50 protein-coding genes, 3 tRNA genes and 1 pseudogene (2 of these 54 only partly in view) are annotated in these 56,550 nt (G+C 72.4%); 35 read left to right on the top strand and 19 right to left on the bottom strand.

What is annotated here, in order from left to right; genetic code table 11:
- The 6 genes from J2X68_RS26750 to J2X68_RS26725 form a co-directional block, all read left to right on the top strand.
- A protein-coding gene (locus J2X68_RS26750) for a siderophore-interacting protein (protein ID WP_310435112.1) crosses the window boundary here: on the top strand, window position 1 shows a 1-nt sliver of it. 809 nt of this gene lie to the left of the window's left edge; a 1-nt sliver of its 810-nt coding sequence is all that appears in the window; its start codon lies off the left edge, out of view; its stop codon straddles the left edge of the window (only 1 of its three bases is visible, at window position 1).
- Window positions 2–178: 177 nt separating this feature from the next.
- On the top strand, window positions 179–1,621 hold the full coding sequence (desA, locus tag J2X68_RS26745) for a lysine decarboxylase DesA (protein ID WP_310435111.1): 1,443 nt from the start codon (window positions 179–181) through the stop codon (window positions 1,619–1,621).
- Window positions 1,605–2,879 (top strand): lysine N(6)-hydroxylase/L-ornithine N(5)-oxygenase family protein, encoded by a 1,275-nt coding sequence (locus tag J2X68_RS26740; protein WP_310435110.1) that lies wholly within the window; start codon window positions 1,605–1,607, stop codon window positions 2,877–2,879. Before desA ends, J2X68_RS26740 begins: the two co-directional genes overlap by 17 nt.
- A complete protein-coding gene (locus tag J2X68_RS26735) occupies window positions 2,876–3,430 on the top strand; it encodes a GNAT family N-acetyltransferase (protein WP_310435109.1) in 555 nt (184 codons plus the stop codon). Before J2X68_RS26740 ends, J2X68_RS26735 begins: the two co-directional genes overlap by 4 nt.
- On the top strand, window positions 3,427–5,196 hold the full coding sequence (locus tag J2X68_RS26730; protein WP_310435108.1) for an IucA/IucC family siderophore biosynthesis protein: 1,770 nt from the start codon (window positions 3,427–3,429) through the stop codon (window positions 5,194–5,196). Before J2X68_RS26735 ends, J2X68_RS26730 begins: the two co-directional genes overlap by 4 nt.
- Before the next feature lie 69 nt (window positions 5,197–5,265).
- Entirely contained in the window at window positions 5,266–6,138 is an 873-nt protein-coding gene (locus tag J2X68_RS26725; RefSeq protein ID WP_310435107.1) for a DUF4429 domain-containing protein, read from the top strand.
- 133 nt (window positions 6,139–6,271) lie between these two features.
- Here J2X68_RS26725 and J2X68_RS26720 read toward each other — a convergent pair whose 3' ends face one another.
- A complete protein-coding gene (locus tag J2X68_RS26720; RefSeq protein WP_310435106.1) occupies window positions 6,272–7,843 on the bottom strand; it encodes a metallophosphoesterase family protein in 1,572 nt (523 codons plus the stop codon).
- Between the two features lie 186 nt (window positions 7,844–8,029).
- Between J2X68_RS26720 and J2X68_RS26715 the strand changes: the two genes are divergently transcribed.
- Window positions 8,030–8,287 (top strand): hypothetical protein, encoded by a 258-nt coding sequence (locus tag J2X68_RS26715; protein ID WP_020131788.1) that lies wholly within the window; start codon window positions 8,030–8,032, stop codon window positions 8,285–8,287.
- 24 nt (window positions 8,288–8,311) lie between these two features.
- Entirely contained in the window at window positions 8,312–10,129 is a 1,818-nt protein-coding gene (gene glmS, locus J2X68_RS26710; protein WP_057600308.1) for a glutamine--fructose-6-phosphate transaminase (isomerizing), read from the top strand.
- A gap of 111 nt (window positions 10,130–10,240) precedes the next feature.
- On the opposite strand, the gene J2X68_RS26705 is transcribed toward glmS, so the two are convergent.
- Both J2X68_RS26705 and J2X68_RS26700 read right to left on the bottom strand, forming a co-directional pair.
- Entirely contained in the window at window positions 10,241–10,807 is a 567-nt protein-coding gene (locus J2X68_RS26705; RefSeq protein ID WP_310435105.1) for a GPR1/FUN34/YaaH family transporter, read from the bottom strand.
- Between the two features lie 149 nt (window positions 10,808–10,956).
- Entirely contained in the window at window positions 10,957–11,484 is a 528-nt protein-coding gene (locus J2X68_RS26700) for a universal stress protein (RefSeq protein WP_020131791.1), read from the bottom strand.
- 376 nt (window positions 11,485–11,860) lie between these two features.
- Here J2X68_RS26700 and J2X68_RS26695 point away from each other — a divergent pair, with 376 nt between their 5' ends.
- From J2X68_RS26695 to J2X68_RS26675, 5 genes are all read left to right on the top strand, one after another.
- Window positions 11,861–12,190 carry a hypothetical protein gene (locus J2X68_RS26695; RefSeq protein WP_310435104.1) on the top strand — a complete coding sequence of 110 codons (330 nt, stop codon included), beginning with the start codon at window positions 11,861–11,863 and terminating at the stop codon, window positions 12,188–12,190.
- A 377-nt stretch (window positions 12,191–12,567) separates the two neighbouring features.
- Window positions 12,568–13,797: a helix-turn-helix domain-containing protein gene (locus J2X68_RS26690; RefSeq protein ID WP_310435103.1), complete on the top strand. Its 1,230-nt coding sequence runs from the start codon at window positions 12,568–12,570 to the stop codon at window positions 13,795–13,797.
- A 114-nt stretch (window positions 13,798–13,911) separates the two neighbouring features.
- Entirely contained in the window at window positions 13,912–14,514 is a 603-nt protein-coding gene (orn, locus tag J2X68_RS26685) for an oligoribonuclease (RefSeq protein WP_142264464.1), read from the top strand.
- A gap of 95 nt (window positions 14,515–14,609) precedes the next feature.
- Window positions 14,610–14,682, top strand: a tRNA-His gene (locus J2X68_RS26680).
- Between the two features lie 67 nt (window positions 14,683–14,749).
- Complete coding sequence (locus J2X68_RS26675) at window positions 14,750–15,271, top strand: GNAT family N-acetyltransferase (protein ID WP_310435102.1); 522 nt, start codon at window positions 14,750–14,752, stop codon at window positions 15,269–15,271.
- 13 nt (window positions 15,272–15,284) lie between these two features.
- On the opposite strand, the gene J2X68_RS26670 is transcribed toward J2X68_RS26675, so the two are convergent.
- A complete protein-coding gene (locus J2X68_RS26670) occupies window positions 15,285–16,340 on the bottom strand; it encodes a LacI family DNA-binding transcriptional regulator (RefSeq protein ID WP_310435101.1) in 1,056 nt (351 codons plus the stop codon).
- Between the two features lie 1,070 nt (window positions 16,341–17,410).
- Here J2X68_RS26670 and J2X68_RS26665 point away from each other — a divergent pair.
- The 4 genes from J2X68_RS26665 to J2X68_RS26650 all read left to right on the top strand — a co-directional run bounded on the left by J2X68_RS26665 (window position 17,411) and on the right by J2X68_RS26650 (window position 22,268).
- Window positions 17,411–18,739, top strand: coding sequence for an ABC transporter substrate-binding protein (locus tag J2X68_RS26665; RefSeq protein ID WP_057600316.1), 1,329 nt, complete (start codon window positions 17,411–17,413; stop codon window positions 18,737–18,739).
- A gap of 5 nt (window positions 18,740–18,744) precedes the next feature.
- Entirely contained in the window at window positions 18,745–19,755 is a 1,011-nt protein-coding gene (locus tag J2X68_RS26660; RefSeq protein WP_057600317.1) for a carbohydrate ABC transporter permease, read from the top strand.
- A 41-nt stretch (window positions 19,756–19,796) separates the two neighbouring features.
- Complete coding sequence (locus tag J2X68_RS26655; RefSeq protein WP_310435160.1) at window positions 19,797–20,684, top strand: carbohydrate ABC transporter permease; 888 nt, start codon at window positions 19,797–19,799, stop codon at window positions 20,682–20,684.
- A 153-nt stretch (window positions 20,685–20,837) separates the two neighbouring features.
- On the top strand, window positions 20,838–22,268 hold the full coding sequence (locus J2X68_RS26650) for a GH1 family beta-glucosidase (protein WP_310435100.1): 1,431 nt from the start codon (window positions 20,838–20,840) through the stop codon (window positions 22,266–22,268).
- A gap of 435 nt (window positions 22,269–22,703) precedes the next feature.
- Here the strand turns inward: J2X68_RS26650 and J2X68_RS26645 are convergent, their stop codons facing one another.
- From J2X68_RS26645 to J2X68_RS26635, 3 genes are all read right to left on the bottom strand, one after another.
- Window positions 22,704–24,173, bottom strand: coding sequence for a cellulose binding domain-containing protein (locus tag J2X68_RS26645; RefSeq protein ID WP_310435099.1), 1,470 nt, complete (start codon window positions 24,171–24,173; stop codon window positions 22,704–22,706).
- A 164-nt stretch (window positions 24,174–24,337) separates the two neighbouring features.
- Window positions 24,338–25,714: a HAMP domain-containing sensor histidine kinase gene (locus J2X68_RS26640; protein ID WP_310435098.1), complete on the bottom strand. Its 1,377-nt coding sequence runs from the start codon at window positions 25,712–25,714 to the stop codon at window positions 24,338–24,340.
- Window positions 25,711–26,430, bottom strand: a complete 720-nt coding sequence (locus J2X68_RS26635) for a response regulator transcription factor (RefSeq protein WP_310435097.1) — start codon at window positions 26,428–26,430, stop codon at window positions 25,711–25,713. The genes J2X68_RS26640 and J2X68_RS26635 overlap by 4 nt, the downstream gene beginning before the upstream one ends.
- Before the next feature lie 155 nt (window positions 26,431–26,585).
- Here J2X68_RS26635 and J2X68_RS26630 point away from each other — a divergent pair, with 155 nt between their 5' ends.
- Window positions 26,586–27,122: a hypothetical protein gene (locus tag J2X68_RS26630; RefSeq protein WP_310435096.1), complete on the top strand. Its 537-nt coding sequence runs from the start codon at window positions 26,586–26,588 to the stop codon at window positions 27,120–27,122.
- 8 nt (window positions 27,123–27,130) lie between these two features.
- Here the strand turns inward: J2X68_RS26630 and J2X68_RS26625 are convergent, their stop codons facing one another.
- Together J2X68_RS26625 and J2X68_RS26620 are read right to left on the bottom strand one after the other, a co-directional pair.
- Entirely contained in the window at window positions 27,131–27,997 is an 867-nt protein-coding gene (locus J2X68_RS26625; protein WP_310435095.1) for a fused MFS/spermidine synthase, read from the bottom strand.
- A 284-nt stretch (window positions 27,998–28,281) separates the two neighbouring features.
- Window positions 28,282–28,671, bottom strand: coding sequence for a hypothetical protein (locus J2X68_RS26620; protein ID WP_310435094.1), 390 nt, complete (start codon window positions 28,669–28,671; stop codon window positions 28,282–28,284).
- A gap of 256 nt (window positions 28,672–28,927) precedes the next feature.
- Between J2X68_RS26620 and J2X68_RS26615 the strand changes: the two genes are divergently transcribed.
- The gene (locus J2X68_RS26615) at window positions 28,928–30,388 is read left to right on the top strand and encodes a hypothetical protein (RefSeq protein WP_310435093.1); all 1,461 of its coding nucleotides are present in this window, start codon (window positions 28,928–28,930) and stop codon (window positions 30,386–30,388) included.
- Window positions 30,389–30,433: 45 nt separating this feature from the next.
- On the opposite strand, the gene J2X68_RS26610 is transcribed toward J2X68_RS26615, so the two are convergent.
- Window positions 30,434–31,027 (bottom strand): histidine phosphatase family protein, encoded by a 594-nt coding sequence (locus tag J2X68_RS26610; protein WP_310435092.1) that lies wholly within the window; start codon window positions 31,025–31,027, stop codon window positions 30,434–30,436.
- A gap of 223 nt (window positions 31,028–31,250) precedes the next feature.
- Here J2X68_RS26610 and J2X68_RS26605 point away from each other — a divergent pair, with 223 nt between their 5' ends.
- The 7 genes from J2X68_RS26605 (at window position 31,251) to J2X68_RS26575 (ending at window position 37,633) form a co-directional block, all read left to right on the top strand.
- Window positions 31,251–32,204 carry a phosphatase PAP2 family protein gene (locus J2X68_RS26605; protein ID WP_310435091.1) on the top strand — a complete coding sequence of 318 codons (954 nt, stop codon included), beginning with the start codon at window positions 31,251–31,253 and terminating at the stop codon, window positions 32,202–32,204.
- A complete protein-coding gene (locus tag J2X68_RS26600; RefSeq protein ID WP_310435090.1) occupies window positions 32,155–33,276 on the top strand; it encodes a hypothetical protein in 1,122 nt (373 codons plus the stop codon). The genes J2X68_RS26605 and J2X68_RS26600 overlap by 50 nt, the downstream gene beginning before the upstream one ends.
- Window positions 33,267–34,865: a hypothetical protein gene (locus tag J2X68_RS26595; RefSeq protein ID WP_310435089.1), complete on the top strand. Its 1,599-nt coding sequence runs from the start codon at window positions 33,267–33,269 to the stop codon at window positions 34,863–34,865. The genes J2X68_RS26600 and J2X68_RS26595 overlap by 10 nt, the downstream gene beginning before the upstream one ends.
- On the top strand, window positions 34,862–36,202 hold the full coding sequence (locus J2X68_RS26590) for an AAA family ATPase (protein WP_310435088.1): 1,341 nt from the start codon (window positions 34,862–34,864) through the stop codon (window positions 36,200–36,202). Before J2X68_RS26595 ends, J2X68_RS26590 begins: the two co-directional genes overlap by 4 nt.
- Window positions 36,203–36,412: 210 nt before the next feature.
- The gene (locus J2X68_RS26585; protein ID WP_310435087.1) at window positions 36,413–36,781 is read left to right on the top strand and encodes a hypothetical protein; all 369 of its coding nucleotides are present in this window, start codon (window positions 36,413–36,415) and stop codon (window positions 36,779–36,781) included.
- A 200-nt stretch (window positions 36,782–36,981) separates the two neighbouring features.
- The gene (locus tag J2X68_RS26580; RefSeq protein WP_310435086.1) at window positions 36,982–37,569 is read left to right on the top strand and encodes a bifunctional DNA primase/polymerase; all 588 of its coding nucleotides are present in this window, start codon (window positions 36,982–36,984) and stop codon (window positions 37,567–37,569) included.
- A tRNA-Lys gene (locus tag J2X68_RS26575) sits at window positions 37,560–37,633 on the top strand. The genes J2X68_RS26580 and J2X68_RS26575 overlap by 10 nt, the downstream gene beginning before the upstream one ends.
- A gap of 82 nt (window positions 37,634–37,715) precedes the next feature.
- On the opposite strand, the gene J2X68_RS26570 is transcribed toward J2X68_RS26575, so the two are convergent.
- Window positions 37,716–38,984, bottom strand: coding sequence for a M6 family metalloprotease domain-containing protein (locus J2X68_RS26570; RefSeq protein ID WP_399040886.1), 1,269 nt, complete (start codon window positions 38,982–38,984; stop codon window positions 37,716–37,718).
- A gap of 337 nt (window positions 38,985–39,321) precedes the next feature.
- Here J2X68_RS26570 and J2X68_RS26565 point away from each other — a divergent pair, with 337 nt between their 5' ends.
- Window positions 39,322–41,157, top strand: a complete 1,836-nt coding sequence (locus tag J2X68_RS26565) for an EAL domain-containing protein (RefSeq protein WP_310435084.1) — start codon at window positions 39,322–39,324, stop codon at window positions 41,155–41,157.
- Here the strand turns inward: J2X68_RS26565 and J2X68_RS26560 are convergent.
- From J2X68_RS26560 to J2X68_RS26550, 3 genes are all read right to left on the bottom strand, one after another.
- Window positions 41,136–42,254, bottom strand: coding sequence for an LLM class flavin-dependent oxidoreductase (locus tag J2X68_RS26560; protein WP_399040884.1), 1,119 nt, complete (start codon window positions 42,252–42,254; stop codon window positions 41,136–41,138). The two genes, J2X68_RS26565 and J2X68_RS26560, sit on opposite strands and share 22 nt — an antisense overlap.
- A 97-nt stretch (window positions 42,255–42,351) precedes the next feature.
- A complete protein-coding gene (locus J2X68_RS26555; RefSeq protein ID WP_310435083.1) occupies window positions 42,352–43,083 on the bottom strand; it encodes a decarboxylase in 732 nt (243 codons plus the stop codon).
- On the bottom strand, window positions 43,080–43,928 hold the full coding sequence (locus J2X68_RS26550) for a decarboxylase (protein ID WP_310435082.1): 849 nt from the start codon (window positions 43,926–43,928) through the stop codon (window positions 43,080–43,082). The genes J2X68_RS26555 and J2X68_RS26550 overlap by 4 nt, the downstream gene beginning before the upstream one ends.
- Window positions 43,929–44,065: 137 nt before the next feature.
- On the opposite strand from J2X68_RS26550, the gene J2X68_RS26545 reads away from it, so the two are divergent.
- Together J2X68_RS26545 and J2X68_RS26540 are read left to right on the top strand one after the other, a co-directional pair.
- A complete protein-coding gene (locus tag J2X68_RS26545; protein ID WP_310435081.1) occupies window positions 44,066–45,025 on the top strand; it encodes a D-2-hydroxyacid dehydrogenase in 960 nt (319 codons plus the stop codon).
- 23 nt (window positions 45,026–45,048) lie between these two features.
- Window positions 45,049–46,422, top strand: a complete 1,374-nt coding sequence (locus J2X68_RS26540) for an amidase (RefSeq protein WP_310435080.1) — start codon at window positions 45,049–45,051, stop codon at window positions 46,420–46,422.
- Between the two features lie 17 nt (window positions 46,423–46,439).
- Here the strand turns inward: J2X68_RS26540 and J2X68_RS26535 are convergent, their stop codons facing one another.
- Window positions 46,440–46,949, bottom strand: a complete 510-nt coding sequence (locus J2X68_RS26535; protein ID WP_310435079.1) for a DUF3830 family protein — start codon at window positions 46,947–46,949, stop codon at window positions 46,440–46,442.
- A 97-nt stretch (window positions 46,950–47,046) separates the two neighbouring features.
- On the opposite strand from J2X68_RS26535, the gene ehuB reads away from it, so the two are divergent.
- The 6 genes from ehuB to J2X68_RS26505 all read left to right on the top strand — a co-directional run bounded on the left by ehuB (window position 47,047) and on the right by J2X68_RS26505 (window position 51,391).
- Window positions 47,047–47,973: an ectoine/hydroxyectoine ABC transporter substrate-binding protein EhuB gene (gene ehuB, locus J2X68_RS26530; RefSeq protein ID WP_310435078.1), complete on the top strand. Its 927-nt coding sequence runs from the start codon at window positions 47,047–47,049 to the stop codon at window positions 47,971–47,973.
- The gene (ehuC, locus tag J2X68_RS26525) at window positions 47,973–48,713 is read left to right on the top strand and encodes an ectoine/hydroxyectoine ABC transporter permease subunit EhuC (RefSeq protein ID WP_310435077.1); all 741 of its coding nucleotides are present in this window, start codon (window positions 47,973–47,975) and stop codon (window positions 48,711–48,713) included. Before ehuB ends, ehuC begins: the two co-directional genes overlap by 1 nt.
- The gene (gene ehuD, locus J2X68_RS26520; protein ID WP_310435076.1) at window positions 48,710–49,357 is read left to right on the top strand and encodes an ectoine/hydroxyectoine ABC transporter permease subunit EhuD; all 648 of its coding nucleotides are present in this window, start codon (window positions 48,710–48,712) and stop codon (window positions 49,355–49,357) included. The genes ehuC and ehuD overlap by 4 nt, the downstream gene beginning before the upstream one ends.
- Window positions 49,358–49,400: 43 nt before the next feature.
- Window positions 49,401–50,171, top strand: coding sequence for an ectoine/hydroxyectoine ABC transporter ATP-binding protein EhuA (ehuA, locus tag J2X68_RS26515; protein ID WP_310435158.1), 771 nt, complete (start codon window positions 49,401–49,403; stop codon window positions 50,169–50,171).
- 250 nt (window positions 50,172–50,421) lie between these two features.
- Window positions 50,422–51,180 (top strand): IclR family transcriptional regulator C-terminal domain-containing protein, encoded by a 759-nt coding sequence (locus tag J2X68_RS26510; RefSeq protein ID WP_310435075.1) that lies wholly within the window; start codon window positions 50,422–50,424, stop codon window positions 51,178–51,180.
- A 137-nt stretch (window positions 51,181–51,317) separates the two neighbouring features.
- Window positions 51,318–51,391: transfer RNA gene (locus J2X68_RS26505), tRNA-Lys, on the top strand.
- Here J2X68_RS26505 and J2X68_RS26500 read toward each other — a convergent pair.
- From J2X68_RS26500 to J2X68_RS26485, 4 genes and pseudogenes are all read right to left on the bottom strand, one after another.
- Window positions 51,357–53,065: pseudogene (locus tag J2X68_RS26500) on the bottom strand (AMP-binding protein). The gene J2X68_RS26505 and the pseudogene J2X68_RS26500 sit on opposite strands and share 35 nt — an antisense overlap.
- A 362-nt stretch (window positions 53,066–53,427) precedes the next feature.
- Window positions 53,428–54,033, bottom strand: coding sequence for a lytic polysaccharide monooxygenase (locus J2X68_RS26495; RefSeq protein ID WP_310435074.1), 606 nt, complete (start codon window positions 54,031–54,033; stop codon window positions 53,428–53,430).
- A 131-nt stretch (window positions 54,034–54,164) separates the two neighbouring features.
- Entirely contained in the window at window positions 54,165–55,274 is a 1,110-nt protein-coding gene (locus J2X68_RS26490; RefSeq protein ID WP_310435073.1) for an SPFH domain-containing protein, read from the bottom strand.
- Window positions 55,275–55,457: 183 nt separating this feature from the next.
- Window positions 55,458–56,550 carry the 3' portion of a peptidoglycan-binding protein gene (locus J2X68_RS26485; protein WP_310435072.1) on the bottom strand. 263 nt of this gene lie beyond the right edge of the window, so only the last 1,093 of its 1,356 coding nucleotides appear in the window; the start codon falls outside the window, past its right edge — the gene reads right to left on this strand; the stop codon is at window positions 55,458–55,460.

Genomic DNA, 56,550 nt, shown 5'->3' with positions numbered 1-56,550 from the left:
GCCACCCCCCGCGCCCCCGCTGCCCACCGGGCGGGGGCGCCGACGTGATCACGGTCACGGAAGAGGCAGGCCCCGCTCCGTAGAACTTAGGTTAGGCTAACCTAAGTTCAAGCCGAGGCTCCGTCCCCGAGCCCGTCCCGCAGCAGACCTCGTCCCCACCCCCCGGAGGACCCCCACCATGCGCTCGCACCTGCTCAATGACACGACCGCGGAGCAGTACCGCCGCTCCGTGACCGAAGGAGTAGAGCGGGTGGCCGCCAAAATCGCCGCCACCGACCGTCCGTTCACCGGCGTCTCGGTCGACGCCCTCGCGCCCCGTATCGACGGGATCGACCTGGACAAGCCGCTGTACGACACCACGGCCGTCCTGGACGAGCTGGAGGAGGTCTACCTCCGCGACGCGGTCTACTTCCACCACCCCCGCTACCTCGCGCACCTCAACTGCCCGGTCGTCATCCCCGCCGTGCTGGGCGAGGCGGTCCTGTCGGCCGTCAACTCCTCCCTCGACACCTGGGACCAGTCGGCCGGCGGCACCCTCATCGAGCGCAAACTGATCGACTGGACGACGGCCCGGATCGGCCTCGGCCCGGCCGCCGACGGCGTGTTCACCTCCGGCGGCACCCAGTCCAACCTCCAGGCGCTGCTGCTGGCCCGCGAGGAGGCCAAGACGGAGAACCTCGCCGAGCTGCGCATCTTCGCCTCCGAGGTCAGCCACTTCAGCGTGAAGAAGTCCGCGAAACTGCTGGGCCTCGGCCCGGACGCCGTGGTGTCCGTCCCGGTGGACAGCGACAAGCGGATGCAGACCGTCGCGCTCGCCCGCGAACTGGAGCGGTGCGAGGAGGCCGGTCTGACGCCCATGGCCGTGGTCGCCACCGCCGGCACCACCGACTTCGGCTCCATCGACCCGCTGCCCGGGATAGCCGAACTGTGCGACCGGTTCGGCGCCTGGATGCACGTCGACGCGGCCTACGGCTGCGGCCTGCTCGCCTCCGTGAAGTACCGGGACCGGATCGACGGCATCGAGCGCGCCGACTCCGTCACCGTCGACTACCACAAGTCCTTCTTCCAGCCGGTGAGTTCGTCGGCCGTCCTGGTCCGCGACGCGGCGACGCTCCGGCACGCCACCTATCACGCCGAGTACCTCAACCCGCGCCGCATGGTGCAGGAGCGCATCCCCAACCAGGTGGACAAGTCCCTGCAGACCACCCGGCGCTTCGACGCCCTCAAGCTGTGGATGACCCTGCGCGTGATGGGCGCCGACGGCATCGGGCAGCTCTTCGACGAGGTGTGCGACCTGACCGTCGAGGGCTGGCGCCTGCTGGCCGCCGACCCCCGCTTCGACGTCGTCGTCCAGCCCTCGCTCTCGACCCTCGTCTTCCGCTACATCCCCGCCGCCGTCACGGACCCGGCCGAGATCGACCGCGCCAACCTGTACGCCCGCAAGGCGCTGTTCGCCTCCGGTGACGCGGTGGTCGCGGGAACCAAGGTCGGCGCCCGCCACTACCTGAAGTTCACCCTGCTGAACCCCGAGACGACCACCGACGACATCGCCGCCGTCCTCGACCTGATCGCCGGCCACGCCGAGCAGTACCTGGGAGACTCCCTTGACCGCGCTTCCTGAAGCCAGCCGCACCTATGACTTCGTGGGGATCGGGCTCGGCCCCTTCAACCTCGGCCTCGCCTGCCTCACCGAGCCCATCGACACGCTCGACGGCGTCTTCCTGGAGTCCAAGCCGGACTTCGAGTGGCACTCGGGCATGTTCCTCGACGGCGCGCACCTCCAGACGCCGTTCATGTCGGACCTGGTCACCCTGGCCGACCCGACCTCGCCGTACTCCTTCCTCAACTACCTGAAGGAGAAAGGCAGGCTGTACTCGTTCTACATCCGCGAGAACTTCTATCCGCTGCGGGTCGAGTACGACGACTACTGCCGCTGGGCCGCCGGCAAGCTGAGCAGCGTGCGCTTCTCGACCACGGTCGCCGAAGTGACGTACGAGGACGACCTGTACGTCGTGCGGACCACCGCCGGCGAGCGCTACCGCGCCCGGCACCTGGTCCTCGGCACCGGCACTCCCCCGTACCTCCCCGAGGCCTGCGCGGACCTCGGCGGCGACTTCGTGCACAACTCCCGCTACCTGCGGCACAAGGCGGAACTCCAGAAGAAGGAGTCGATCACGCTGGTCGGCTCCGGCCAGTCGGCCGCCGAGATCTACTACGACCTGCTCAGCGAGATCGACGTCCACGGCTACCGGCTGAACTGGGTCACCCGCTCCCCGCGCTTCTTCCCGCTCGAGTACACCAAGCTCACGCTGGAGATGACCTCCCCCGAGTACATCGACTACTTCCGCGAGCTGCCGGAGCGGACCCGCTACCGGCTGACGGCCGAGCAGAAGAACCTCTACAAGGGCATCGACGGCGACCTCATCAACGAGATCTTCGACCTGCTCTACCAGAAGAACCTCGGCGGCCCGGTGCCCACCCGGCTGCTCACCAACTCCTCGCTGGTCGCCGCGCGTCACGCCGACGGCGCCTACACCCTCGCCTTCCGCCAGGAGGAGCAGGAGAAGGACTTCGAGCTGAGCTCCGAGGGCCTGGTCCTGGCCACCGGCTACCGGTACACCGAGCCGGAGTTCCTCGCGCCCGTCCGGGACAGACTGCGCTACGACTCCCACGGCAACTTCGACATCGCCCGCAACTACTCCATCGACACCACGGGCCGGGGCGTGTTCCTCCAGAACGCGGGCGCGCACACCCACAGCATCACCTCCCCCGACCTCGGCATGGGCGCGTACCGCAACAGCTCGATCATCCGCGACCTGCTCGGCAGCGAGTACTACCCGGTCGAGAAGACCATCGCGTTCCAGGAGTTCTCCGTATGAGCACGACCACGGCCGGCGTCGGCCGACTGACCTTCCGGCCCCTCGACCCCCTCGAGGACGCCGAGCTGCTGCACCGCTGGGTCACCCACCCCAAAGCCGCGTACTGGATGATGCAGAACGCCCGGCTGGTGGACGTCGAGCGCGCCTACATGGACATCACGGCCGACGAGCACAGCCACGCCCTCATCGGCCTGCACGACGGCGAGCCCGCCTTCCTGATGGAGCACTACGACCCGGCCCACCGTGAGCTGGTCGGCCTGTACGAGCCGCGGCCCGGCGACGTCGGCATGCACTTCCTGGTCGCCCCCACCGACCGGCCGGTGCACGGGTTCACCCGGGCCGTGATCACCGCCGTGATGGCCCGCCTCTTCGACGACCCGGCCACCTCCCGGGTCGTCGTCGAGCCGGACGTCTCCAACACGGCCGTGCACGCCCTCAACGAGGCCGTCGGCTTCGTGCCCGAGCGGGAGATCCAGAAGCCGGAGAAGCGGGCCCTGCTGAGCTTCTGCACCCGCGAGCAGTTCGCCGCGGCCACGGGGGTGCAGGCATGAGCCTCGCCGACGCCGTCTCCCACCTCTCCCCCGAGCGCTGGGAGCAGGCCAACCGTCTGCTCGTCCGCAAAGCCCTCGCGGAGTTCGCGCACGAGCGCCTGATCACCCCCGAGGAGAAGGACGGCCGCTTCGTCGTCCGCAGCGACGACGGGCTGACCTCCTACGGCTTCACCGCCGTCCGGCGCGCCCTCGACCACTGGCAGGTGGACGCCGACTCGATCACCCGCACCCGAGACGGCGCCGAACTCCCGCTCGCCGCGCTGGACTTCTTCATCGAGCTGAAGAACACGCTGGGCCTGAGCGAGGAGATCCTGCCGGTCTACCTGGAGGAGATCTCCTCCACCCTGTCCGGCACCTGCTACAAGCTGACGAAACCGCGGATCACCTCGGCCGAGCTGGCCAGGAGCGGCTTCCAGGCCATCGAGACCGGGATGACCGAGGGCCACCCCTGCTTCGTCGCCAACAACGGACGCCTCGGCTTCGGCATCCACGAGTACCTGTCGTACGCCCCGGAGACGGCGAGCCCGGTCCGGCTGGTGTGGCTGGCCGCCCACCGGTCGCGGGCCGCGTTCACGGCGGGCGCCGGCATCGAGTACGCGTCGTTCGTGCGGGAGGAGCTGGGCGAGAAGACGGTCGAGCGGTTCGACGGGATCCTGCGCGAGCGGGACCGGGACCCGGACGACTACCTCCTCATCCCGGTCCACCCCTGGCAGTGGTGGAACAAGCTCAGCGTCACCTTCGCCGCCGAGATCGCGCGCGGGAACCTGGTCTGCCTGGGCGAGGGCGACGACGAGTACCTGGCGCAGCAGTCCATCCGGACGTTCTTCAACTCCTCGCACCCCGGGAAGCACTATGTGAAGACGGCCCTGTCCGTCCTCAACATGGGCTTCATGCGCGGTCTCTCGGCCGCGTACATGGAGGCGACCCCGGCCATCAACGACTGGCTGGCCCAGCTCATCGACAACGACCCGGTGCTGCGGTCGACGGGCCTGTCGATCATCCGGGAGCGCGCGGCCGTCGGCTACCGGCACCTGGAGTACGAGGCGGCGACGGACCGCTACTCGCCGTACCGCAAGATGCTGGCCGCGCTGTGGCGGGAGAGCCCGGTCCCGACGCTCCGCGACGGCGAGTCGCTCGCGACCATGGCCTCCCTGATCCATGTGGACCACGAGGGCGACTCGGTGGCCGGCGCGCTGATCGAGCAGTCGGGCCTGCCGCCGACGGAGTGGCTGCGCGGCTATCTGGAGGCGTACTACACCCCGCTCCTGCACAGCTTCTACGCCTACGACCTGGTGTTCATGCCGCACGGCGAGAACACCATCCTGGTGCTGAAGGACGGGGCGGTGCAGCGGGCGATCTACAAGGACATCGCCGAGGAGATCGCCGTCATGGACCCGGACGCGGTGCTGCCGCCCGAGGTCCGGCGCATCCGCGTCGAGGTGCCCGAGGACAAGAAGCTCCTGTCCGTCTTCACGGACGTCTTCGACTGCTTCTTCCGCTTCCTGGCGGCCGGCCTCGCCGCCGAGGGGATCCTCGCGGAGGACGACTTCTGGCGCACGGTCGCCGAGGTCACCCGCGCCTACCAGGAGGCGAACCCCGAACTGGCCGACAAGTTCCGCCAGTACGACCTGTTCGCCCCCGAGTTCGCCCTGTCCTGCCTCAACCGTCTCCAGCTGCGCGACAACCGGCAGATGGTGGACCTGGCCGACCCGTCGGGCGCCCTCCAGCTGGTCGGAACCCTGAAGAATCCCGTCACAGGGTTCTGATCCAGGCGGCGGGCGCCCCCGGGTACGGTCCCCGGGGGCGCCCGCCGCCGTCTTTGGAAGAATCGCCCCATGGCGGAAATCATCCAGAAGGACGGCACCTGGGTCTTCGACGGCGATGCCCTGCGGCTGACCCCGGGCCGGGACAAGAACGTCAGCCCGCTGCGCAGGGAACTGGGTGAACTGACCGTCCCCCTGCGCGCGTCGGCCGGGCTGTCGTTCGAGCAGGGGAAGAAGACCGGACGGCTGCGGCTGCGACTGCGGGACGGCGCCGATCCCCTGCTCCAGGCGACCGGCGGACGGCTGACCGAGCCGCACGATCCGTACCAGCTGATCGTCGAATCCGACCGCTACGGGGTCGCCGAGTACCTGGTGGACGAGGTGCGCCGGGCACTGCTCCTCGACGCGGTGCCGACCGGCCCGGTGGACGCGTATCTGCTGCCCGGCCCCTCCGTGCCGCTGTCCGCCTCAGCCGGGGACGGCAGCGCGAGCTTCGACGGTGAGCGGGTCCGCCTGGAGTGGAACTGGAAGACCGAGGAGTCCAAGGCCTCCGCGGGCGCCCGCAGTCTCGGCATCGCGGAGATCGAGACCGTGGAGTGGCAGCCGGCGGTCGGCCTGGAGAACGGCTGTCTGCGCTTCCGGCTGCGGCACGCGCCCACGAAGGCGCCGGCCAAGTACGACCCCAACGCCGTGGAGCTGTGGGGGTTCAGGAAGGATCCGCTGATGGCGCTCGTCGCGGCCGCCGTACAGGCCAGGCTGCCCCATCCGGCGGCCGGCCCCCGGGACGCCGTGCCCGCGCCGCGCGAACCGGACTCCGCCGGCGGGGACGACGACCACGACGCGCTGCTGCGCCGCCTGCGCGAGCTGGGCGAACTGCGCCGTGACGGCGTCCTGACGGACGAGGAGTTCACGATGGCCAAGCAGGCGGTCCTCAAGCGCCTGTAGCGCGGACGAGGACCGCCTGCCGACGGGCCGGGCGAGCGGCGGCGCGGCCGGCGCACGCGTGGGTGCCGGGCGGGTGGGCCGGGTGGGCGCGCGGACGGGTGGGCGCCCCGCCTTCCGGGTGCTCCCCGCGGCGCTACTTCGCCTTGCGGGCCACCGTGAAGTGGTCGACCTGCGCGCCGGTCTCGGCGATGCCGCGCACGGTCAGCGTGGCCGTACGGCCCTTGGCGGCCGGGGTGACGTCCACCCGCAGGAACGAGTAGTCGAGGTAGCGCACCCGCGACCAGGTCACCGTCTCGTCGGCCTTGCCGTCCGCGGTGTTGACGAAGGAGGCGACGGAGTCGACCTCGTTCTCGTGGCCCTCGTAGGACTGCGGGGCGCTGAAGGCGTACAGGCTGCGGCCGGCCGCGCCCGCCGTGACGTACACCACGCCCTCCGTCTCCGGGTACGCCGTGCCGCCGATCGGGAGCTTCTTGACGACGGCGCCCTTCTTGAGGACGTCGGTGCGCTCGTACTGGTGGTTGTGGCCGTTGATGACCAGGTCCACCGTGTACTTCTCGAACAGCGGCACCCACTCCTGGCGCACTCCCCCCTCCGAGGCGTGCGCGGTGGAGGTGCAGTAGGCGCAGTGGTGGAAGAAGATCACGATGAAGTCGACGTCCTTCGACGCCCGGTACCTCTTGAGCTGCGTCTCCAGCCACTTGGTCTGGGTGCCGCCGGAGATGCCGAGGTTGGCCGGGATCTCGAAGGAGATGTCGTTGGCGTCGAGCGAGATCACCGCCGTGTTGCCGTGGACGAAGGTGTAGACGCCCGGGAGGTTCTTCGCGTCGGGACCGTTGTCCGGGAGGTTCCAGCGGGCGTCCTCGCCGCCGTAGCCGTTGGGCGAGTACCACGCCTCCATGTCGTGGTTGCCGTAGGCGGGCATCCACGGGACGGACTTGGCGACGGACTCGGTCTGGGCGAGGAACTGGTCCCACACCCGGGAGTCGAAGCCGGTGTCGGTGGACTTGCCGGCGCCGGCCGGGTCGGCGTAGGCGATGTCGCCCGCGTGCAGGTGGAAGGCCGGGTTCTGGCCGAGGAGGAGGCTGTTGTTGGCGAGGCCGTGGTAGCCGACGCCCTCGTCGCCGAAGGCGGTGAAGGTGAACGGCGCCTTGTGGTCGGGGGCGGTCGTGAAGGTGCCGAGGGTGCCGAGGAGGTGGGCGGCGGCCGGGTCGAAGCCCGCGTGGCCGACGCCGTAGTAGTACGTCCTGCCGGGCTTGAGGCGGGTGAGTTCGGCGTGCAGGTAGTACTGGGTGTGGTCGCCGCCCGCCCCGACACCGGCCGGGGTGTGGAGGGTGCGCACCTCGGCCTCGATCCTGCGGGAGAGGTCCCAGGGGTGGGCGCCGATCCGGATGAAGGGCTTGCGCACCGCCACGGGGACCTGCCAGGAGACCGAGATCTCGGTGCGGGGGTCGTTGCCGTAGGCGAGGTGGCGGCCGAAGGGGGCGACGAGCGCGCCGTCGACCTGCTCGGCGGCCGGCGTGGCCTTCGGGGTCCGCGCCGGCACGGCGGCCTGTGCCGTGGCGCCGGTCACGAACGCGCCACCCGTGACGGCGCCCAGGGTGACGGCGCCGCCTCTGATCATCGTGCGCCGGGAGAACGTGGCGCGCAGGTACTCGTGCTGCTCGGCCATGCTCATGCGGTCGGCGAGCTGCTCGGGTACGCCCATGCGAGGAGTGTCCATGACGTCTGAAACTCGTCGCCTCGGGCGACGAGCCGCGAGCCGCCGCATGGACGCCCGGGGAACAGCGGCTCATAACACATTCAAGGTTCCCCCAAGGCTCCTTGACAGGCGCCTGCCCGAAATCGGGCACGATTCTTGCGAAACCGGCTCGCGTACCCCAGGATCTACCGGGTGCACGACGAACTCGTTGATCACCTGACGCGCTCCACGCCCCTCCAGCGGGGCGAGGCACTACGGGTGATCCAGGACGTGCTCGCCTACTTCGACGAGACGACCGAGAACTACGTCCGTCGCCGCCACCGCGAGCTCCAGGCCCAGGGTCTGGTGAACGCGGAGATCTTCGAACGGGTCGAGGCGGACCTGAAATACCGTGCGGTGGCGCCGCCCGAGCTCACGCTCAGGCAACTGCGACGCATCGTCTACGGGTGATCGAAAGCTTGGGGATACCTATACATGTGCGGAATCGTCGGATACATCGGCAGGCGTGACGTGGCCCCGCTGCTGCTCGAGGGCCTTCAGCGGCTCGAGTACCGCGGCTACGACTCGGCGGGCATCGTCGTCACCTCGCCGAAGACGGCCGGTCTGAAGATGGTCAAGGCCAAGGGCCGGGTCCGCGACCTGGAGGCCAAGGTCCCGGCGCGCTTCAAGGGCACCACCGGCATCGCCCACACCCGCTGGGCCACCCACGGCGCCCCCTCCGACGTGAACGCCCACCCGCACATGTCGGCCGACCTCAAGGTCGCGGTCGTCCACAACGGCATCATCGACAACGCCTCCGACCTGCGGAAGAAGCTCGAGGCCGACGGCGTCGAGTTCCTCTCCGAGACGGACACCGAGGTGCTGGTGCACCTCGTCGCCCGCGCCCAGGCCGAGAAGCTCGAGGACAAGGTCCGCGAGGCGCTGCGCGTGGTCGAGGGCACCTACGGCATCGCCGTCATGCACGCCGACTTCAGCGACCGCATCGTCGTCGCCCGCAACGGCTCCCCGGTCGTCCTCGGCATCGGCGAGAAGGAGATGTTCGTCGCCTCGGACATCGCCGCGCTGGTCGCCCACACCCGCCAGATCGTCACCCTCGACGACGGCGAGATGGCCACCCTGAAGGCCGACGACTTCCGCACCTACACGACCGAGGGCACCCGCACCACGGCCGAGCCGACCACCGTGGAGTGGGAGGCCGCCTCGTACGACATGGGCGGCCACGACACCTACATGCACAAGGAGATCCACGAGCAGGCCGACGCCGTGGACCGCGTGCTGCGCGGCCGCATCGACGACCGCTTCTCCACCGTGCACCTCGGCGGCCTCAACCTGGACGCCCGCGAGGCGCGCCAGATCCGCCGGGTGAAGATCCTCGGCTGCGGCACCTCGTACCACGCGGGCATGATCGGCGCCCAGATGATCGAGGAGCTCGCCCGCATCCCCGCGGACGCCGAGCCCGCCTCCGAGTTCCGCTACCGCAACGCGGTCGTGGACCCCGACACCCTGTACATCGCCGTCTCGCAGTCCGGCGAGACCTACGACGTGCTGGCGGCCGTCCAGGAGCTGAAGCGCAAGGGCGCCCGGGTGCTGGGCGTGGTCAACGTGGTCGGATCGGCGATCGCCCGCGAGGCGGACGGCGGCGTGTACGTGCACGCCGGCCCCGAGGTCTGCGTGGTCTCGACGAAGTGCTTCACCAACACCACGGTCGCCTTCGCGCTCCTCGCCCTGCACCTGGGCCGCACCCGCGACCTCTCCGTGCGCGACGGCAAGCGGATCATCGAGGGCCTGCGCAAGCTGCCCTCGCAGATCGCCGAGATCATGGAGCAGGAGGCGGAGATCGAGAAGCTGGCCGAGACGCTCGCCGAGGCCCGCTCGATGCTCTTCATCGGCCGCGTCCGGGGCTATCCGGTCGCCCGTGAGGCCTCGCTGAAGCTCAAGGAGGTCTCGTACATCCACGCCGAGGCCTACCCGGCCTCCGAGCTCAAGCACGGTCCGCTGGCCCTCATCGAGCCGGCGCTCCCCACGGTCGCGATCGTCCCGGACGACGACCTGCTGGAGAAGAACCGCGCCGCCCTGGAGGAGATCAAGGCCCGCAGCGGAAAGATCATCGCGGTCGCCCACCGCGAGCAGGAGAAGGCCGACCAGACGGTCGTCGTCCCGAAGAACGAGGACGAGCTCGACCCGATCCTGATGGGCATCCCGCTCCAGCTCCTCGCCTACTACACGGCGAAGGCACTCGGCCGTGACATCGACAAGCCGCGCAACCTGGCGAAGTCCGTGACGGTGGAGTAGTCCTCCCGAGCGGTCCCCCGTCGGTCGAGAACGGCCCCCCACGTGTGCCACCCGCACGTGAGGGGCCGTTCTCCTGCCGGGGACGCCCAACTCCCCGGCGCCGGCTGCCGATCAGCCCGTGGCCGTCACGCCGGGGCGGGCAGCACGCCGAGAGAGCGTCGTGGGCCAGTGGGCCAGTGCCGCGGTCGCCGCGTACCAGGCCACCGCGCCCGCCGCGACGGCGAACCAGCCGCCGATCTTGGTGAGCCCGTCGCTGTCGGCGAACCGGGCGACGGCCATCAGCACGAGTCCGACGCAGAACAACCCGTGGACGCCCTGGCCGAGCCGGTCGCCACCGGCGAGGGTGAGGGAGAGCGCCACGAGGGCGAACAGGAGCAGGAAGAGCCCTGCGGCGTTGTCGGAGACCTGGGTACCGGCGGAGACCGCCCAGGTGAACCAGAAGGCGCCGAGGACGGTGCAGGCGGTGCCGGTGGCCGCGTCGCGGTCCCGGAGGGCGAACAGGCCGGCGACGAACAGCGCGACGCCGCCGACGTAGTGGGCGATGGATACGGCGTCCGCAGCCGTCACACCGTCGATGAGGTCGGTGTACCCGAGCCCGAAGGCCAACAGGGTGACGCCCAGGGCGAGTCGGCCGGCGATCGTGGTGGTGCTGCTTCCCGCAGAGACGTCGTTGTCCACGGCGGGCTCCCTTCATGCATGTGCAGTTGTGTGAGCGGTATATGCCCTTCACAAAAGCACAAACACCCCTACGCGCCAGTAGATTCGTACCGCGCGACAAGGGGGACCGGGCGTACCCGGAATCTCATCTCACCTGGGAGAACCGCGAGTTACGGAATGACGACGACGGGCCGCTTGGCCCGCTTGGCGAGCCGGCCCGCGACCGAGCCGAAGATCCGGCCGACGATGCCGTGGGTCGAGCCGACGACGATCGCGTCCGCCTCGTACTCCCGCCCGACCTCTTCGAGTTCGTGACAGATGTCGCCGCCGCGCTCGACCAGGATCCAGGGCACCTCGGCGAGGTACTCCGCGCAGGCGAGCTCCAGACCGAGCACCTCGGTGCGGTGGTCCGGCACGTCGACGAAGACAGGCGGCTCGCAGCCGGCCCACACCGTGGTGGGCAGCCGGTTGGCGACATGGACGATGATCAGGCCGGAGCCGGAGCGGTGGGCCATACCGATGGCGTACGCGAGCGCGCGCTCACTGGAGGTGGAGCCGTCGAAGCCGACGACCACCCCGTGCTTGAAAGCTGGATCGCAGGAGTGGCGTGCGTCTTCCGCCGCCAGGGGCTCGGCCGCCGTGGGGTCGGCGACGGGCCGCTTGCGGTCCGCGGGTTCGAAGAATTCGTGACCGGCCATGGCTGTCTCGGCGTATTGATCCTTATACGGGTGGGACGCGGCGGTGAGCTACGGAGCTGTCCGGGAATCATCTTCCCAACCCCATACCCCCAAGGGTACGGCGGCACGCCTCCTGGGCCCAGATCCCGCACGCCCCCGGTGGGGGTTCCAGGGAGCATGCACGAGCGGACGCCCGTAACGCAATGGTTGCTGCCCCGTACAGGCGGTTTGCACAGGATTCCCTGACGCGGGACCGGCTCCGGCAGTGACCGACCGCTCGAACAGGCGTTGAACCCCGTGCACCGCCGTCCCCCGACCAGCCCCGGACCGTCCCGCCGCCACCCCGCCGCCGCCCCCCCGCCGCCCCCGCGCCGTCGCCCCAGGAAGGAGCCCCCTCGTGCCCTCGCCCCGCGCCACCCCCGAGCCCCGCCCCGGCGACGACCGGTCGACCGACCTGATCCGCTGGGCGGCCTTCAGCTGCTTCCTGGTCCCGGTGGTCCTCCTCTGGTACGGCAGCTCCCTGGCCGGCGCCACCGGCACCGCCCTGGGCCTCGCCGCCGTCACGGCCGTCTGCCGGGTACTGCTGCGCCGGTCCGAGCGGTGCGCGGCCCGGTTGCTCGACGAGGAGCCCGCGCCCCGGGCGCACCCCCGGGGGCGCCATCAGCGCACCGGAACGGGGTCACATCGTGGCGGTCGTCACTCCGGGGGAAACTCACCGGTCAGTTGACCGGTTTTCACGCACGGACCCGCTTCTTTTCAGCCAACTTCCGGTGATGGCGCATCCCTTGCCCCCACCACCCCCCACCCCCCGTTCCACCTGCACGGAAAGGGCCTCAGGGGTGCTGCGCACCCTACGGGGATTGGCCACCACACCGAGGCGCACTTCCCTGCACGGCCCACGAGTGCAACGCTTCGTGATCGAATGCTTCACGCCAAGTTGCCATGTCGACAATCTGCCGGGTGGCGAACTGGCCACGCCGGCATCGTGCGACACGTTAGATTCGATCTTGACTGTCTACGGCGGGGGACTCGTGCAGGACCGAGGGGAAACGTGCAGGAGCGACACAACCGAGGAGCCGCGACCACCGAGGGGGGCTTAGCAGGATGAGCCACGACTCCACTGCCGCGCCGGAAGCCGCGGCCCGGAAACTCTCCGGGCGACGCCGCAAGGAGATCGTCGCGGTGCTGCTGTTCAGCGGCGGCCCCATTTTCGAGAGTTCCATTCCGCTGTCGGTGTTCGGGATTGACCGCCAGGACGCCGGCGTACCGCGCTACCGCTTGCTGGTGTGCGGTGGCGAAGAAGGCCCGCTGCGGACCACAGGGGGCCTGGAACTCACCGCGCCACACGGCCTGGAGGCGATCTCACGGGCAGGCACGGTCGTCGTGCCCGCCTGGCGTTCGATCACCTCGCCGCCACCGGAGGAAGCGCTCGACGCGCTGCGCCGGGCGCACGAGGAGGGTGCCCGCATCGTGGGCCTGTGCACCGGCGCGTTCGTGCTGGCCGCCGCGGGTCTGCTGGACGGCCGCCCGGCCACCACCCACTGGATGTACGCGCCGACGCTGGCCAAGCGCTATCCGTCGGTCCACGTGGATCCACGCGAGCTGTTCGTCGACGACGGCGATGTGCTGACGTCGGCGGGGACGGCGGCCGGAATCGATCTCTGTCTGCACATCGTGCGGACGGATCACGGTAACGAGGCGGCGGGCGCGCTGGCCCGGCGGCTCGTCGTCCCACCACGCCGGTCGGGCGGCCAGGAGCGCTACCTCGACCGGTCTTTACCCGAGGAGATCGGCGCCGACCCGCTCGCCGAGGTCGTCGCCTGGGCGCTGGAGCATCTCCACGAGCAGTTCGACGTGGAGACGCTGGCGGCACGCGCCTACATGAGCCGCCGCACGTTCGACCGCCGCTTCCGGTCCCTGACCGGCAGCGCGCCGCTCCAGTGGCTGATCACCCAGCGGGTGCTCCAGGCGCAGCGCCTGCTGGAGACGTCGGACTACTCGGTGGACGAGGTCGCGGGGCGCTGCGGCTTCCGTTCGCCGGTGGCGCTGCGCGGCCACTTCCGCCGGCAGCTCGGCTCGTCCCCGGCGGCGTACCGGGCGGCGTACCGGGCCCGCAGGCCGCAGGGCGAGCGGCAGACGGACAACGAACCGTCGCCGCCACCGCCCCCGGCGCTGCACCCGGACTCCCCGGGGCCGGTGCCGCCGCAGTTGCGGCGCACGGCCTCGGCGACGGCCGGCGCGATGGGCTCGTCGGCGTCCCTGCCGTCCGAGCACGCGCGCGAGGCGTACGCGACCTCGCGCGCGAGTCTGCCGGGACAGCGCAGCAGTTCCTGAGCCGGTGACGGAACCTCTCGCGCACCGGCCGGGCCCACGGGCCCGGCCGGTGTCCGGGCACGAGAGCGCCCACGGGGGCACCTCAAAGGCCGACGTCAGCTTTAGGGTGGTCGCATGAACGATCGCATGGTGTGGATCGACTGCGAGATGACCGGCCTCTCGCTGTCGGACGACGCGCTCATCGAGGTTGCCGCCCTCGTCACCGACTCGGAGCTGAACGTGCTCGGGGACGGTGTCGACATCGTCATCCGCCCGCCGGCCCGGGCCCTGGAGACGATGCCGGAGGTGGTGCGCGAGATGCACACCGCGTCCGGGCTGCTCGACGAGCTGGCGGGCGGGACGACCCTCGCCGAGGCCGAGGCCCAGGTGCTGGCCTATGTACGGGAGCACGTGAAGGAGCCGGGCAAGGCGCCGCTGTGCGGCAACTCCGTCGGCACCGACCGCGGCTTCCTGGCGCGGGACATGACCTCCCTCGAGGGCTACCTCCACTACCGGATCGTCGACGTGTCGTCGATCAAGGAGCTGGCCCGGCGCTGGTACCCGCGGGCCTACTTCAACAGCCCCCCGAAGAACGGCAACCACCGCGCCCTCGCCGACATCCGCGAGTCCATCGCGGAACTGCGCTACTACCGCGAGGCCGTCTTCGTGCCGCAGCCCGGGCCCGACTCCGACACCGCCAGGACCATCGCCGCGAAGCACGTCCTGCCCAGCAGCTGACGGGCCCCGTGAAAGGCGTGCGCGAGCACCCCTTCGGACCCTGTACACTTTTTCTCGGCCGGTAGGGAGACCACAAAGTCCAACTGCCGGGCGTGGTGGGTGTAGCTCAGCTGGTAGAGCACCTGGTTGTGGTCCAGGATGCCGCGGGTTCGAGTCCCGTCACTCACCCTGAGTCATCAGCCGGTGACTTCCCGCAAGGGAGGTCACCGGCTGATGTGTTTCCCGGGGAGGGGCCATGCGCCCGACCGTCACCGCCGAGCCGTTCGCGACCGCCCGGCTCGACGTCCTGCCGCTGCGCGTCGCCCACGCGGCGGAGATGGCGGTCGTCCTGGGCGATCCCGCGCTGCACACCTTCATCGGCGGCGCCCCCGCCACACCCGAGGCCCTGCGCGCCCGCTACGAACGGCTCGTCGCCGGTTCGCCGGATCCGTCCGTCTCCTGGTGCAACTGGGTGCTGCGGGTACGCGACGCCGGCCGGCCGGTCGGGACCGTGCAGGCCACCGTCACCGGGCAGGAGCACGCGGAGATCGCGGAGATCGCCTGGGTCGTCGGCACTCCCTGGCAGGGCCGCGGCTTCGCCCGCGAGGCCGCTGCGGGACTCGTCGGCCGGCTGCGGGAGCAAGGGGTGCGCACGATCGTCGCCCACATCCACCCCGACCACCACGCGTCCGCGGCCGTGGCCCGCTCCGCCGGGCTCTCGGCCACCGCGGAGCGACAGGACGGCGAGGTGCGGTGGCGGCTGACCGCCGCCCCGTGAACGCGCGGGGCGCTCAGGAGGACGAGCGCTCCACCAGGTCCGTCGCCAGCACGACCTGCCGCCGCTCCAGGCCCCGCGACGCCGCGGGACGGCGGTCCGCGATCTCCGTGAGGAGCAGGTCCAGCATCCTGCGGCCCATCTCCTCGATGGGCTGGCGCACGCTCGTCAGCGGCGGGTCCATGTGCCGGGCGATCGCCGAGTCGTCGTAGCCGACCATCGCCACGTCCTCCGGGATGCGCAGGCCCGCCTCGCGCAGCGCCCTGCGGGCGCCTGCCGCCATGACGTCGGAGCCCGCGAAGACCGCGTCCAGGGAGGGGTTGCGGGCGAGCAGCTCCCCCATCGCGCGGTGTCCGCCCTCCTCGGTGAAGTCGCCCGGCGCGATCAGCCCCTCGTTGGCCGGATACCCCGCGTCGCGCAGGGCGTCCCGGTAGCCGTCGACGCGCCGCTGGGCGCCGTAGACGTCCAGGCGGCCCGTGATGTGGGCGATGTGGGTGCGGCCCCGGGAGAGCAGGTGCTCCACCGCCGAGCGGGCGCCGCCGTAGTTGTCGGAGTCCACCGACGGGAGGGTCTCCGCGGCCGAGCGCGGACCGCTGATCACCGCCGGGATCTCCAGCTGGGCCAGCAGATCGGGCAACGGGTCGTCCGCGTGGACCGAGACCAGCAGCACCCCGTCGACGCGGTGCGCCGCCAGGTACTGGGCGAGCCGGCGCCGTTCGCGATCGCTACCCGCGAAGATCAGCAGCAGTTGCATCTCGGTGTCGGAGAGCTCCGCGCCCACGCCGCGCAGCATGTCCGAGAAGTACGGCTCGGCGAAGAACCGGGTCTCCGGCTCGGGGACGACCAGCGCGATCGCGTCCGTGCGGTTGGCGGCCAGGGCACGGGCCGCGGTGTTGGGGACGTAGCCGAGCTCGGCGACGGCCGCCTCGACGGCCGCGCGGGTCGCGTCGCTGACCCTCGGGGAGCCGTTGATCACCCGGGAGACCGTGCCGCGGCCGACACCGGCGCGCGCGGCCACCTCTTCGAGAGTCGGCCGCCCTCCGCTCCGGCTCCGCGCTCCGTGGCTTGCCATGGGCCCCGCCTTCCCGCCGTCGTTCACGCTGGCCTGGAATCTAACAGCCGTGACCGGGGTGAACTCCTCCGGAGAGCGCCTTCCGACCACCGGGCGGGCCCGCTCGCCCCTGGTGAGCCCCGCCCCCGCGGGCAGAGCCCGGCGCACGGGCCGGTACACCGGCCGTCCGCCGCGGGTGCGACAGGACTCGCTTCGCGGACATCACCGGCGATGACGCTCCACCCGCGTCCGGCCGGCCCCCGGGGTGGCGGGCCGGCACTTCCGGTTGCCCGGGGCCGCCCGCGAACACGGCGCCCCCGCGCCTTCCTTCGACGGTCCCACGGAGGCGGTGCGAACCTCCAGCTGCCGGGACGGCGTCCGGTCGGCGTACGGCCGCGCCGGGTCCCGGCGCAACGCGACGGGGCGGGGCGCCTCCCCGGGATTCCGCTTCGGGCCCCTCCCGCCGGAGCCCCGTGCCTTCAAGCTTGCACGCAACACTGTGTACGCACCGGCCCTCTTCCCGATCCCCCGGCGAGCCTCCCGCGCGGCCGCGCCCCGGCGCCCGCCGGCCCCGGAGCGGCGGCGCCCGCGCGGGGCGCGCTTCTCGTACGCCGCATGGAACCGGACGCCGTCGGCACCCCCCGAGGCGGCTTCGTCACCGGCGCCTGCGTCGCCCCCGCCGCCGTCGCCCGGACAGGCGCCGGCAGGAGTGTGACCTGCACAACCGGCTTCACACCGGGGCCGCCGTCCCTCATGCTCGGCGCGTTGCACACGAACAGGAACGCCTCCCGGGAAAGGGTGATCGACATCGCGATCTCCGTCCGTCGACCACCGCCTCGGCACCGCCGTCCAGAGCCTCGACGGCATGGATTCGATGAAAGAAACATCTCGAAGCGGTATCGCGCCGCCGCCACTCTTGACACCCCCGCCCGAACCGACGACTCTTCAACACATCACCTGTGGGAGCGCTCCCACGGTACCTGACACATACACATCCCGCACGTTCCCCGCCCGAGCCGCAGCGAGTAACTAACGGGCCCAACAATGCAGTTGGCCGGGGGGTCGGCACGTCAGGGCAACAGGAGGACGCAATGCGAGCACGTACCCGAACCACCCGCCGGGTGGTGGTCCTCGCGGCCGTAGCGTCGCTGGGCGCCGGGCTGCTGGCCGGCTGTGCCGACGACGGCAACGACGACGCTTCCGACGGCTCGTCGTCGGGCAGCGGCAAGGGCAAGACGACGATCACGCTGGGTCTGTTCGGCACGATGGGCTTCAAGGAGGCCGGTCTCTACGCCGAGTACGAGAAGCTCCACCCCGACATCAAGATCGCCGAGAATGTCACGGAGCGCAACGAGAACTACTACCCGGCGCTCCTCAACCACCTCACGACCAACAGCGGCCTGATGGACGTCCAGGCCATCGAGGTCGGCAACATCGCCGAGGTCGTCGCCACCCAGGCGGCCAAGTTCGAGGACATGTCCAAGGTCTCGGGCGTCGACAAGAGCAAGTGGCTGGACTGGAAGTGGTCGCAGGGCACCACCAAGGACGGCCAGACGATCGCCCTCGGCACCGACGTCGGCCCGATGGCCCTCTGCTACCGCAAGGACCTCTTCCAGGCGGCCGGTCTGCCCACCGACCGCGAGGCGGTCGGCAAGCTGTGGGCGGGTGACTGGAACAAGTTCATCGCCACCGGCGAGCAGTACAAGAAGAAGGCCAAGGCAGGCACCTTCTTCATGGACTCCCCCGGTGGCCTGATCAACGCCATCCTCAGCAGTGAGAAGGAGAAGTTCTACGACTCCTCCGGCGAGATCATCTACAAGACGAACCCGGCCGTGAAGGCCGCCTTCGACCTGACCGCGAAGGCCGCCGAGGAGGGCCTGGTCCAGGCCCAGACGCAGTTCCAGCCGGCCTGGGACACCACGATCGCCAACAGCAAGTTCGCCACCATCGCCTGCCCGCCGTGGATGCTCGGCACCATCAAGGGCAAGGCGAAGGCCGAGGACGCCGGCAAGTGGGACGTCGCCGTCGCGCCGAAGTCCGGCAACTGGGGCGGCTCCTTCCTCGGTGTGCCGAAGAGCGGCAAGCACGTGAAGGAGGCCGAGGCGTTCATCACCTGGCTGACCGCGCCCGAGCAGCAGGCGAAGCTGTTCAAGGTGCAGGGCTCCTTCCCGAGCACCCCGAGCGCGTACACGATGCCCGAGGTGACCGGCGCGAAGAACGACATGACCGGTGACTCGCCGATCGGTACGGTCTTCTCCGAGGCCGCCAAGACGGCTCCGGTGCAGGTGATCGGCCCGAAGGACCAGATCATCCAGCAGGGCCTGACCGACAACGGCGTCATCCTCGTGACGAAGGGCAAGTCGGCGGCGGAGGCCTGGAAGACGGCCACCAAGACCATCGACAACAACCTGGACAAGTGACCCGCATGGCCACCCGCCACGACACCGCCGCGCCCCCCGCCAAGGAGGGGGGCGCGGCCCCGGGCCGCCCGGCCGCCGTTCCCACGGAGGCGGAGCAGCGGCATCGGGCCCGGCTCTCCCGCCGCTGGCAGCGGGACAAGCGCTGGAGCCCGTACGCCTTCGTCTCGCCGTTCTTCCTGCTCTTCCTCGCGTTCGGCCTGTTCCCGCTGGTCTACACCGGCTGGGCGTCGCTGCACCAGGTGGAGCTGACCGCGCCCACCGACATGACGTGGGTGGGGATGCGCAACTACACGCGCATCTTCGACGACGACTTCTTCTGGAACGCGGCGAAGAACACCCTGACGATCGGGATCATCTCGACCGTTCCGCAGCTGCTGATGGCGATGGGCCTCGCCCACATCCTCAACTACAAGCTGCGTGCCTCGACCTTCTACCGGGTCGCGATGCTCGCGCCGTACGCGACCTCGATCGCGGCCGCCTCGCTGGTCTTCGTGCTGCTCTTCGGGCGCGACTACGGCATGATCAACTGGGCGCTGCACTTCGTCGGGATCGACGCCATCGACTGGCAGAACGACAAGTGGCCGTCGCAGATCGCCGTCTCGTCGATCGTCATCTGGCGGTGGACCGGCTACAACGCGCTGATCTACCTGGCCGCGATGCAGGCGATCCCGCAGGACCTGTACGAGTCGGCGGCGCTGGACGGCGCCAGCCGCTGGAAGCAGTTCCTGCACGTGACGCTGCCGTCGCTGCGGCCGACGATCCTGTTCACGGTCGTCGTCTCGACGATCGGCGCGAGCCAGGTCTTCGGCGAACCGCTGCTGTTCGACGCCAACAAGGGCGCGTCGGGCGGAGCGGAGCACCAGTTCCAGACGCTGGGCCTGTACCTGTACGAGCAGGGCTGGGTGAACCAGCACCTGGGCCGGGCCTCGGCGATCGCCTGGACGATGTTCCTGATCCTGATCGTGATCGGCATCGTCAACTACGTCATCTCGCGCCGGCTGCGCGCCAGTAGTTAGGAGTACCGGCCGTGACGACGACGACAACGACCGCGAAGTCCGTGGACCCCGAGGACGCCGTACCGACGGCCAGGAAGGTGCGCCGGCCCAAGTCCGCGCGGGCCGGCGGGCAGATGCACGGCGGCCCGATCGCCTACATCGTCCTGGGCGTGTTCACCATCGTTTCGCTGTTCCCGCTGCTGTGGACGGCGATCGCGGCGTCCCGCGACAACAACCGGCTGGCGCAGAACCCGCCGCCGTTCGTGTTCGGCTCGAACCTCTTCCACAACCTGGACGTGGCCTGGAACGACGCGAACCTGGGCAAGGCGTTCGTCAACACGACGATCGTGGCGGGGACGTCGGCGGCGACGATCGTCTTCCTGTCGACGATCGCCGGGTTCGCCTTCGCCAAGCTCCGGTTCCGGGGCCGTGGCGCGCTGATGCTCATCGTGATCGGCACCATGATGGTGCCGCCGCAGCTGAGCATCATCCCGCTGTACATGATGGTCGCCAAGCTGGAGTGGACCGACCAGCTCCAGGCGGTGATCCTGCCGTCGCTGGTGAGCGCGTTCGGCGTGTTCTTCATGCGGCAGTACCTCATCCAGGCACTGCCCGACGAGATCATCGAGGCGGCCCGGGTGGACGGCGCGAGCAGCTGGCGCGTGGTGTGGCACGTGGTGTTCCCCGCGGCGCGCCCGGCGATGGCGGTGCTCGGCATGCTGATGTTCGTCCAGACATGGAACGACTTCCTGTGGCCGTTCCTGGTGCTGAGCCAGACCGGCAACCCGACCGTGCAGGTCGCGGTCGCGGGCCTGGGCCGCGGGTACACCCCGGACCAGTCGCTGATCATGGCGGGTGCGCTGCTGGGCACCCTGCCGCTGCTGCTGGTCTTCGCGGTCTTCGGCAAGCAGATCGTGGGCGGCATCATGCAGGGCGCCGTCAAGGGCTGAGGGCGCGACGCGCCTCCGTACGACGTCCTGCCACGCCCTCCCGTCCATCAGTCCGCGACTTCACGGGGGCCGGGTCACCGCCGCCCCGGCCCCCTCGCACCTCTTCCCCCCCCGACCTCGTCGGTCTCGACGACCTCCCATGGGAGCGCTTCCATGCCTGAGCCCATTACTCCGGTGACCTTTCCGCCCGCCTTCCTCTGGGGTGCCGCGACCTCCGCGTACCAGATCGAGGGGGCGGTGCGCGAGGGCGGCCGCACCCCCTCGATCTGGGACACCTTCAGCCATACGCCAGGCAAGACGGCCGGTGGTGAAACCGGTGACATCGCTGTCGACCACTACCACCGCTACCGCGACGACGTGGCGCTGATGGCGGACCTGGGCCTGTCCGCGTACCGCTTCTCCATCTCCTGGTCCCGGGTCCAGCCGACCGGCCGGGGTCCCGCGGTGCAGGTGGGCCTGGACTTCTACCGCCGTCTGGTGGACGAGCTGCTGGCGGCGGGCATCAAGCCGGCCGTCACGCTCTACCACTGGGACCTCCCCCAGGAGCTGGAGGACGCGGGCGGCTGGCCGGAGCGGGACACGGCGCTCCGGTTCGCGGAGTACGCGCAGATCGTCGGCGAGGCGCTCGGCGACCGCGTGGAGAACTGGATCACGCTGAACGAGCCCTGGTGCAGCGCGTTCCTGGGCTACGCGTCCGGAGTGCACGCGCCGGGCCGTACCGAGCCGGTGGCGTCGCTGAAGGCGGCGCACCACCTGAACCTGGCGCACGGGCTCGGCACGTCGGCGCTGCGCGCGGCCATGCCGGCCCGCAACTCGGTGGCGATCAGCCTCAACTCCTCGGTGGTGCGCCCGCTCTCCCCGGGCGACCCGGCGGACCTGGCCGCCGTGCGGAAGATCGACGACCTGGCCAACGGCGTCTTCCACGGCCCGATCCTGCGGGGCGCCTACCCGGAGACGCTGCTGGCGGCGACCTCGTCGCTGACGGACTGGTCGTACGTCCACGACGGCGATCTGGGCGCCATCCACCAGCCGCTGGACGCGCTGGGTCTGAACTACTACACGCCCACGCTGGTCTCGGCGGCGGACGCGTCGGTGCGGGGCCCCCGCTCGGACGGTCACGGCGCGAGCGACCACTCGCCGTGGCCCGGCGCGGACGACGTGGCGTTCCACCTGACGCCCGGCGACCGCACGGAGATGGGCTGGTCCATCGACCCGACCGGCCTGCACGAGCTGATCATGCGCTACACGGCGGAGGCGCCCGGCCTGCCCCTGTACATCACGGAGAACGGCGCGGCCTACGACGACAAGCCCGACTCGGACGGCCGCGTCCACGACCCGGAGCGCATCGCCTACCTGCACGGCCACCTCTCGGCGGTCCGGCGGGCGATCGCGGACGGCGCGGACGTGCGGGGCTACTACCTGTGGTCGCTCCTGGACAACTTCGAGTGGGCGTACGGCTACGAGAAGCGGTTCGGCGCGGTGTACGTGGACTACGCGACGCTGACCCGCACGCCGAAGTCGAGCGCGCTCTGGTACAGCAAGGCGGCGCGCACGGGCGCGCTGGCGCCGACCGAGACCGCCTGACCCGGGGGGCGGGGAGAGGGCGCGGCGGGCCGGGGGGCCTGCCGCGCCCTTCGCCGTCGATCGTTCCCGGACGAGCGCCGAAGGCCATCCGAACGCCGAGCCGACCTGGGACGACGGCGGTTCCCGGCAGACCTCCCCGCCAGACCTCACCGCCGTACCCCGCCGCCGTACCCCGCCGACGCATCCGCCGGAACCGACCGCGGCTCCGGCCCCGGCCCCGGCACCGCCCGCGGTTCCGGCTCCGCCCGACCGACACCGGCCCGCTCCGACCGGAGGGGCCGTGCCGACTGGGGGCGGCAGCCGGGCCGTGCCCACAGGTGGCGGCCGAACGGGCCCCGGCCACCGGCGGGCGCGGGGCCCCGCGTCCGCCGGGGCCGGTCGGCCGGGCCCGGCCGTCTCCGGTCTGGCGGGCGTCGGCCGTCTCCGGCCGACGCGTCACTTGTAGGCGGCGAAGGCCTTCGAGAACGCGGAGTCGGTCTGGACGATCGAACTGCACGTCGCGTCGGCGTAGTTCTTGGCCCCGCCCGCGCACTGCTTGTCCCGGGTGGCCGACCACATCGACAGCGGGCCGAGCCCCTTGGCCTTGGCGAAGGCGACGAGCTGGGTGGCGTCGTCGACCGTGAAGATCTCGGACGCGACGTCGTTCACGCCGATCATCGGGGTCACCCCGACCGTCTTCCAGGCCGCGCTCTCACCGAGCCCGAGGACGCTCTTGACCTGCGCCTGGGTGGCGGTGGCGGCCTGCTCGGCGTAGGTCCCCATGTCCCCGCTGTACGCCGGCCCGTAGTCCATCGCCATGATGTTGACGGTGTCGATGCCCACCCCGGCGGACTTGGCGCCGGCCAGCAGGTTCACCCCGTCCTGCGTGAGCCCCTCGGGCATGACGGGGAGGGTGAACGACACGTTCAGATCCGGGTGCTGCTGCTGCAGCTCGGCGATCGCCCGGGCGCGGCGGGCGTTGGCCGCCGTGTCGGGCAGCGCGCCGCCCTCGATGTCGAAGTCCACCTTGGTGAGCCCGTAGGCGTCCACCGCCTTCCCGTACGCGGCCGCCAGCGCGTCCGCCGAGGAGCAGGTCGTCGCCAGCTCGGATCCGGAGGCGCCGCCGAAGGACACCCGCACGTCACCGCCCTTGGCCCGCAGGGCCCCGATCTGCGCGGCCACGGCGTCGCTCGCGAGGTCGGTCACCCCGCCCCACTTGGGGGTGCAGCCGCCGCCGTCGGTGACGAACGCCAGGTTGTAGTCCTTCACGCCGGTCGCGTTCACGCTCGCCAGGAGGTCGAAGGCCGGGTACAGGGAGGTGTCGACGTAGGGGGCGAACCCCGCGGAGGCCGTGGTGCCGGTACCGGTGCTCGCGCTGGTGCTCGGGGCAGGCGACGAGGAGGTCGCGGGAGCCGAGGGCGAGGAGGTGGCGCTCTGGCCGGGGGCTGCGGTGGAAGTCGCGGTCGCGGTCGGCCGACCGCTCGGCTCGGGCGTGGCGCCGCCGTCGGCGGAGCACTTGGCGCCGTCGACGAGACAACCCACGGGATCCGCACTGCCGTTGACGACGAAGCCGACGGCGACGGACTCCCCGACGGCGAGCCCGTCGGTGTCCCACTTCGGCGGCGAGACGGTGACGTGCTGCCCGCTGACGGCGGACTCTCCGTTCCACAGGGAGCTCAGCTTCGCCCCGGCCGGCAGGTCGAACTCCAGCTTCCAGGACGTCTTCGCCTGACCGCTGTTGTTCGTCACGACGTACTGCGCGGTGTACCCGGTCGACCAGTCGCTGGTCCTGGTGTAGGCCGCCCCGACCCCGGCCGCCTGCGCGGTGCCGCCGAGCAGCACGGCCCCGCCGCCCACCACGGCCGCGGCGACCGCGCCGCCGATCAACTTGTTCCTGCCACTGATCCTGCGCCGATGCGTGCTCATCACGTGCCTGCTTTCACTGCTCACGGGGATCCCGAGGGGGGTGCGGCAGCACGCTAGCGAGCCCGAACCGGGCAAAACGCCTGACAGGGACGGCCGTTGCCGTTCTTAGGGAGCGCTTAAGGAACACATCGGGGACGGTTAAAGGTCGAGACCAATTCGCCCTCTCAGGAGCGGCCGACGAGCGCCCGCCGCCGTCTGCGGACAGCTCCCCGGTGCCCCCGGCGCACCGGCTCCCGCCCGTCCAGCTGGATCCAGAGCCGCACCTCGGTACCGCCCAGCACCGAGGAGCCGATGCGGACGTCACCGCCCGTCGACTCGGCGAGCCGGCGCACGATGTCCAGGCCGAGGCCGGTCGAGCCCGCGGCGCCCGAGCCCCGGCCGCGCGCCATCGCCGCCTCGGGGTCGGCGATGCCCGCGCCCGCGTCCGAGACGAGGACGATCACCGCGTCCTCGCCGTTGTGCACGTCGACCGCGAAGGCCGTGCCCTCCGGGGTGTGCCGGAACACGTTGCCCAGCAGGGCGTCCAGGGCGGCGGCGAGGTCGGCGCGGGCCACGGGTATGCGGACCGGACGGTCCACGCCTGCCGTGCGCACCTTGCGGCCCTCGTCCTCCGCGAGCGCCGACCAGAACGCCATCCGCTCCCGGACCACCTCCGCCGCGTCGCAGCCCGCGCCCGGACCGGCGGCCGCCGTCTGCGGCTTGGCCTCCCGCGCCGTACGGATGATCGTGTCGACCTCGCGCTCCAGCTGGGCGACGGCGGTCCGGGTCTGCTCGGCGGCCGGGGACTCGCCCAGGGAGGCCGCGTTGAGCCGCAGCACGGTCAGCGGGGTGCGCAGCCGGTGGGACAGATCCGCCGCCAGTTCCCGCTCGTTGGCCAGCAGCTGGACCACCTGGTCCGCCATCGAGTTGAACGCCACCGCCGCGAGGCGCAGTTCGCTCGGCCCCTCCTCGGGCACCCTCGCCCCGAGCTTGCCCTCCCCCAGCTCGTGCGCCCCCTCGACCAGCCGTCTCGCGGGCTGCACCATCCGTACGCCCAGCCGGTCGGCGACCGCGACCGAGCCGACGACCAGCGCGGCCCCGACCGCCGCCAGCACCGCCCAGGCGGTACCCACGCCGTTGCTCGTCTCGGACTCGGGGACGTACACCTCGATGACCACGGTCCCCAGGCTCAGCGCGACCGGCTGCAGCAGTGCGGAGCCGCCGGGGACCTCGGTGGTGGAGGCGCGGCCCAGCTTGCGTACGGCCGCGATGTCCGCGTCCGCGGCGCGCTGCCGGCCGAGGTCGACGGCGGCCCGGCCGTCGCTCGCCGGCAGGTGCACCGCCATGCCGTCGTCGGAGCCCGCCGAGGCGACGACCCGCTCCAGCTGCTCGCGGTCGGTCGTGATGGACAGCGCCGGGACCACGACCGCGGCCTCCCGCTCGGCGTTGGAGAAGGCGCGGTCGCGGGCCATCTCCTTGACGACGAGGCCCAGCGGGACGGCGAAGGCGACCACGACCATCGTGGTGACCGCCAGACAGACCTTGACCAGTGCCCATCTCATCGGATCGGTACCGTCCCCCCGGAGTCGCAGACGGGCGGCTCCAGCTTCACGCCGACACCGCGCAGGGTGTGCAGATAGCGCGGCCGCGCCGCGGTCTCGCCCAGCTTGCGGCGCAGCCAGGACAGATGGACGTCGATGGTCTGGTCGTCGCCGTAGGACTGCTGCCACACCTCGGCCAGCAGTTCGCGGCGCGGGACCACGACCCCCGGCCGGCCCGCGAGGAAGGCCAGCAGGTCGAACTCGCGACGGGTGAGGTCGAGCCGTACGCCGTCCAGTTCGGCCTGGCGGCGCAGCGGGTCGACGGTCAGACCGCCGACCCGGATGACGCTGGAGGGCGAGGCCTCCGCGGCGCCGGACCGGGCCCGCCGCAGCACCGCCGCCATCCGCGCCGACAGGTGCTCCACGGAGAACGGCTTCGTCAGGTAGTCGTCCGCGCCCGCGTTCAGCAGCCGGACGATCTCCGTCTCGTCGTCGCGCGCGGTGGCGATGATGACCGGCACGTCCGTGATGCCGCGCAGCATCTTCAGGGCCTCGGAGCCGTCCAGATCGGGCAGGCCGAGGTCGAGGATGACCACGTCGAAACGGAAATGGGCGACCTCGCGCAGCGCCTCCAGTGCCGTGCCGACGCTGCGCACGAGGTGCGAGGCGTCGGTCAGCTGCCGGATGAGCGCCGAGCGTACGAACTGGTCGTCCTCGACCACGAGCACACTTGCCATGCGCCGCAACCTACGCCATGCGGGCGGGGGTCATTCGGGCCTGTGGACAACTCGGCCCCTGTGGACGGCCGGTGAGGCGGCCGTGCGCGCGGGGCGGACGGGCGGGGCGACGTCCGTGCGACACGGATGAGGCGCGTGGGGCAAGATGGCCAGCGATGCGCAGAGGACTCGTACACGTACTGGCCTGGTCGCTCGCCACGGGCGCGGCGGTCACGCTGTCGTGGTGGGGTGTCCACACGGTGATGGCGGGCACGGCCTACGATCCGCCGCGCGCCCTGCCGCTCACCGCGGGCGACGCGATCACGCGGGAGTCGAAGCAGCCGTCGGCCTCGCCGACGGGCAGCCCGTCCGCGTCGCGGAGCCCGTCCCCGAAGCCGAGCCGGACCCCGGCGTCCCCGTCCCCCTCCCGGACGGCGGCCGACGCCACCCCCTCCCCCAGCGCCTCCGGAACGCCCCGGGCCGGCTCCCGGGGCACGGTGAAGAGCTACGACACCGAGGGCGGGCTGGTCGTCTTCGACCTGGGCAAGGTCTCCGCGTCGCTGGTCTCGGCGACCCCGGGCGCGGGCTGGTCGATGCAGGTGTGGAAGACGGAGTCGTGGATCCGGGTGGAGTTCAGCTCCGGCGCGGACCGGGTGTCGGTGTTCTGCACCTGGCACGACGGGCCGCCCCGGGTGGAGGTCGGCACGTACTGACGGCCGGGCTAGCGGAAGACGGAGGGCGGCGGGGCCGGTGAGGCCACCGCCGAGGCGTCCACGACCGGTACCGCGCCGCCGGTGAAGTCGGTGAGCGCCCTGCCGTGCTCGACCCGGCCGGGGTGGGGGTCGGACGCGGCCCTGCGGGTCAGTTCGGCGGTGGGCAGCGGGCGGTCGGAGGCCACGAGCACCGCGTTGCCGAACCGTTTGCCGCGCAGCACGGTCGGGTCCGCGACCAGCGCGAGTTCCGGGAACCGGGCGGCTGCGGTGGCGATCTGGCCGCGCAGGTGCGCGAGCGGCGGGCCGTCGGCGAGGTTGGCGGCGTAGGTCCCACCGGGCTTGAGCGCCCTGCGGACCTCGTCGAGGAACTCGGTCGAGGTGAGGTGGGCGGGGGTGCGGGCGCCGCTGAACACGTCGGCCAGCACCAGATCCGCCCACCCGTCGGGCACCTTGGCGAGACCTTCACGCGCGTCGACCGACCTCACCCTGATCCGCGCCCCCGGGTCCAGCGGCAGCTCCCGGCGCACCAGCCGGACGAGGGCCGCGTCCCGTTCGACGACCTGCTGCGTGGAGCGGGGTCGGGTGGCGGCGACGTACCGGGCGAGGGTGAACGCGCCGCCGCCGAGATGCACGACGTGCAGGGGCTTGCCCGGCGGCGCGAGGAGGTCGATGACATGGCCGAGCCGCCGCTGGTACTCGAAGGAGAGGAAGCCGGGATCGTCGAGGTCGACGTGCGACTGCGGGGCTCCGTCGATGAGCAGCGTCCAGGCCCGCGCCCGGTCCCGGTCGGGTACGAGCTGGGCGAGCCCGCCGTCGACGGTCTCGACGACGGCGTCGGCGTCCCGCTCGCGCCGCGTGTTCCTGGACTTTGCCATGCCCGCATTTTCGCAGCCCACGGACATTCCCCGCGCACCCACCCGAACAAGGAGGCGAACGGCGACCGGGCCGGGGGCCAGGCAGCGACCAGGCAGCGGGCGGACGGCGGGCGGGCGGGCCGGGCAGTCCGGGGGGAGTCGGACGGCGGTCGGAGTGCCGCTCGCGGACGCGCGCGGACGCTCGGGGGTGCTGGGGGGCCGTGCGGGAGGGAGTGCCGCTCGCGCACGCGCGTGGACGGGGCCGTGCGGGACGGAGTGCCGCGCCGGTCACCCCGCGCGCGTGCTCACCGGCAGCTGTCCGCCGCCTCGATCAGCCGGGCCGCCTCGCCCAGCGCCCGCCGCAGCACCGCCGGATCCGTCGCCAGGTCCGCCTCGCCGGGGGGCACCAGCCAGTCCGAGCCCTCGGCCGACGACTCGGGGGCGAGTCGCAGCCCCCTGCCGTCGGTCTGCGTGCAGGTGCTGCCGGGCATGTCCCAGGCGGCCGCCGTCCCGGCCGGCACCACGAAGCCGAGCGTGTCGCCGCCGTCGTCGTGCAGGACGGGCCCCACCCCGTCCCCCGTCGTCGCCCTCCGCAGGATGTCGACCGCCTCCAACCCCTGACGGGTCGGCACCGTCACGAGGTCGCACGCCGCCACCGACGTCGTAGAAGGAACGTTGCTCTGGCTGGTCTCCATCCCGGCCTCCACCGCGCAGCCCGCCTGTAGTCCGCAAAGCTCAACGGCTCACGGCGTCAAGGGCTACGGCGGAAGTCCGCCGCAAAGGATGGCAGTTCATGGCAGATCATGGATGAGATATCCGTTTTGTAGCCAAACACCGCATGGCGGCCCGACCGCAACAGGTACGTTCTTGCCCGCCGGGAACAAGGGTGCCACACGGACAACTCATCCCTATTCCGGCATGGTTCGACGGTTCGCACGAGAGGACCCGGCCATGGCGTCGTCAACGGTGACCCCACCTCGGCCAGACCGGCCGGCACGGCCCAACCTCGCCTTCCGCCACCTGCGCGGACATCGCTCACCCGCCGAGTTCGCCGCACTCGTGCGGCGGGCCGCCCGTGAGATCGGCGAGCGTGTCAGCTGTGACGCCCGCTACATCGGGCGCGTCGAGGCGGGCGAGATCCGCTGCCCCAACTACGCGTACGAGCGGGTGTTCCTGCATATGTTCCCCGGCCGCACGCTCACCGATCTGGGGTTCGCGCCCCGCGCGTCCGTGCGCGGACGAGGAGCGCGCGCCCCCGAGGACGCGCCCTGCGCACCCACCACAAGACCGGAGCGCACTGCCAGTGACGAGCAGAACACGGCTGAGACGGGCAGGGCGCCCGAGCCGTATGACACGCAGGACCCGTACGACACGCACCACCACAACCACGAGGAGAGCGACGTGCTGCGTCGCGCATTCATGACCGGCGGAGGTGCCACGATGGCCGCCGTCACGCTGGGCCCCCTCCGGCTCGCCCACGACGCGTCGGCGGATCGTCCCGTGCGCCGCGCGGGAGCGAGCGAGGCCGGCGCCCTCGAAGAAGCGGTCCGCCGCATCCGGCTGCTCGACGACCGGCACGGGGCCGACGGCCTCTACCGGCGCGCGGCCGCCCCGCTGCGCGCCGCCTACGCGCTGCTGGACGCCGGGACGACCCGGCAGTCGACCGCCGACCGGCTCCACTCGGGCGCCGGGGAACTCGCCATCTCGGTGGGCTGGCTCGCACACGACTCGGGCCGGTTCGACGACGCCCGCTCGCACTACGCGGAGGCGCTGGCGACCGCCCGGGTGACCGGGGACCAAGGACTGGAGGCGCACGCCTTCTGCAACACCGCGTTCCTGGCACGGGACGCGGGACGGCCGCGCGAGGCCGTGCGCGCCGCCCAGGCGGCCCAGCGCGCCGCCCGCCCCCTCGGCTCGGCCCGGCTGATGTCGCTGCTGGCGCTGCGCGAGGCGGGCGGCTGGGCGGGGCTCGCCGACCGCACCGGCTGCGAACAGGCCCTCGTGCGCGCGCAGGCCCTCTACGACCGGGGCCCCTGCGAGAGCGATCCCGAGTGGATGAGCTTCTACGGCGAGGCCGAACTCGAGGGGCTCGAGGCGCAGTGCTGGTCGACCCTGGGCGACTGGCCGCGCGCGGCCCGGCACGCGAAGCGGGCGGCGGACCTCCAGGACCCGCACTTCTCGCGGAACATCGCGCTGTACACGGCCGAACTGGCGGACGACCTCGCGCGCGGGGGCCACCCCGACGAGGCGGCGGTGGCCGGGATGCGGGTCCTGGACCTGCTGGACCAGGTCCAGTCGTCCCGGATCCAGACGATGCTGGCCGGTACCGCAAGAGTGCTGCTGCCGCACCGGCGCGCGGGAGGCGTCTCCACCTTCCTGGAGCGGCACGCCTCGACACCGCGGACGGTGTGAGACCCGGCCCACGCCCTCGTCCACGATTGCCGCGGGCGCCCGCGGTTACCCGAGGTGCCCGAGGTCGTTCCAGCTCTCGATCGCCGGTTCGCCGTAAGCCCATCCCAGGACCGACAGGGACGTGGGGTTCAGCCGGATCCGGGCCGCGAAGTCCAGCGGCAGCCCCAGCCAGCGTGCCCCGATGGAGCGGAGGATGTGCCCGTGGGCGAAGACCAGCACGTCCCGGTCGGCCGAGCGGGCCCAGGCCACGACCTCGTCCGCGCGGGCGGTCACCTCGGCGAGCGTCTCGCCCTCGGGGACGCCGTCGCGCCAGATGAGCCAGCCGGGCCGGGCGGCCTGGATCTCGGCGGGGGTCATGCCCTCGTACGCGCCGTAGTCCCACTCCATCAGCGTGTCCCAGGCGGTGGCCCGCTCGCCGAAGCCCGCGAGTTCGCACGTCTCACGCGCGCGTGCCAGCGGGCTGGTGCGTATCTCCACGTCCGTCAGGCCGTCGTACGGGGCCCGGTGCAGCCGCTCGCCGAGCAGCTTGGCGCCGCGGCGGCCCTCCTCCAGGAGAGGCACATCGGTCCTGCCGGTGTGCTTGCCGGACAGGGACCACTCGGTCTGTCCGTGCCGGGCCAGCAGGATGCGCGGTGCCATGGGGGACCTTTCCGGGGAGACCCTGAGAGGGATCGGGGGAGAAACCAGAGGCGGATCCCCTCCATCATCGCTCACCCTGAACAGGGGCAACCCGATGGGCGATCTCAGCGTCTTTGAGAGCCGGGGCGGCCATCAGGGACGCGCGCACGCGCCGTAAAGTGGCCCGTCCCGAGCCACCGGCACAGCAGCCACGAGACAGCGACAAGAAGGGGGAGGCAATCGGATGCCGCAGACCGAGACACCAGGCACCGAGGCGGCCCCGCGGACACGGCTGCGCTGGTGGACGGAGCTGCCGCTGATCCTGCTGGTGTACGCCTGCTACTCGGCGGGCCGACTGCTCGCGCGCGGCGACGTGACCACCGCCGTCGACCACGGCCTCGCGCTGCTGCGCATCGAGAAGTTCCTGCACATCAACGCCGAGCACCCCTTGAACCGGCTGTTCAGGACCCAGGCGTGGATCGGCGTGCCGGCCGACTTCTGGTACGCGTCGCTGCACTACCTGGTGACACCGGTGATCCTGGTCTGGCTGTTCCGGTCCCGGACCCAGCTCTACCGCGCGGCCCGCACCTGGCTGATGACGTCCACGTTCATCGGCCTCATCGGCTTCACCCTGATGCCCACCTGCCCGCCCCGGCTGCTGTCGGCCGGCCACGGCTTCGTGGACACCATGGCCCAGTACAGCTCGTACGGCTGGTGGGGCGGCGAGGCGAGCGCCCCGCGCGGCATGGGCGGCATGACCAACCAGTACGCGGCCATGCCCAGCCTGCACGTCGGCTGGGCCCTGTGGTGCGGCGTCATGCTGTGGCGCTACGGCGGCACGCGTACGGCGAAGACGGCCGGCGTCGTCTACCCGCTGGTGACGACGCTCGTGGTGATGGGCACCGCCAACCACTACTTCCTCGACGCGGTCGCCGGCGCGGCCGTGATGGGCGTCGGGCTGCTGCTGACGCCGCTGGTGACGCGCGGCGCGGACCGGGCCCGGGTGTGGTTCGCGGCCCGTGTCCCGGTGGTCGCGGCCGCCTCTGCGGGCACATCGACCCCGATTGTCAGTGGCGGATGCCAGACTTCGACGGGTGAGCGAATTCCACGGCAGCGCGAGTCACGGTTCGGCCCCGGAGCCGAGCCGGGTGCCACCCCCTCGGACGCGGGGGACGGCGCTCCGGCAGCGGCTCGCTGAGCTGCGCGGCCCCGACGTACCGGCCAAGCCGCTGGACGCCCGCGCCCTCGCGGCGCTGGCGGCCAACCCGGGCTGTGAGCGGCGGGCCATCCTCGACGGCGCCGGGGTGGACAAGACGACGCTGGCGGACGCGCTGGGCTCGCCCTCGGCCTTCGGACAGTCCCAGTTCGCCCTGACGCGCGGCAACGCGTTCGAGGCGAAGGTGAAGGCGGACGGCGGCGCGGAACTGCTGCGGCTGGTGCACGAGCGGCTGGACCCGGGCGCCGAGCCGCCCGTCGGCGCGGCGCTTCCGGACCTGTCCGCGGTCGGCCCCGAGGGCCGCACCGCGCGCACCGCGCTGGCGCTGCGCGAGGCCACCGGGGCGACCGGCACCTGGACGCTCCTGGACCATCCGATGATCGCGCTCGATGTCGCGGGCTCCCCCGCCTTCCTGGAGCCGGACGCGGTGGTGGTGCACCCGGACGGCAGCTGGACGGTCGTCGAGATCAAGTCGTTCCCGATGCTGGACGGCTCGGCGGACCCGGCGAAGGTCGGCGCCGCCGCCCGGCAGGCCGCCGTGTACGTGCTGGCGCTGGAGGCGGTCGCCGCCCGTCTCGACCCGGCCCCGCGCGTGCGCCACCGGGTGCTCCTGGTCTGCCCCAAGGACTTCTCCAACCTGCCCACCGCCTCCGCGGTGGACGTGCGCAAGCAGCGCGCGGTCACCAGCCGCCAGCTGGCCCGCCTCACCCGCATCGAGGACATCGCCGACGCCCTCCCCGAGGGCACGTGCTTCTCCCCCGACCTGCCCGCCGAACGGCTCACGGCGGCCGTCGAGGCGGTCCCGGCGGCGTACGCGCCCGAGTGCCTGGCCGCCTGCGAGCTGGCGTTCCACTGCCGTGAGCGGTCCCGTGAGGCCGGCGCGGTCACCTCCCTGGGCCGTTCCGTGCGGGCCGAACTGGGCGGGCTGACCACCGTCGAGGACGTCCTGGCGGCGGCGCGCGGCGAGAGCGGCGATCCGCGGGACCCCGCGGTGGCCGCCCTGCGCCGGGCCGCGGTTCTCCGCGCCGACGCCCTGGGGACGATGTGTCGCTGATCACCACCCTCGCGCGCCTCGAGGCCGTCACCACCGGCCGCGCCCAGCCCACCGCCACCGTCCGGCACCGCCACCTGTCCGCACGGCCGCTGGTCTTCGTGCCGCTGACCACGGCCGGCGAGGCCGGCGCCCCGCTGGGCGCGCTGGTCGGAACCGACCGGGACGCGCCGCGGCTGCTCGTCGTGCCGCAGCCGCGCGACCGTGAGCTGCGGTTCGCGTTCCTCGCCGAACTGGCCGACATCGTGCTGCCGTACGTCGACTCCTACGCCGACGTCGTCGAGGCCGCCGAGCGCAGCGAGACCGACCCGGAGACCGGCAAACGCGTCAAGGTCGAGGTCGAACTGTGCGCCGATGCGCCCCAGCTGATCGTCCCGAGCCGTGCGGGCGTCGACTTCGTGCGCCTCCTGGGCCGCTCCATGCGCTTCAGGCGGACGGCGGAGCAGGACCCGGAGACGCCGTATCCCGCCCCTCCGCGCGTGCCGCTGCTCGGCCGCTGGCTGACCCATTTCGGGGAGCGGTCCCGGGTGCCCGGCTCCTCGCTGCTGACCGCGATGACCGAAGTCCTGGGCCGGCACTGGGCGACCGGGCAGTCCAGCCTGGAGGACCAGCACCTGGGGGCCCAGCTCGCCTGGATCGCCCCGCCGCCGGGCGCGACGGGCGCGCAGGCGGCGCTGCGCGCGGAACTCGCGCGGGACGCGGCCGGACAGCTGCTGTGCCCGCCGGCGGGTCCGGCGACCGACCCCGCGTTCGACAACAAGCTGCTCGCCCCGGCCATCGAGCGCTACGACCGCGCGCGCACCGCCCTGGCCGCCGCCGAGGACGGCCTCCAGGCCGACGACCGGCTGGGCGCCCTCACCGCGGCCGAGCAGGACATCCGCGAGCTGGTGAGAAGCCGGACGCTGCCCACCTGGAACAAGGTGTGGGAGGGCCTGGACCTGCTGCGGGCGCTGCCGGAGGGCGCGCACGTCGAGGAGCGGTGGACGCGCGACCGCTGGTCGTTCACCGGCCACCGCGACCGGGTCGTCGCGGGCGAGCCCCCGCAGCCGCGCCGGGACGACGCCGTCACCGCCGCCAACAAGCTCGCCACCCGCGAGCGCGAACAGGCCCGGCTGGAGGCGCAGGAGGCGCTCGACGACCCGCTGGTGATGGCGGGTCGGCGGCTGGCCGGGGAGGCGTTCGCGGGCGAGGTCGTGGACGTGGTCATGGCGTACAGCGAGAGCAAGCGGCCGAGCCCGCGCCCGCTGGTCACCGTGCGGACGGACGACCGGCCGCATCTCGGGGAGCGGGCGAAGGTGTTCCGGTCGCTGGGCGGGAAGCCGCAGGCGGCCGAGTTCGTGGGCCGGGACGGCGAGGAGGAGGACGGCCTGCTGGTGCTCCGGATCGTCGACAAGATGGGCCGCGGCAAGGAGCCCGAGGCCGGGTCCGTGCCCGAGAAGGGCGACCGGCTCTGCTTCACGCTCTTCGAACACGAGCAGCGCGGCGGCGCGAAGCTGCCCGATCCGGAGGACACGCCGTGGACGCACGGCGGCCCGCCGGGCGAGCAGGCGATCGAAGCCCCCGATTCCGTCACCCAGGAGGACGTGCTGTGACCACCGAGGCCGCCTTCGACCCCGGTACCGCCGCCACCCGCGCCACCGACGCGATCCTGCGCGACACGCTGCACGGCAGCGCGCGCGGGGTGGTCGTCGACTCCCCGCCCGGCGCCGGGAAGTCCACGCTCGTCGTCCGCGCGGCGCTGGAACTGGCCGACGCGGGGCGGTCGTTGATGGTGGTCGCGCAGACCAACGCGCAGGTCGACGACCTGGTGGCGCGGCTCGCGGCGAAGAGCCCCGAGCTGCCGGTGGGCCGGCTGCACAGCAGCGACGCCGACCCCTACGACAAGGCGCTCGACGAGCTGCCGAACGTACGGAAGTCGGCGAAGGCGGCGGAGCTGGCGGGCCTGCCGGTGGTGATCTCCACCGCCGCCAAGTGGGCGCATGTGAAGGTGGACGAGCCGTGGCGGCACGCCATCGTGGACGAGGCGTACCAGATGCGGTCGGACGGGCTGCTGGCCGTGGCCGGGCTGTTCGAGCGGGCGCTGTTCGTGGGCGACCCGGGGCAGCTGGACCCGTTCTCGATCGTCGGCGGCGAGCAGTGGGCGGGCCTGTCCTACGATCCGTCGGCCTCGGCGGTGAGCACCCTGCTCGCGCACAACCCCGAGCTGCCGCAGCACCGGCTGCCGGTGTCCTGGCGGCTCCCGGCGTCGGCGGCGCCCCTGGTCTCCGACGCGTTCTACCCGTACACCCCCTTCCGCAGCGGCACCGGGCACGGCGACCGGCGCCTGTCCTTCGCCGTGCCCGCGGACGGCTCCGGCACGGACCGGGTGATCGACGAGGCGGCGCGGTCGGGCTGGGGTCTGCTGGAGCTGCCCGCCCGGCACACGCCCCGGACCGACCCCGAGGCGGTGCGGGCCGTCGCGACGGTCGTCCGGCGGCTGCTGGACCGGGGCGGCGCGGCGACCTCGGAGCTCTCCCCCGACCCGACCCCGCTGACCGCCGACCGGGTGGCCGTCGGCACGGCCCACCGCGACCAGGCGGCGGCGGTGCGGGCGGCGCTTGCGGAGCTGGGCGTCCCGGACGTGACCGTCGACACGGCGAACCGGCTCCAGGGCATGGAGTTCGACGTCACGGTGATCCTCCACCCGCTCTCCGGCCGCCCCGACGCCACCGCCTTCCACCTGGAGACGGGCCGCCTGTGCGTCCTGGCCTCCCGCCACCGGCACGCGTGCGTGGTGGTGTGCCGGGCGGGCGTCGGCGACCTGCTGGACGCCTACCCGTCGACGGAGCCGGTCCAGTTGGGAACCCTGGTCAAGTTCCCGGACGGCTGGGAGGCGAACCACGCGGTCCTGGCGCACCTGGCGGAACACCGGGTGCCCTGGAGACCCTGACCCGACGCGGGCGCCGGGCACCCGACGCCACGACCCGGCCGGGACACCACGCCCCGCAGATCCCGGCCCGGCGGGAACATCGGGGAGGCCGGGAGCCTTGAGAGTGCGGGGCCGAGGGCCTCTTGCGCTGCCGGGGGACAATGGAGGGTGGTCCACTCCACCGGTGCTGTCCGCCCGTGGAGTCATCCGAACGTACGAGGAGGAGAAGACATGGCGGAGCCCACGCCGCGTCGGAACGAACCGCGGCTACGCCCCGCGCCCCTGCTCTTCGAGCCCGCCGAGGCGGCCGGCGATCCGGAGCACTTCTTCGACCTGGAGTCGATAGACGATCCGGCCGCGCTGCTCACGCGGGCGACGGAGCTCACGCTCGCCTTCCGGGCGGCCGCCGACCGGGCGGTGGAGTTCCAGGCCATGGCGGCGGCACAGCTCGCCGATCCGCGCCGCTTCGACCGGCTGACGCCGGCGGACATCGGCGAGCGGGCCGAGTGGACCGAGGACTACGCGAAGAAGATGGTCGAGTTCGGCCGGGATCTGCTGCGGGGCGACACCGAGGGGCGGGGGCACGCCGACCCCGTCTGAGCGCCGCCGCGGGCCCGTAGGCCACACCGGGCCGCGCCCGCCCGCCGCTGCCGCGTCCGCCCCGCCGCTGTCCCGCCCGCCCCGCACGGCGCTGCGCCTGGCATATGCCGGGCGGGCAAGATACTCCTCCCCGTCCCCTCCCGTCCCGTTTTCCGGCAACCCTGTGAAATCGTCCGCTCACCCCCGGTAGACCTGGAGGTATGAGCAGCGCATGCGACGAACCCATCGGCGTCACCCCGGACGGCGCCGCCTGGCTGGCCTCCGCCGGGACCTATCCGCGCAGCACGCTCGCTTTCTGGGAGGAGCGGCCGCAGGCCCCGGTGGTGCTCCCCTGCGGCTCGGTGTTCGACATCGTCAGCGCCCCGACGATGTTCGGGCGGCTGATGCTCGACCGGCTGTGGAGCGAGGGCCCGGGCTCCGGTCCGGTGGCCGCGTTCCGCGGGCGGATGCTGCTGTTCGCGGCGCCGGGCACGGCCCGGCGGCTGCCCTCCCTGCTGGAGTGGGAGGAGTGGAGCGCCGAGGGCCGCCGGGACGGCCGTACGGCGACGGTGCCGCCGCTGCTGTGCCACGGCACGGGGGACGCGGTGACCGTGCCCGCGCTCACCCCCGCCGGGGAGGGCGCCTCGACGCGCTGGATGGTCGCCCCGGACACCCGTCATCCCTGGCTGCCGGGCCCGGAGATCCTGCTGTGGGCGGCCGTCAGGGCGGCCCGTTCGGCCGTGCGGATTTCGATTTCTCCTCCCCAGGATCAGGATGCTAAGGTCTACGACGTCAGCAGGCGCCGCTAGCTCAGTTGGTTAGAGCAGCTGACTCTTAATCAGCGGGTCCGGGGTTCGAGTCCCTGGCGGCGCACGACGTCGAGAGCGGGGGGGGGGGGGGGGGGGGGGCGCCCCCCCCCCCCCCCCCCCCCCCCGCTCTTGTCATTCCCCGGCAGTCACAGCTTCGTGCCCGGCGTGATCTTCACCGTCCACGCGCCCGACGCCGTGCGTCCCTCGACGTCCACCCGTACGCCGTTGCCCGGCACCGTGAAGCTCTCGCCGAGGGCGACCGGGGCGTCCGCGAGCGGCGGGTAGACCGAGTTCTCCCAGCAGGCCTCGGTGCGCGGATGGGCGTCGATCACCTCGACCGGCCCCCGGCCGGACCGGGCGCCGCTGCTGACGCGGTAGACGAGGACGCCGGTGCGGCAGGCCGCCCGGTCGTTGCCCGCCGGCTCGCGCGCCTCGAAGGCGAGCGCGCTGTCGGGGCCGGTGCGCACCACCGCCAGCTTGGGCCCGTTGCCGAGCCCGAAGGCCGGCGCCCCGGAGGCCCCGGCGACGGGCACGCCCGGCCCGGCGCTCAGCGGCTCCAGGGTCAGCCGGGTCGGGCCGGGCCCCCGTACGCACACCACCTGGCGCTCCCGCAGCCAGCCCAGCTTCCACTTGTGCCAGGCGAACAGGTCCGGGGCCAGACCGAACTGGCTGCCCATCAGGTCCCAGTCGCCCACATAGGTGTCCCAGTCGCCCTTGCCGTCGGCGGGGCGGTGGTAGAGGTCGGGCAGGTCGAAGACGTGGCCGGTCTCGTGGGCGAGGACGAGACGGTCCGGGGGATGCTGCTCGAAGACCGTGACGACCCGGCGGATGTCCGTGCCGTCGGCGTGCAGCGGGGCGTCCAGATTGACGACCTTGGTGGCGTCCGAGTCGACGCCCGGCGCGTCCGGGTCGGCCACGAAGTAGACGACGTCGTAGCGGGAGAAGTCCACGTGGGGGTCGGCGGCGGCCAGCGCGTCGTGCAGATAGGCGGCCCGGCTGTCGGCGTTCCAGTCGCGCTGTATGGCGTACGCGGTGGACGGCTTCGGCATGCGGATCCAGCGCTTCAGCGGATGCGCGCGCAGGGCGAACTTCCCGTAGGACGCCTGCCGGAAGAAGCGGCTGGTGGCCGGGAAGTGGTCGGCGGCCAGTTCGTCGGGGGTGGTCGTCGGGAACCGGTCCGGGAAGGACAGGAAGACCATGACCGCGTCGAGGGAGCGGGCGGGCCGGGGATAGGCGCTGTTCCAGGTGTCCACGCCCTCCGAGTGGTGGGCCGTGGTGCGGGTCAGGGCGCACGGGGCGGGGGAGAACGGCTCGGCGACCGAGGGGCCGCCGACGAGCGAGTTCGCGACCAGTGCCGAAAGGGTGGTGAACACGGCGGCCGTACTGCGCAGTCGGGGGCGCGGAAGCAGTCGCACACGTCGCGGCAGTCGCGGCACAGGGACCTCCGGAAGGCGGTTCACGGGACACCGCCACCCAGCCTGTGTGAAATTGTCGTACTACGCCCTGTTTGTCTGCCCCAGACGAGTGAGGAGGCGGAAAGCGGGCATCACCTCGACACCCCCGGAATTCTCACGGAACGTCACAAGCGGTCGTCCCCCCACAGAACCGGGCCAGGTGCGGGCAGAAACGATCTGTCAGAAAGGCCGGTTGTTCGGGGACACTGGGCAGTGGCTGCGCGGGTCCGGGGGCAGCCTCTATGATCGGCAGACTTTCCTGCACGGACAGCGATCGAGTGCACTGCGGGAGCGAGCGGTGAGCGGAACGTCCGAAGGGCCGACGCCCGCGGCAGACCTCGACCGGTCAGCCGACACAGAGAGTGACATCGACAGTACGGAAAGCGGGCTCCAGGTCCATCGACCACCGGCCTACCGTTCCGTCTTCGCGGCGGCGCCCCTCGCCATGGCCGTGGTCGACGGCGAGGGCCGCATCGTCGACGCCAACGACGCGCTCGGCGCGCTGCTCGGCGGCGAGAGCGCGGTCCTGGTCGGGCGGGTCGCCTCCGACCTGCTGGACCTGGCCTCCGACGCGCGCACCTGGCACGCCTACCGTGAGGTGCTGCGCGGCCGGCAGGCGAAACTGCGCTGCACCCGGCGGCTGAAGCAGCCCGACGGGCACTCGCTGTGGGCGCAGGTCACCGTCTCCCCGCTCGACGCGGACATGCCCGGCGTCCTGCTGTCGGTCGCGGACGTGAGCGCGCACCGTGACCTCCAGGCGAGGCTGCGGCACCTCCAGATGCACGACCCGGTCACCCGGTTGCCCAACCGGACCCTGTTCTTCGAGCGGGTGTCCGCCGCACTGGAGGCGGAGGTGTACGAGCAGAGCGGGACCGGCCGGATCGGCCTGTGCTACCTGGACCTGGACGGCTTCAAGGCGGTCAACGACACCCTCGGCCACCGGGTGGGCGACCTGCTGCTGGCCGCCGTCGCCGAACGGCTGACGGAGTGCGCCGAGCAGGCGGGGCAGACCCGGCCGAGCGTGCCGCTGGTCGCCCGGCTGGGCGGCGACGAGTTCGCCCTGCTGGTCGAGGACTCCACCGGCACCGAGCAGCTGGCCGACCTGGCCGAGTCCGTGCTCAAGGCGCTCCAGGCCCCCTTCGACCTGGCCGGGCACCGGCTGAACGTCTCCGCGTCGATCGGGGTCGTGGAGCGGCACGCGGCCGGCACCACCGCGACCGGCCTGATGCAGGCCGCCGACACGACCCTGTACTGGGCGAAGGTGGACGGCAAGGACCGCTGGACGCTGTTCGACCCCGAGCGCAACGCCCATCTGATGACCCGGCAGGCGCTGGCCTCCACGCTCCGGCCGGCCATCGAGCGCGGCGAGTTCCGTCTCGACTACCAGCCGCTGGTCGGCATGTCGGACGGCCGGCTGCGCGGCGTGGAGGCGCTGGTCCGCTGGGACCACCCCCGGTTCGGACTGCTGTCGCCGAATCGGTTCGTCGCGCTGGCCGAGGAGGACGGTTCGATCGTGCCGCTCGGCCGATGGGTTCTGGCCACCGCCTGCCGGCAGGCCCGGCGGTGGCAGCTGGACAATCCGGACGATCCGCCGCTGTTCGTCAGCGTCAATGTGGCGGTGCGTCAGGTGTGGGACTCCGACCTGGTGGCGGATGTGGCGGAGATCCTCGCCGAGACCGGGCTCGCGCCGCACCTGCTGCAGCTGGAACTCACCGAGTCCGCCGTGATGGGCTCGGCGGGGCGGCCGCTCCAGGCGCTCCAGGCGCTCAGCGACATGGGCGTCGGCATCGCCATCGACGACTTCGGCACCGGCTACTCCAACCTCGCCTACCTGAGCCGGCTGCCGGTGTCGGTGCTGAAGCTCGACGGGTCCTTCGTGCGCGGCTTCCAGTACGAGGGCGCGGGCTCCCCGCCGAACCCGGCCGACCAGGTCGTCGTCGAGGCGATGATCGACCTCGCCCACCGGCTGGGGCTGACGGTCACCGCCGAGTGCGTGGAGACCTCCGCGCAGGCGACCCGGCTGCGCAGCATCGGCTGCGACACCGGGCAGGGGTGGCTGTACTCCCGTCCGGTGCCGCCGGATCGTATCTCCGAACTGCTGGGTACCGAGACCTACGCCGTCGGCAACCCGTAGGCGTCCGCGACGAGTTCGTAGGAGCGCAGGCGCAGCTCACCGCGGTGGGCGTGGCTGGTGAGCATCAACTCGTCGGCGCCGGTGCGCTTGTGGAGGTCGTCGAGGCCGGTGCGGACCTCGTCGGCGGTGCCGTGGATGATGTTCGCGCCCCACGAGTCGACGAACTCCCGCTCCAGCGCACTGAATGCGTGCGCCTCCGCCTCCTCGGGGGAGGGGAACAGGCCGGGGCGGCCGCCGCGCAGCCGGATCATGTTGAGGCCGGTGGCCAGGACCTGGCGGCGGGCCTCCCGTTCGTCGTCGACGGCGAGCACGGAGACGCCGATCAGCGCGTACGGCTCGGCGAGCACCTCGGACGGCCGGAAGGACTCCCGGTACAGGTCGAGGGCCGGGACGGTGTTCTGCGCCGAGAAGTGGTGCGCGAAGGCGAAGGGCAGGCCGAGCACACCGGCCAGCCGGGCGCTGAAGCCGGAGGAGCCGAGCAGCCAGATCGGCGGCCGGTGCGGCGACTGCACCCCGCCGGGGGACGTGCCCTGGACCGGGCCGGGGATCGCGTGGATGCGGCGGTAGCGGTGGCCGTCGGGGAAGTCGTCGTCCAGGAAGCGGGTGAGCTCGGCGAGCTGCTCGGGGAAGTCGTCGGCGCCCTCGTGCAGGGTGGCGGTGCGGCGGAGGGCGGCGGCGGTGGCGCCGTCCGTGCCCGGGGCGCGGCCGAGGCCGAGGTCGACCCGGTGGGGGGCCAGCGCCTCCAGGGTGCCGAACTGCTCGGCGATGACGAGGGGCGCGTGGTTGGGCAGCATCACGCCGCCCGAGCCGAGCCGGATGCGGTCGGTGTGGGCGGCGAGGTGGGCCAGGATCACCGCGGGCGAGGAGGAGGCGACGCCCGGCATCGAGTGGTGCTCGGCGACCCAGTAGCGGTGGAAGCCGCGTGACTCGGTGTACCGGGCGAGTTCGACGCTGGTGCGCAGGGCGTCGGTGGCGGTGCGACCGGAGCCCACGGTGACCAGGTCCAGCACGGAGAGGGGCGCCGGCGCGCCGCCCAGGGCCGTCCCTCGGATCTCGTCCCGCGCCGTCACATCGCTCACCGTCTCGTCCGCCGCCACGGGGGTCCTCCTGCTCGTCGACCGTGCACTGTCGTCGGCGGATAACAGGAGGGTGTCCCCGTTTATTCCCGGCCGGCCCGCCGGGGCGGCCGGCCGGTCACACCTGCACGATCGGCTCCCGGGTGAACAGGGCGCCCAGGCCGGGGGCGTTCACCCGGCGGTCGGTGAGGCGCAGGGCCTCCCAGACCGTGACCTGGTTGGCGGTGAGGACCGGCTTGCCGAGCTCCTTCTCCAGGGCGGGCAGGAACGCGGCCGTGTGCAGGGCGGTGTCCGGCAGCAGGACCGCCCGGGCGTCGGGCGCGTCGGCCGCCCGCGCGAGGGCGAACACCTCCGCCTCGCCCCAGGTGCCGACCTCGGCCGCGGTGACGATCCCGGCGCTGTGGACGCCCGTCACCTCCACGCCGCCGGCCTGCAGGAACCCGGCGAACAGCGCCGCCACGTCGTCCGGGTAGGTCGCCCCGACGGCGACCCGCCCGGCGCCGATCTCCCGGGCCGCGTGCACGAACCCGAAGGAGGTGGAGGAGGCCGCCATCCCGGCCGTGGTGGCCAGGGCGCGCACCTGCTCCTGGGCGCCCTCCCAGCCGTGCACGAAGCCGCCGCTGGTGCAGGCCCACACGATCGCCTCGGCGCCGGCCAGCCGGAGCTGCTCGACGCCCTTCGCCAGGCGCTCCGGCGCGCCCATCTGGCGCAGCGCGTCGACCCGGTGGGCGTCCTCGCCGATGTCCGTGTGGGCCAGGTCCAACCGGATGTCACTGCCCAGCAGCTGCTCGATCCGGGGGTAGTCGTCCTCGGCCGAGTGGCCCGGGTAGAGGAAACCGAGTGCGGTCATGTCCAGCCTTCCTGCTGCTCTTCGTCCGGCAGGACCGGGGGTTCCTGCGGCACGGGAAGTTCCCGCGGTACCCGGGTGTCCGGCAGCCCGGGGGGCCACACGCGCGCCGTCGTGTCCAGCAGCGCTTGATACGGTCCCACCGCTCGGGTACCCAGCCGGCGCAGCGCCGCCCACATGGTCACCTGGTTGGCCGAGATCACCGGCATGCGCAGTTCGGCCTCCAGTTGGGGGATGACGTCGTAGGTCGGCAGGTTGGTGCAGGAGATGAACAGCGCGTCGGCGCTCGCGGGAGCGGGCACCGCCCGGTGGGCCATCTCCACCACCTCCCGGTACGGCACCTTCCAGATGTGCCGGGTCAGACCCATGAACGCGCGTCCGGTGACCGTGCCGCCCGCCTCGGCCACGTACTCCTCCAGCGACCGCGTCACCGACTCCGTGTACGGCGTCACCAGGGCCACCCGGCGGGCGCCCAGCTCCGTCAGGGCCTCGACCAGCGCGCCCGAGGTGGTCACGGACGGCGTCGCACCGGCCCGGGTCATCGCCTCGCACATGGCCCGCTCCCCCGCGAGCCCGCCGACGAAGCTGCCCGACGCGCAGGCGTAGGCCACGGTCTCGGGGGCGACCGCGATCAGGGCGCGGACGGCGTCCCTGAGGGTCTCGTGCTCGCTCACCCGGCGGGCGAGGTCCAGGCTGACCTCGACGGGCACGAACGGCGTGCGGGTCAGGTGGAGCGAGACGTCGTCCGGCGTCCACCGCCACAGCTCACGGTCCAGTGCGAAGTCGAAGGGGGCGACGACACCGAGGCCGCGCTGCGCGCGGGGGCCGCCGAGAAAGGTGACGTCCATTGCGGGCACCGCCCTCACCGGGAGACAGGATGCGCAACGAGCCGCACGAACGGCCGTGTTGACGACGGTAGGTTCGGGTGCGAACGTGGTCAATCCGCGCACGTCAGGCACTTGGTCACGGACGGAGGGGGCACCGGATGGCCGTCCCCGCAGCTCTGCCCACGGTTCTCGTGCTGGACGCCGATCCCCTCCCCCGGCTCGGGCGGCTCACCGGCCGGGCCCGGGTGCTGCACACCGACGAGGCCTCCCTCGCCGCCCGGCTGCCCGCGGCGGACGTCCTGCTGGTCTGGGACTTCGCCTCGCACGCGGTGCGCGCCGCCTGGCCCGGCGAGGGGCCGCGGCCGGGCTGGGTGCACACGGCGAGCGCCGGCGTGGACCATCTGCTGTGCCCCGAGCTCGCCGCCTCGGACACGGTGGTGACGAACGCCCGCGGGATCTTCGACGAGCCGATCGCCGAGTACGTCGCCGCGCTGGTCCTGGCGATGGCGAAGGATCTGCCGCGGAGCTGGGAGCTCCAGCGGCGCGGCGAGTGGCGGCACCGGGAGGGCGGCCGGGTGGCCGGGACCCGGGCCGTGGTCGTCGGGTCCGGGCCGATCGGACGGGCCGTCGCCCGCACCCTGAAGGCGCTCGGCATGACCACGGCCGTCGTCGGCCGCGTCCCGCGCACCGGCATCCACGGCCCGCAGGACCTGGACCGGCTGCTGGCCCGCGCCGACTGGGTGATCGCGGCCGCCCCGCTCACCGAGCAGACGCACGGCATGTTCGACACGCGGCGGTTCGGCGTGATGCAGCCCTCCGCCCGCTTCGTGAACGTCGGCCGCGGCCCGCTGGTGGTCGAGGACGCGCTGGTGCGGGCCCTGGAGCGGCGGTGGATCGCGGGCGCCGCCCTGGACGTCCTCACCACCGAGCCCCTCCCCGCCGACAGCCCGTTGTGGCGGGTGCCGGGGCTGCTGATCTCGCCCCACATGAGCGGCGACACGGTCGGCTGGCGGGACGAACTCGGCGCGCAGTTCGTGGAGTTGTTCGAGCGGTGGGCGGCGGGCCGCCCGTTGAGGAACGTGGTCGACAAGCAGCGCGGATACGTGCCCGGACACTGACGTCCCCGGCCTCGGGAGAGTGCATGACCGACCTCACCACACTCACGGCGACCGAGCTCCTCGACGGGTACCGCAAGGGCGAGTTCAGCCCCGTGGAGGCGACCCGCGCGGTGCTGGACCGGGCGGAGCGGATCCAGCCGGAGGTGAACGCGTTCGTGCGGATCCTCGCCGACGAGGCGCTGGCGCAGGCCGAGGCCTCGCGGGAGCGGTGGCGGCGCGGGGAACCGGCGGGACCGGTCGACGGGGTGCCGGTGACGGTCAAGGACATCCTGCTGCTGAAGGGGCACCCGACCCTGCGCGGCTCGAAGTCCGTCGACCCGTCCGGCTCGTGGCACGAGGACGCCCCCTCCGTCGCCCGGCTGCGCGAGTCCGGCGCGGTCCTCGTCGGCAAGACCACCACCCCCGAGTTCGGCTGGAAGGGGGTGACCGACTCGCCGCTGACCGGGGTGACCCGCAACCCGCACGACCCCGCGCGCACGGCGGGCGGTTCCAGCGGCGGGAGCGCGGCCGCCGTGGCGCTCGGCGCGGGGCCGCTGTCGCTGGGGACCGACGGCGGGGGCAGCGTCCGCATCCCGGCCGCGTTCTGCGGGATCTTCGCGCTGAAACCGACGTACGGCCGGGTGCCGCTGTACCCGGCGAGCGCCTTCGGCACGCTGGCCCACGTGGGTCCGATGACCCGGGACGCGGCGGACGCGGCGCTGCTGCTCGACGTGATCGGTGTGCCGGACCCGCGGGACTGGTCGGCGCTGGGTCCGGCGGGCGGATCGTTCCGGGCCGGGCTCGACGCGGGCGTGCGCGGGCTGCGGGTGGCGTACTCGCCGTCGCTGGGCGGACAGGTCGCGGTGCGGCCGGGGGTCGCGGCGGCGGTCCGGCGGGCCGTGGAGCGGCTGGCGGAACTCGGCGCGTACGTCGAGGAGGCCGACCCGGATTTCACCGACCCGGTGGAGGCCTTCCACACCCTGTGGTTCGCCGGGGCGGCCCAGGTGACCCGGCGGCTGCGGGCGGACCGGCGGGAGGCGCTCGATCCCGGGCTGCGGGAGATCTGCGCCCAGGGCGCGCGGTACACCGCGCTCGACTATCTGGCCGCGGTGGACGTCCGGATGGAACTGGGCCGCCGCATGGGCCTCTTCCACGACGCCTACGACCTGCTCCTCACCCCGACGCTGCCGATCACGGCGTTCGAGGCGGGAGCCGAGGTTCCGGCGGGGTCGGGCCATCGGCGCTGGACGGGGTGGACGCCCTTCACCTACCCGTTCAACCTCACCCAGCAGCCCGCGGCGACGGTTCCGGTGGGGACGGACGGCGACGGGCTGCCGGTGGGTCTGCAGATCGTGGCCGCCCGCCACCGGGACGACCTGGTGCTGCGGGCCGGGCACGCGCTGCGCGGCCGGCCGTAGCCCTCACCGCCCTCACCTCACCCGGGCGGCGGGCCGGAGCGCCGGAAGCGCAGCGTCTCTCCCGCCGCACCCGTGCGCCACAGGTCGTTGCACGCGTGCGCCATCTCCTCCAGGCCCTCCACGATCCGTCCCCAGACGATGCCGGGGACCCAGCCGACGTCGCCGTTGAGGAGCAGGTTGTTGCGCTCGTAGAAGAGGGCGAGATCGACGACCGTGGTGTCCGGGCGGACCTCGCGGTCGTATCCGTAGGCCCCGGTGCCCAGTTCCGTCCCGGCGAAGGAGAAGTAGCAGAGATCTCCGGGTACCGGGGTGACGGTCGGATTCTCCAGAGGCGGCTCGGACGCCGCGAACGGCGGGAAAAGGGCGTAGATCTCGTTACGGGCGTATTTGGCGTGATAGACGTCCCCGGCGAGCGGAAGGGAATCCCAGACGGCCGCGCAGGTGATCGGCGCGCGCTCGTCGAGCAGCTCCGCCCTGGCGGTGATCCCCCGCTTGACCAGCGAGACTTCGAGGTATCGGTCGGCCATGCGTCCCATGGTCCACCCGGGGTCAAGGGGGCCTCCGCGACCGACGGGGCCGAAAGCGACCCGCATGACCCGCGTGAAGTCGGGTAGCCGCGCGCCCATGGCTCGACCACAAGTAAACCGACCAGTAACCGACAACCGACCCCACAGAGGACTCAGCCGCCGTTCCCTGCTCGCAGGCGCGGTGTCGCTGGGCGCGGTGGGAGGTCTCGGGGCGGCCGGCTGCGGCCGCGTCCCGGATGACGGGAAGGTGCTGGGAGGCAGCCTCCTGGACACCCTGCGGGACCAAGGGTCCGTGAAGATCGGCATCGCCAGCGAGCCCCCGTTCGGATACGTCGGAGACGACGGACAGGCCACCGGGGAAGCGCCCGCGATCGCGAAGGTGATCTTCAAGAGGCTCGGCATCGACGAGGTCAAGCCGGTGCCGGTGGACTTCGGCGCCCTGATACCCGGGCTGAAGGCCCGGCAGTTCGATGTCGTGTCCGCGGGGATGTACATCAACCCGGTCCGGTGCGAGCAGGTGCTGTTCGCCGACCCGGACTATCTGATGCTGGACTCCTTCCTCGTCAAGAAGGGCAACCCGCAGGGCATCAGGACGTACGCGGACATCAAGAAGAAGGGGCTCAGGCTCGCCTCCGGCAAGGCCTACGCCCAGATCGACTACGCCAAGGCCGCGGGCATCGGCGACGTCCTCGTCCTGCCGGACCAGGTGGCCGGACTCGACGCGGTCGCCCAGGGACGGGTCGACGCCTTCGCGGGCACCCGCATCACGGTCAAGGCCGCGGCGGAGGGCTCCGGACGCGTGACGGCCACCGAGCCGTTCCAGCCCGTGGTCGACGGCAAGCCCGCCTACGGCGCGGGCGGATTCGCCTTCCGCCAGTCCGAGAAGAACCTCCGCGACGCGTTCAACGAGGAGCTGCTGAAGCTCAAGGAGAACGACTACCGGGAACTCCTCCGGATCGTCGGTCCCTTCGGCTTCGCCAAGGCCGACATGACGGACCTCACGGCGAAGGAGCTGTGCGGCTGATGATGAGTTCGGAGTTCTTCACCACCTGGTTCCTGCCGGGCGTCTGGGTCACCGTCCAGGTGACGGTGTACGCCGCGGCCCTCGGCGCGGCCATCTCGTTCGGCATCGGTCTCGCCCGCGGTTCGCAGTACTGGATCGTCCGCTTCCTCGCCGGGGTCTACTTCGAGGTCTTCCGCGGCATGTCGGCGCTGGTGCTGATGTTCTGGATGTTCTTCGCGCTGCCCCTCTTCGGCTGGCAGCTGGTCCCCATGTGGGCCGGCGTCAGCGCGCTCGGCCTGACCTACGGCGCCTACGGATCCGAGATCGTCCGCGGGTCCCTGGCCGCCGTGCCCGCGGCGCAGAAGGAGGCCGGCGTGGCGCTCAACCTCACCCGCCTGCAGCGCCTGCGCCTGATCGAACTGCCCCAGGCCTGGCCCGAGATGGTGCCGCCGTTCAACAACCTGCTGATCGAGCTGCTGAAGGGCACCGCCCTGGTCTCGGTCATCACGGTGGCCGACATGACGTTCGCCGGCAATCTGCTCCGGCTGGGCACCAACGAGACGACCCCGATCTACACCCTGCTGCTGGTCCTCTACTTCGTTCTCGCCTTCCTCATCACCCGCGGCATGCGGCTGCTGGAGCGCCGGGCGAAGGCCGGGATCGGGCAGCGTCCGGAGAAGTCCGGCGGGATCGGCAGGAAGCCCGGCGCCCGCGGCGAGAGCCTGGCGGCCGGTTCGCAGTCCGCGGGAGGTATGGGATGAGCTGGGACTGGAACGTCGTGGACGACTTCATGCCGCGGTTCTGGGACGGCGTGCTCGTCACCCTCCAGGCCCTGGCCGTCGGCACGCTGATCGCCTTCACCCTGGGTCTGGTGTGGGCGCTGGCGCAGCGGTCCTCGCAGGTCTGGGTGCGCTGGCCGGTCGTCGCCGTCACGGAGTTCATCCGCAACACCCCGCTGCTGGTGCAGCTCTTCTTCCTCTTCTACGTGGTGCCGAACTTCGGCCCGTCGATGTCGCCGCTCACCACCGGCATCGTCGGTCTCGGACTGCACTACTCCACGTACACCGCGGAGGTCTACCGCGCGGGCATCGACGGCGTTCCCGCCGGCCAGTGGGAGGCGGCCACGGCGCTGAGCCTGTCCCGGAGCCGCACGTGGCGGGTGGTGATCCTCCCGCAGGCCATCCGCCGGGTCGTCCCGCCGCTGGGCAACTACGTCGTCGCCATGCTCAAGGACTCGCCGATGATCGCGACCATCGGCGCCTTCGACATGCTCGGCGAGGCCCAGACCTTCAGCAACGAGACCTTCACCACGGAGGCGCTCACGGTCGTGGGCGTGGCGTTCATCGTCATCGCCTACCCCGCCTCCCTCCTGATCCGAGCCCTGGAGCGACGCCTTGCCCGCTGAGACCAACCCCGCAGAGACCACCGACCTCCTCGCCAATCCGCCGGTGGACGGCAGCGAACTGATCCGCTTCGACAAGGTCACCAAGCGTTTCGGCGACAACACCGTCCTCGACCGGCTCGACTTCTCCGTCGACTCCGGCAAGCACGTCACCCTGATCGGCCCGTCCGGCTCCGGCAAGACGACGATCCTGCGGCTGCTGATGACCCTGGCCACGCCGGACGAGGGCACGATCAGGGTGGGCGGCGAGTACCTGACCCACGAGGAGCGCAACGGCAAGCTGGTCCGGGCCGACGAGAAGCACGTCCGCGAGGTCCGCAAGAACATCGGGATGGTCTTCCAGCAGTTCAACCTGTTCCCGAACATGAAGGTCCTGCGCAACATCACCGAGGCTCCGGTCACCGTTCTCGGGCTGTCCAGGGACGAGGCCGAGCAGCGGGCCCGCGACCTGCTCGAACTGGTGGGCCTGACCGAGCACCTCGACAAGTACCCGAGCCAGCTGTCCGGCGGCCAGCAGCAGCGGGTGGCGATCGCCCGGGCGCTGGCGATGCGACCGCAGGTCCTCCTCCTGGACGAGGTGACCTCCGCGCTGGACCCGGAGCTGGTCGTCGGCGTCCTGGACGTGCTGCGGGACATCGCCCGCACCACCGACATCACGATGCTCTGCGTCACCCACGAGATGAGCTTCGCCCGGGACATCTCCGACCAGGTCCTGATGTTCGACTCGGGTCGCGTCATCGAGTCGGGCCCGCCCGAGAAGATCTTCAGCGAGCCGGAGCAGGAGCGGACGCGGGAGTTCCTCGGCGCGGTGCTGTAGGGACTTTCCCGGGGCCGCGGGCCCGGCCCGCGGCCCCGGGACCGGGGAGCGGATCCGCCCGACAGCCCAGCTCTCGGCGACGGTGCTTGACCATGGCATATGCCAGCGGGTGAGCGCCGCAGTTGAGGGCGGCGAGGGCGGCGCACCTTCTCGTCGACAACCCCTCCCCCCGGCCCCCTCGGCCGCTATCGTGGAAGTGATTCGCTGCCCGTATCAGGAATCACGGCCAGAAAGCGACCAGGGGGGAACCGTGGCGCTGAAGCACGAGCCGACCGTGCCCTACCACTCGGCCCAGGAGGCGCTGCGCGTCCTGGAGACGGTGGCGCGGCACTCCGCCGGCGTCACCGACGCCGAACTCGCCCGCCAGACCGGACTCACCGCCGAGCGGCTGACCGCCCTCCTGCGCATGCTGCGCCGAGAGGGCTACGTCGAGCAGGTCGCCGACGGGGCGTACGTCACGGGCGACGCCCTGACCCGCCTGGGCTCCGCCCACCACCGCGAGCAGGCCCTGCGCGACCAGCTCCAGCACACCCTCGACCGGCTCCGCGACTCCGTCGGCGCCGCCGTCTACATCAGCCGGTACGTCGACGGCGAGGTGACCATCACCCAGTACGCCGACGGTCCCGCCACCCCGTCCGTCAACGAGTGGGTCGACTTCCGCTCCTCCGCGCACGCCACCGCGCTCGGCAAGAGCCTCCTCGGCCAGCTCGACCACAACGGCCGACGCGACCACCTCTCCCGGCACAAGATGGCCCGGCTCACCTCGCGCACCATCACCAGCGACAAGCTGCTGCTCTCGCGCCTGGAGGCGCAGCCGCCCACCGTCCCGATGCTCGACCTCCAGGAGTACGCGATCGGCACGGTCTGCGCGGCCGTCCCGATCACCGCGGGCTCCATGGCGGGCTGTCTCGCCCTCTCGCTGCCGGTCGAGCACGCGCACCGGCTGCGCCAGGCGGCCGAGACCCTGAACAGGAGCGCGGCTCCGGTCCTGCTGTCGCTCGCGATCTGAGATCCGTCCGGCAGACGGTTCGCGGCCCGTCCCCGGCCGGTCGGCGAGGGCGCCCGGGGGCATGGTCCTGAGCACCCCCGCGGACCGGGTAGTATTTTCTCCGTCGCCAGCCGCCGAAGGCGGAGGGCGGGAGTCATGCGCCGCTAGCTCAGTTGGTTAGAGCAGCTGACTCTTAATCAGCGGGTCCGGGGTTCGAGTCCCTGGCGGCGCACCGGTGAAGGGCCTCTCGTGCAGACGAGGGGCCCTTCGGCGTTCCCCCGGCCGCCGGACCGTCGACGTCGGCCGCCGTCAGCCGTCGGTACGTCGCCTTCCCCGGCGGCCGCCACCAGACCGGATCGGCGCAGCGGATCCCCTCCCGCCGCAGCAGCGCCCGGTGGATCTTGTTCGTGGCGGTGACGGGCATCCGCTCCAGGACCCGGACGAACCGGGGCGCCATCTTCGTCCCCAGATCGGGCTGGGCGAGCAGGAACTCGGCGAACCCGAGCGGTTCGAAGGACCCGGCGAGCGCCGCCATCACCTGGTCCCCGGTCACCGGATCCGGCACCGCGTAGACGGCCACGGCGGCCGCTCCCTCGTACCGGGCGAGGATGTTCTCGATCATCGCGGCGGCCAGGTTCTCGCTGTCGACGCGGAGCCGGTCGTCGGTGCGGCCCGCGAAGTAGAGGAAGCCCGCGCGGTCGCGGTAGAAGAGGTCGCCGGTCCAGTACTCGCCGTCCCGCCGGCGCCGCTCCGCCTCCGCCCGCGGGTTGCGCCAGTAGCCCTCGAAGGGGTTGGGGCCCCGGTTGACCAGCTCGCCGATCGCCTCCTCACCGTTCAGCAGCCGTCCGGCCGGATCGAGAACGGCCGGCGGGCACTCGGCGCGCGTCTCCCGGTCGAGGACGACGAGACCCGGCGCCGCCCGCCCGACCGCCCCCGCCGGAGTCCCCGGCGACCACTGCACGGCGGCCCCGCCCTCCGAGGAGCCGTACCCCTCCACCAGCCGCACTCCGAACCGGCGTTCGAACGCGGCCGCGTCCACCGCCCCGGCCTCGGTGCCGAAGCCGAGCCGCAGCGCGTGGTCCCGGTCGTCCGGACGCGGCCCGGTGGCCAGGACGTACTGGATCGCCCGGCCCACATAGGTGAAGTACGTCGCCCGGTAGCGCCGTACGTCCGCCAGGAATCCCGACGCCGAGAACCGCCGCCGCAGCGCCACCCCGGCACCGGCCGCCAGCGCGGGCGCCCAGTCGGCGATCACCGCGTTGCCGTGGAACATCGGCATGCAGACGTAATGGACGTCGTCCCGCCGCACGGAGAACTGTCCGGCCAGCGAGCGTCCCGCGGCGGCCAGCCGCCCCTGGGTGCAGATCGCGGCCTTGGGGGCGCCGGTCGAGCCGGAGGTGAAGTAGAGCAGGAGCCGGTCGGCGGGAGTGGCCCGGGAGGGGTCGGGGCGGGCGCCCGCGTAGGGGGCGAGCAGGTCGTCGTACTCCGGGGTGCCGGTGATCAGCAGCCGCACCCCGGGCAGGTCGAGGCCCGCGAGGAGGGGGAGGTGGGCGTGCTCGGTGATCAGCAGCCGGCATTCGGTGTGCAGGATGTCCCGGGCCAGCTCGGGACCCCGCCGGGTGGGGTTGATCCCGGCGACGGCCGCGCCCGCCAGGGCAGCCGCCGACAGCCAGAGCGGGAACTCCGGGGTGTTGTCCAGCAGCACCCCGAGATGCGGCGGGCCGTCCGGCGGCAGCAGCTCCGCCAGCAGTGCCGCGCGGGCGGCGGCGCCGGCGGCGACCTCGTGGTGGGTGAGCTCCGTGATCTCGGCACTGCCGGGACGGTCGGGGTTCCCGGGGTTCTGGCACCACAGCCCGGGACGGTGGTCGCCCCACCGGGCCGCTACGAGTTCGGCGACGGACTCCATGGCCGCGCACGGTAACTGACGCAACGTCAGAAGTGGAGGGCCGCGACACGAAGTCGTCGGGCCGGCCGTGCGGCGGACGGTGGACCCGCTCGCCCGCGACGCCCGTCCCGGGCCGTTCGCCTCCTCGAAGCGGACGGCCCGGCCCTCGCGGCCGCCGATCTCGTGGACGTGGTGCGGAGTCGGGCCGGCCACCGGGTCGGCGCCGCTCCCGGACGCCGCGCCGCGGCAGGCCGACGGTCATGATCGACGGCACGCCACGACGGAAGCCCTGCGCGTACTCCCCCGGGTCCGGACGCCGGCCCGGTCGCCCCGGTCTGCGGGGGACGTGCCCGCGCGCGGACCCGGGGGAGCTGGAGCCTCGCTCAGAACGTGACGTCGGAGCAGGCGTAGAACGCGTTGGTCGTGTCGGCCACCGTCCACACCGCGACGATCACGTGACGTCCGCTGAGCCCGGACGGCAGCGTACCGCTGTGCGAAAGGGTGGACGGGGGCCGCTGACCGCCGTAGGGCACGGTCAGGAACGGGGTGAGGTTGAGGTCGGAGCGGGCCAGGTTGTGGTTCTGGTTCCAGCCCTGCTTGGTCACGTAGTACTTGAAGTCGCTCGTGGCGTGCATGGCGGTGAACTGCCACCGGAAGGTGTAGCTCTGACCGCCGGTCACCTTGGTGGCCGGCCACGCCGCGCCCGAGGGGGTCTTCGGGCTGTCGAGCTGGGCGAAACGGGTGTTGTTCGCGGAGCAGATCCTTCCGTCTGCCGCGCCGGACGCCGGGAAGCCCTTCGGGCCCTCGACGCTCTGCGGCTCCCACTGGATGTCACCGCAGTTGGTGACGGAGCCGTTCTGGCAGAGCTTCTGCCGGCTGATGGGGAGGTCGGTGTAGCCGTGGCCGCTCGCACCCCCGGCGGTGAGCACGAAGGCTCCCGCCGTGGTGAGGCCGAGCGCGGCGGCGTACCACTTGGTCTTTTTGCGCATGCTGCCGCTCCTGGAGAACGTGGGGAGTTCACTGAGCTGAGCCGTGCAGGTCTAGACCAAGTTCGAGATTATTGCCGTTTCTTGGCTGTGTCCATATCAAAGACGCGTCGGGGCTCCCGCGCGGCCGCCCCTCACGGCCCCTGCTCCCCGCGCCCCGAACAGAAGGCCACGGTCAGGTCCTTCACCAGCGCCTTGCGCTCGTAGTCGTCGAGCTCCACGAGTCCGCGCATGGTCAGCCGGGTCACCGTGTCCTCCACCGAGTCCACGACCGACGTCAGCACACTCGCCCGGTGCTGGGCGTCGAGCGCGGCGATCCGGCGGCGGTGCATCGCGGCGGCGACCTCGGGGGCGTACTCGATCCGCAGGGGGCGCACCGAGAACACCTCCAGGCCGATCGCCCCGGCGTCCTGCGCGACCCGCCGGGTCAGCACCTCCCCGGCCGCCTCCACCGAACCCCGTCCCGCGCCCGGCGTCTCCACCGGGATCCGGGCCAGGGCCGCCTCGACGCACTCGCGCAGGTACGTCTCGTGGTCCTCCACGCCGAGCGTGGCCCGCGCGGTGTCCCGCACCCGCCACACCACGAGCGTCACCACGCGCAGCGCGACCCCGCTGCCGTCGGCCGCGGGCAGCGGCTCGCTGCGCCAGTGCCGCAGCCGTACGTCCACCCGGCGGCGCAGCAGCAGCGGGTTGACCCAGAGCAGGCCGGTGCGCCGCACGGTCCCCCGGTAACGGCCGAACAGACCGAGCACCCAGGCCCGTCCGGTCCGGCCGCGGGCCAGACCGCCGAAGCCGAACAGCCCGAGGGCGCCCGCCCCCGCGTACGCCGCCCACTGCGCCGGACCGAGTCCGGCGCCGACGAACTCCGGCAGCCGCAGCGCCTGCGCCGCCTGCGCCGGCAGCACGCCGGCCCACCACGAGGCGGCCACACAGCCGACCGCCCCGCACAGCCCGGCGAACACGCCCGCCACGCCGGGCAGCACCCGGGCCGGACGCTCCACCAGGTCCGGGTCGACCTGCGCCACCGGGCGGGGCGTGGCCGGCGTCGGCCGGCGCAGTCGCGGCTGCTCGCCGGTGCCCGCCCGGCTGCCCACCACGGCGGGCCCGAGCGGCACGGGCCGCGGCTCGGGCTCGTCCCGGAACAGCAGATGGACGGGGATCTCGGTGGTCGCCTCGTTCTGGATGAGCCGGGTGGGCCTGGACGGTCCCTCGGACTCGGGTGTCTGTGAAGTGGTCGTGTTCATTGCGTGCCTCCAGCCTCCGCGCCAGATACGCCATGACAGTGAAAGGGGATCAAGGGAGCGAGCGGGTCCCGGCAGGTCCGGGACGGGTCAGGCAGGCCCGGGACGGGTCAGGCAGGTCCGGGGCGGGTCCCGGACGGGTCCCGTTCGACTCCCGCACCGGACTCGCCCGGCTCCCGCGCCGGTCTACGAGAAGAGCCGCCGCCAGGTCTCGGGGCCCGGGTAGCCGTCCGCCGCGCCGCCCCGCCATCCCTGGGCGCGCTGGAAGGCCTCGACCCCTCGCCGGTCCGCTTCGCCCCAGCGCGGTCCGGGACCCGTCGCGTAGTACTTGCCGAACCCCTTCTTCACCAGCTGCCTCCCCAGCTGGGTGACGTACGCGTTCTGCGCGCCGGGCCGGAACATGCCCCGGCCGGGGTACGCGGGGACGCGCGGCGCGGTGGGCGCGCCGGCCGCTCCGGTGGCGGGGGACCCGATGTTCCGGCCCTGGCCGGAGACCAGCAGGGCCCAGGTCCGGGGGCCGGGGATGCCGTCGGCGTCGGCGCCGCGCCAGCCCTGTGCCTGCTGGAAGGCCAGGGTGGCCCAGCCGTCGGACGCCGACCATCTCGGACCCGGGCCCGAGGCGTAGTAGCGCGCACCGCCGCGCTCGACGAGGAGCCGGCCGAGCTGGGTGACGTACGGGTTGTTCGCGCCGGGTCCGAAGGCCGCCCGCCCCGGGAACGGCGTCGCGGCGGCGCCCGCCGCGCCGGGCTTGCTCGCGCTGCCGGAACTCGTGCCGACCTGTTCCCCGGAGCCCGGGGCGGCCGCCGTGAGGCCCTTGTAGCGGTAGGGCACGTAGCGGTCGGAATTACTCCAGTAGGCGTAGGGAGTGGTCTGCCGACGCGTGGTCGGGCGGGTCTGCTCGTAGACGAGGTAGTAGCTGTGGGTGTAGTCCGTCCAGCCGCCGAAAATGACGACGTGCGAGCCTTTCTCGGGGTTGGACGGATTGTGGAACAGCAGAATGTCGCCGGGCTGCAGCTCCTCCTTGGTAATCCGCGTCCCGAACTGGTGGAGGCTGCCCGTCCACTCGTTGCCCTGCAGGTTCCAGGCCTTGGAGACGAAGCCCGAGCAGTCCTGCCGGTAACCGTCGTACCAGTAGCTGCTCATGCTGTACGGCACTTCTGCCGAAACCCATTCCTTGGCCCGTCTGATGATGTCCGCCCGGGTCGTCGGGGGCGTTTTGACCGGCCCCGCCAGTCCCCCCGGCCGGGCCGGCTGCCCGGCCGGACCGTGCAGCGGCGCC

It is taken from the genome of Streptomyces sp. 3330, assembly GCF_031456635.1.
GTDB lineage: Bacteria > Actinomycetota > Actinomycetes > Streptomycetales > Streptomycetaceae > Streptomyces.
This window is presented reverse-complemented; position numbering and strand designations above follow the sequence as displayed.

Coding starts and splice junctions, on each gene's coding strand:
- desA (WP_310435111.1), top strand. CDS start 179: ATGCGCTCGCACCTGCTCAATGACACGACCGCGGAGCAGTACCGCCGC.
- J2X68_RS26735 (WP_310435109.1), top strand. CDS start 2,876: ATGAGCACGACCACGGCCGGCGTCGGCCGACTGACCTTCCGGCCCCTC.
- J2X68_RS26730 (WP_310435108.1), top strand. CDS start 3,427: ATGAGCCTCGCCGACGCCGTCTCCCACCTCTCCCCCGAGCGCTGGGAG.
- J2X68_RS26725 (WP_310435107.1), top strand. CDS start 5,266: ATGGCGGAAATCATCCAGAAGGACGGCACCTGGGTCTTCGACGGCGAT.
- J2X68_RS26720 (WP_310435106.1), bottom strand. CDS start 7,843: ATGGGCGTACCCGAGCAGCTCGCCGACCGCATGAGCATGGCCGAGCAG.
- glmS (WP_057600308.1), top strand. CDS start 8,312: ATGTGCGGAATCGTCGGATACATCGGCAGGCGTGACGTGGCCCCGCTG.
- J2X68_RS26700 (WP_020131791.1), bottom strand. CDS start 11,484: ATGGCCGGTCACGAATTCTTCGAACCCGCGGACCGCAAGCGGCCCGTC.
- J2X68_RS26690 (WP_310435103.1), top strand. CDS start 12,568: ATGAGCCACGACTCCACTGCCGCGCCGGAAGCCGCGGCCCGGAAACTC.
- orn (WP_142264464.1), top strand. CDS start 13,912: ATGAACGATCGCATGGTGTGGATCGACTGCGAGATGACCGGCCTCTCG.
- J2X68_RS26675 (WP_310435102.1), top strand. CDS start 14,750: ATGCGCCCGACCGTCACCGCCGAGCCGTTCGCGACCGCCCGGCTCGAC.
- J2X68_RS26670 (WP_310435101.1), bottom strand. CDS start 16,340: ATGGCAAGCCACGGAGCGCGGAGCCGGAGCGGAGGGCGGCCGACTCTC.
- J2X68_RS26665 (WP_057600316.1), top strand. CDS start 17,411: ATGCGAGCACGTACCCGAACCACCCGCCGGGTGGTGGTCCTCGCGGCC.
- J2X68_RS26660 (WP_057600317.1), top strand. CDS start 18,745: ATGGCCACCCGCCACGACACCGCCGCGCCCCCCGCCAAGGAGGGGGGC.
- J2X68_RS26650 (WP_310435100.1), top strand. CDS start 20,838: ATGCCTGAGCCCATTACTCCGGTGACCTTTCCGCCCGCCTTCCTCTGG.
- J2X68_RS26645 (WP_310435099.1), bottom strand. CDS start 24,173: ATGAGCACGCATCGGCGCAGGATCAGTGGCAGGAACAAGTTGATCGGC.
- J2X68_RS26640 (WP_310435098.1), bottom strand. CDS start 25,714: ATGAGATGGGCACTGGTCAAGGTCTGTCTGGCGGTCACCACGATGGTC.
- J2X68_RS26635 (WP_310435097.1), bottom strand. CDS start 26,430: ATGGCAAGTGTGCTCGTGGTCGAGGACGACCAGTTCGTACGCTCGGCG.
- J2X68_RS26630 (WP_310435096.1), top strand. CDS start 26,586: ATGCGCAGAGGACTCGTACACGTACTGGCCTGGTCGCTCGCCACGGGC.
- J2X68_RS26625 (WP_310435095.1), bottom strand. CDS start 27,997: ATGGCAAAGTCCAGGAACACGCGGCGCGAGCGGGACGCCGACGCCGTC.
- J2X68_RS26620 (WP_310435094.1), bottom strand. CDS start 28,671: ATGGAGACCAGCCAGAGCAACGTTCCTTCTACGACGTCGGTGGCGGCG.
- J2X68_RS26615 (WP_310435093.1), top strand. CDS start 28,928: ATGGCGTCGTCAACGGTGACCCCACCTCGGCCAGACCGGCCGGCACGG.
- J2X68_RS26610 (WP_310435092.1), bottom strand. CDS start 31,027: ATGGCACCGCGCATCCTGCTGGCCCGGCACGGACAGACCGAGTGGTCC.
- J2X68_RS26605 (WP_310435091.1), top strand. CDS start 31,251: ATGCCGCAGACCGAGACACCAGGCACCGAGGCGGCCCCGCGGACACGG.
- J2X68_RS26585 (WP_310435087.1), top strand. CDS start 36,413: ATGGCGGAGCCCACGCCGCGTCGGAACGAACCGCGGCTACGCCCCGCG.
- J2X68_RS26580 (WP_310435086.1), top strand. CDS start 36,982: ATGAGCAGCGCATGCGACGAACCCATCGGCGTCACCCCGGACGGCGCC.
- J2X68_RS26555 (WP_310435083.1), bottom strand. CDS start 43,083: ATGACCGCACTCGGTTTCCTCTACCCGGGCCACTCGGCCGAGGACGAC.
- J2X68_RS26550 (WP_310435082.1), bottom strand. CDS start 43,928: ATGGACGTCACCTTTCTCGGCGGCCCCCGCGCGCAGCGCGGCCTCGGT.
- J2X68_RS26545 (WP_310435081.1), top strand. CDS start 44,066: ATGGCCGTCCCCGCAGCTCTGCCCACGGTTCTCGTGCTGGACGCCGAT.
- J2X68_RS26540 (WP_310435080.1), top strand. CDS start 45,049: ATGACCGACCTCACCACACTCACGGCGACCGAGCTCCTCGACGGGTAC.
- J2X68_RS26535 (WP_310435079.1), bottom strand. CDS start 46,949: ATGGCCGACCGATACCTCGAAGTCTCGCTGGTCAAGCGGGGGATCACC.
- ehuB (WP_310435078.1), top strand. CDS start 47,047: ATGGCTCGACCACAAGTAAACCGACCAGTAACCGACAACCGACCCCAC.
- ehuC (WP_310435077.1), top strand. CDS start 47,973: ATGATGAGTTCGGAGTTCTTCACCACCTGGTTCCTGCCGGGCGTCTGG.
- ehuD (WP_310435076.1), top strand. CDS start 48,710: ATGAGCTGGGACTGGAACGTCGTGGACGACTTCATGCCGCGGTTCTGG.
- J2X68_RS26495 (WP_310435074.1), bottom strand. CDS start 54,033: ATGCGCAAAAAGACCAAGTGGTACGCCGCCGCGCTCGGCCTCACCACG.
- J2X68_RS26490 (WP_310435073.1), bottom strand. CDS start 55,274: ATGAACACGACCACTTCACAGACACCCGAGTCCGAGGGACCGTCCAGG.